The following is a 57,671-nucleotide window of genomic DNA, read 5'->3' on the forward strand; positions in this document are numbered from 1 at the left end:
TGTTACACTTCCAATGGTTTCATTATTTAATAATCCTGTACTCGTAAACGCTGTTGACCCTGCAGCACCTGTTAAGGTTGAACCGTAAGGCTTGTTTACATTCGTTGCAGTAATTGTAAGGTTTGCTTTGCCTACTATAATATTACCAGCAGTATAAGTGATGGTATAATTATTCGCATCAAAAGTTCCGCCTGTTGCAGCACTTGGGGTTACACTACCTGTGTATGTTCCAATAGCAGCAGTAGGTGCAGCACCTGTACCATAAGCGATTGTTACACTTCCAATGGTTTCATTATTTAATAATCCTGTACTCGTAAACGCTGTTGACCCTGCAGCACCTGTTAAGGTTGAACCGTAAGCTTTATTTACGTTTGTTGCTGTAATCGTAAGTGGGGTTACTGTTACAGTACTTGAAGCAGTTGCTACATTTACTGTTGCCGCATTGGTACTTGTACAAACCACATTGCCATTATATGGTGAGGCAGCTACAGTATTGCTTAATTTTAATCTTACATAAATAGTAGTTGATGGAACTATACCTGCTGTTTGAGTTAAATTAACTGTATTAGCAAATCCTGTAGTTGATGAAAGACTTACCTCAAAACCAGTTGGAGCTGTTACAATGATATCATTAGTTAATGAAGCACCACTAATATTAAAGCTAGTACTGTTTGATGCAGTTCCGTAAGTTGTTGTCAATGCAGCTAAAGTGCCTGTGGTAGTAATCGTTGCAACATTACTTACAGTAATGATATTACCAGTTAAATCTGCTATTACTACAGCAGCATCTGCTCCTGCATTCCAGTCTTCAGCAGCAGCTAAATTATACGTTGTTGCACCAACTGAGCTTGTTCCATTTTTATTAAGTAAACTAATTAATGATGCACGGTCTGTTGCACCTAGACTAACCGTAAAACTTGTTGCGTCAGTTATTTCAACATTGGTAGTATTGTTTGTTAAGGTAAACGTAGCTCCCCCCTGTCCGGTAATTGTAAACTTGGTAACATCTATATCATTGGTTGCTCCAGATAGTTTTAATAAATTGGCACCCGTAACTACCAAAGATCCTGTTGATATATTAAAGGTAGCAGAAGAAATGGTAGGAACCGCTACATTACTTACAGTAATTGGATTTCCTGTTAAGTCTGCATTTCCCAAAGAACCAGCCATCCAATCAGCTGCGGCTGCCAAATTAAATGTTGTAGCTCCAGTAGAAGTTGTTCCGTTCTTATTGAGTATTTGATTTACTGCAGCAATATCTGTAGAATTAAGTGTAATACTAAAACTGGTTGCATCAGTTATTTCAACATTTGGAGAAGTTGTTAGAGTATATGAACTACCGCCTTCTCCAGTTAATGATAACTTGCTAAGATCAATATCATTAGTTGCTCCTGCATTTGATACAAAATTTGTTCCAGTAACAGATAACACACCTGTATTTGCATTATAAGTAGCAGAAGTGATGGTTGGAGTTGGTACATAGCTATACACCCATGCAGCTCCGGCATTACTGTTATCAGCATTTCCACCAACCATCGCCGTATTGCCATCCGCACTTAAGCTAACTCTATTACCTTGGTAGGCTGCACCCACTGCTCCTGTGCCTACTAATTTTGAGCCTTGCTGTGTCCACACTCCGCCACTACGGCTATACACCCAGGCAGCTCCTGCATTACTGTTATCTAGGAATCCAGCCACCATCGCCGTATTGCCATCCGCACTTAAGCTAACGCTAAAACCTTGTTGAGCAGAACCAACTGCTCCTGTCCCTACTAGCTTTGCGCCTTGCTGTGTCCATACTCCTCCACTGCGAGTATACACCCATGCAGCTCCAGCATCACTGTTATCGGCAAATCCACCAACTATCGCTGTATTGCCATCCGCACTTAAGCTAACACTTGAGCCTTGGCGGGCAGCACCCACTGCTCCTGTCCCTACTAGCTTAGCGCCTTGCTGAGTCCACACTCCTCCACTACGCGTAAACACCCATGCAGCTCCCGCATTACTGTTATCATTACGTCCACCAACCATTGCCGTATTGCCATCCGCACTTAAGCTAACTGACCAGCCTTGTTGGGCAGCACCCACTCCTCCTGTGCCTACTAGCTTACTCCCTTGTTGTGACCAAACACCACCACTGCGGGTATAAACCCACGCAGCTCCGACACTACTATTATCACTCTGTCCACCTACCAGCGCTGTATTGCCATCCGCGCTTAAGCTAACGCTAATACCTTGGCGAGAAGCACCCACTGATCCTGTGCCTACTAGCTTACCCCCTTGCTGGGTCCACACACCGCCACTGCGGGTATACACCCAAACTGCTCCGGTGGCACTGTTATCACCCCACCCACCGACCATCGCCGTATTACCATCCGCACTTAAACTAACGCTATAGCCTTGGAAGGCACCGCCCACTGCTCCTGTCCCTACTAGCTTACCCCCTTGTTGTGTCCACACACCACCACTGCGGGTATACACCCATGCAGCTCCTGCATTACTATTATCAGTAAATCCACCCACTATCGCCGTTTTACCATCTGCACTTAAGCTAACGCTAAAACCTTGGCCGGCAGCACCCACTGCTCCTGTACCTACTAGCTTAGCGCCTTGTTGGCCATTGGGTATTCGGCTGGCTGTTACCGTAAAGTTTCCTGTTCCATTGGCTGTTCCACTTCCTGTCGTTACACTTACCGCTCCTGTTGTTGCTCCCGGCATTACCATCGCAACTAAACTAGTTCCTGTATTGCTAATTGGTATCGCTGCTACTCCGCCTATTGTTATTGCCGTTGGATTGTTTAAGTTCGTTCCTGTTATTGTTACCAAAGTTCCTACTGGGCCAGTTGTTGAGGTAAATGAAGTAATGGTGGGGGGTAACTGTATATCTGCATTTCGTAAAATTGATAGTGTATTTGAACTACCATTCGATACTGCCAAATCAGGCTTCCCATCTCCGTCCAAATCTCCTATTGCAACTGAATAAGGATTTGTCCCAGTTGTAAAATCTATCTTAGCAGCAAAACTACCAGACCCAATGCTTCCACTAGTAGCGGTATTTCGTAATACAGATACTGTACTTGTACCGCTATTTGAGAATAACAAATCAGACTTACCATCTGCGTCCAAATCTCCAATCGCAATGGAAAAAGGTCCATTAGTCGCTTGAAAAAATACACTAGCAGCAAAACTGCCAGACCCAATGCTTCCACTAGTAGCGGTATTTCGAAAAACTGATACTGCATTTGAACTCTGAATTGCTATAGCCAAATCAGACTTACCATCTCCATCTAAATCTCCAATTGCTATTGATCGAGGATTAGCACCTGTTGTTAAATCTACTTTAGCGGAAAAACTACCAGACACAATGCTTCCAATTGTAGCTGTATTGCGAAAAACTGATACCGAATTTGAACCACCATTTGCTACTGCCAAATCAGGCTTTCCATCACCGTCCAAATCGCCTATTGCAACCGATTGAGGATTTGTCCCAGTTGTAAAATCTACCTTAGCAGCAAAACTGCTGGTACTAATACTTCCACTTGTAGCCGTATTGCGAAAAATAGAAAAAGTATTTGAAGACCAATTTGCTACTGTCAAATCAGGCTTTCCATCACCGTCCAAATCGCCTATTGCAATCGATTGAGGATTTGTCCCAGTTGTAAAATCTACCTTAGCAGCAAAACTGCTGGTGTTAATACTTCCACTTGTAGCTGTATTGCGAAAAACCGATACATTATTTGAACTTCCATTCGATACTGCCAAATCGGGCTTCCCATCTCCATCTAAATCTCCTATCGCAACTGAAATAGGTCCTGTTCTCGTTGAAAAATCTACCTTATCAGCAAAACTAGCAGAACTTATGCTTCCACTAGTTGATGTATTGCGTAATACCGAAACAGTATTTGAATTATAATTAGCTACTGCCAAATCGGGCTTCCCATCTCCATCTAAATCTCCTATCGCAACTGAAATAGGAGTACTTTCTGTTGAAAAATCAAACTTAGCTTGAAAATCAGCAGCGGTAATATTTGTTTTAGCAGGACTATAAATGGGTGTGAAATTACGTAAACTATATGCTGCTAAACTAGTTCCAGTATTTAATACAGTGATAGGCGCATAAGTTGCACCTGAAGGCACTGCAACCGTTAAACTCGTTGATGTTGCTGCAGTTACTGTTGCTTTAGTAGCTCCAAAAAATACAATATTATTTGCAGGGGCAGTATTGAAATTGGTTCCAGTAATAGTAACTACATCACCGGGCTTTGCACTGATGGGGCTAAATGAAGTGATAGTGGGTTGTGCAAAAACAGGTGTTAATCCAGTTATTAAAAATAGAAATACTATAAGCTTCAGGAAATATTTTGTCATACTGCTCATTTATTTTTAAGAATTGATAGGGGTGCTAATCGTTTACTTTTTTATCTAAAACATTTCCTACATCATTAAATATTTTTGTGATAATACTTATTGAAGCGTATGCTTGTCCATTGGTTAAACCAGGCACTTGTTTTCCAAAAATAATAGGCGCATGAAACTGAAACCTGAAACCATTATACTTGATAGAAAGTCCTGCAATTAACCCTGCATAGAATGCTTTATTATTTCCTAAAAAAGCGGCTCTTTTCTCTGTGTTAATATCACCAGCTATATAGCGAGCGGTGAAACCAAAGTCGGATGAAATTAAAATGTCTTTACCAGGTTCATATATAGATACCCAATGAACAGGAAACATGAAATCCATTGAAATCGGTAAAGCTTTTGCTTGAATACTATCTTGATTACTACTATTTTTAATTAGCCAATTGTAAGGCGTAACATTTACATTCCAAATAAACCCAATTTTATTGGTGATATTATTATAGGCTAATGGCCATAAACTATTCAAACGAAATGTTGTAAATAATGAAAACCTTCTCACCCCAGGAATTAACACTGATTGGGCAAAATCATTGTTTGTTGTTCCATTGCTTGTAATTGTATCATTTGCTTGTGAAACTGTAAAGACTCCTATAAACTCAGCCCTGTTTGGCTTATATGCCATCAAACCAAACCCACCACCTAATTGACTTTGATTAGCTACTTTAAAAGAGGTTACTACGTTTGCATTTCCAATAAATGAAACCTCATATTTTCTTTTGCGTGATAACACATTTATTTCTTCTTTTAATACTTTTGCTTTTATTCGATCTTCCCATTTTGTAATACCTGATTTTTTAAGAATATGTTGTTTCTCCTGAAAATCTAAGAGAGCAGCTTTTTTATCTGCCAATAATTTTTTCTCCTCATCAGTTAAACCGTAATAATATGCTACCCCATATTTTATTTCAGAAAATTTGATACTTTGTTGGATTTTTTCAAATATTTTAATTTTTTCGTCTTTATTTAATGAATGCTCTTTTGCAGATACTTTCGGGATTATTGAATCTAAGAGTTTTTTAATCTGAGAATCGATAAGATAAATAAAGGGGTCTTGTTTTAAATCAACAAGTGTATCACTTACTACTATTTTACGCTTATCAAAAATAACTTGTGAAGAAATTGTAAAACCAAATGCTTCTTTCCGATAATTAATTTGGACTGTGTGATTTTCAATCAATAAATCACTAGAAATCGTTTGACTAAAAACCGTCAAACTCAACTGAATAAATAAAAAAATTAAAATAATCTTTTTCATAACAGCACTTTAAATAAAACTTTGATCAGATGTGCTGCACAGAATAATCGCCTCCGCTCGATTTCTCACACCTATTTTTTTAAAAATATTCTTATTATGCTTTTTAACAGTATCCTCTGAAATATTCAACTGGATAGATATTTCTTTATTAAGAAAGCCTTTGCACAAATAGAACAGTACTTCCTTTTCCCTCCCTGTTAATTTCTCGAGTGTACCCATTAGTTTAGCGTATGACCGTTTAGCTCAATTCATTCAAGCAAATGCTTAAAAGCAATTATGGATTTAAAACCTGGGGGGAGTAAAAGTGGGGGTGCTTTATTAAAATAAAAATACACCAAAGAGGGGTATTAAAAAATCCCTCTTTGGTGTACCTAAGATTTGAATAAATTAAACCAAGCTACTATTGCTTCTGATCTATTACAAACATTCAGTTTTTTATAAATATTTTTATTGTGTGACTTAATCGTTTCTACAGAAATATTTAATACTCCAGCAATTTCTGCATCCGTTGCACCCTTAGATAATTCACTTAAAATTTGTACTTCCCTTTTTGTCAGCTTATTCATTCCTCTATGATTTGGAAAAGTCAAAAACTAGCGGTATTTTACTTATCCGATTTGGTTTTATAAAGATTCATGTGCAGCTCCCCCCGAAGCTGCACATTTGAACCTTATACAAATAGGTATTTTCAATTTGTATGGAACAAATTTCACATTATATAGACCAGTACAAATACGGAAAATGACTTTATTGAATACGTAAAATCACGTACTAAGCACCCCCGGCTTTAGCAATACTTTTACTTATCATATCTAAACATTTATAAAATGAAAAATGTATCAATTGGTCTCTTTATTATGGCGGCACTAGTCGCGGGTTATTTTATTGGCAAATCCAATGGCAAAATTCAACAGCCAGTAGAGAAAGAAAATGAGAAATACTTTATGGGCGATAATTTTATAATGGACTCTTCAGAAGTAGTTCGACTAAGAGATGTCTATGTAAAACATGGAAAAAGGGTGAACGGAGGAAAACCAGACAGTACGGTTACCAATTTTATCACATTTGATCGATCAAGCTTTGAAGCAATGGGAAGCTTTTTTAGTGACTCAACTAATAATGATGTGGCAGGTGTAAGATGTTATCTGATTCGCTACGACAAAAAATATAAAAAAGCAAATGGCCAGCCTCAAACAGCATGTGAAATCAAGGGTAAAAAATATGAAGAACAAAATAGCGTTGTGTTTCTTCCAGTTGATAAAGCAGGGCGTACACTTTATAATAGATGGACAAAATATACAAACAAATCAATTGCAGGATTTAATCATGGGGAGCTATGTCCTGAAAACTGTTACAATGAAATTCCATAGAGATTATGAACTTTATATTTCTATACTTTGAGATAGCTGCATTTATCTATGGCTTAATCTATTATAAGCATATCAAAAAAACCAAATTTGCTAAATTGGTTTGGCTCATTGGGATTGTTGTATTAGCGGAATTAATAGGCACTTATCAACGAAGGGTATTACATGTACCGAATGTTCAAGTGTATAATATTGCAACCCTAATTGAATTTATTTTATACGGACTAATTTTTACTGAAGTTTTCGGTTCAAATAAATGGTCTTGGTTTAGTAAATACTTTGTTTTAGCATATCCCATTTTATGGCTAATTAATATTACCCTCATTCAAGGATTTCAGGTCTTTCACACTTATACCATGAGTTTAGGAAGCTTTAGTATGATTATAATGGCTTGCTTTTACTTTATTAGTATCATCGAAAACGAGGAAAAAATAGACCTCCTTAAATCTGGTTCTTTTTGGTTTGCTACCGGAATTCTAATATTTTATTCAAGTGATATATTCAATAGTTTTTTTTTAAGAAATACCCATAAGATCAATTTATTCAATGGTTTTACCCTGTTCAAACTCATTAATACCGTGTTGAATATTATTTTATACTCCTGTTTTATTAAAGTTTTTCATATAACTAAAGAAAGAATTCAAAAAGAGACCAATGAATTAGTTCAATATTCTATACACAATTAAAATTGACACTATTTATATCCATATTGACTTTGCTTCTACTCTGTATTTATTCAATGAATTATCGTTATTTGAAGCATGGTGTACTTAAAAGTTTTATTCTTTTAATAGTGCCCTATGCAATCGTTAATTGGATGAGTTATTGGGTAAGTAATAATCAGGATGATTTAAACTACTTGGCTAATAATTTAATCAGGTTAAATGAATTTATTTTTATTGGATGGTTTTATAGCCAACTTATTAAATCAACAAAGACGCTTAAAAGATTTAAAATTTTATATTGGATACTGATAGTTGTTTCAGTTTCGAATATTCTTTTTATACAGGGTTTCTACGAATTAAATTCTTACACAATTATTCTAGGTAGCTGCATTTCTGTCTATTATATTTTTGAATATTTCAAAGAAATGATTCAACATACACAAAGCATCAACCTATTACAGAATCCATTTTTTTGGATTAGCATTGGGTATTTATTTCTTTTCATAGGTCTGTTTATATTGGTCTGTTTTGGAGCATATTTTAAATATTTAAACGACTTTGATTCTTTTCTGCCAATATGGTATTTATTTAATAATTTAATATTTACAATTCTATATTCTTGTTTATTAATAGCATTTTCCTTCAGGCTCAAACCAACGACTACCTAATTATAGGTATAATAATTGGTGCAGTTGTATTCCTGTTTTTAACTGTATCAATTGTATATTTTGTATTTGCCTATCAAAAGCGTCAAGAACAAAATAAATTAGAAAAAACCATGATGCAGAACACTTTTGAGCAAGAACTTATAAAAACAGAGCATGAGGTTAAGGAACAAACACTACAAACAATTGCAGCTGATTTACATGATAATATTGGGCAATTATTGAGTTTAACAAATGCCACTCTGTCTTCAATAAATGTGAGTGATCACACTAATACTGAGCAAAAAGTGGCAACTGCATTAAGTTTTGTGAATAGCTCTATCAAAGATTTAAGACAATTAGCAAAATTATTACAAGCAGAAAACTTGTTACAGCAGGGTCTTGTTCAAGCAATTGAACAAGAAGTAAGCTGGTTACAAAAAAACGGACAGTTTGATGTTCAATTCATCAATTATTGCAATAATGATCTTGTAGACCTAAATAAAAAATCACTTTTTATTTTCAGACTATTACAAGAGACTATTAGCAATATAATTAAACACTCAGAAGCAGATAAAATCATCATTGAAATTGGGGAGGATGAGAAAAAGCAATTTTATTTTAAAGTGACCGACAATGGAAAAGGAATTGATTTATTATCAGTTCCAATCAGTAAGAAGCAAGGATTAGGAATCGGAAATATGAAAAAGAGAATATCGATTATTGGGGGTCACTTAGATATTATTTCATCCCCTAACAAAGGCACTACCATCTATATCCAAGTTCCCTATGAAAACTAAATTACCCATTTTTAATATTGCCATGGTGGATGACCATAAAATGTTCCGAACAGGTATTGCGGCATTATTAAACGAGTATACAGATATCAATATTCTTTTTGAAGCAAATAATGGTATTGAGTTACAAAACAAAATTGCACTATTCCCAGATACACAAGTGATATTAATGGATATCAATATGCCACATATGAATGGCTATATGGCTACTTCTTGGTTAAAAACCAATTATCCGCATATCCATATTTTAGCATTGAGTATGTATGATGACGAACAGGCAATCATAAAAATGTTAAAAGCAGGAGCAAATGGCTATATTTTAAAAGAAGCTGAAATTAGCGAACTACACAAAGCAATTATTCAATTGGTTGAGAAGGGATTTTACACCAATGATTTGGTTTCTGGAAACATGATTCGGTCCATTCAAAAAGATACACTTACTACTGGTGGCGTAAAACTAACAGAAAAAGAAATATTGTTTCTTCAATTGTGCGCTAGTGAGCTTACCTACAAAGAAATGGCCGATCAGCTCAATATTGCAGTTCGCAGCGTTGACAATTACAGCAGAAGTTTATTTGAAAAAACCGGAGCAAAGTCAAGAGTAGGGGTGGTTTTATGGGCCCTGAAAAACAACTTATTAAATCATTAAAGACTTAATTCTGTTATGCTTTAGCGAAAGGAAAATGTTTGCAAATTGTATGCAAATAAAAAAGACCCGATTTAAAAAGACCCAGATTGTTTCGATTTTGAAACAACAGAAAGGTGGCATCTTTAATTACCACCGCCCGTTCCTGTAGTGTCTTTTTTAACAGTAGTGTCCTCCACAATTTGAACTGGAGTTGCTGTTATCGTGAATATCTCTGTAATTTTTTGCATATCACCACAATTGGTATCTGCACGCTTTAATGCCAATGAATAACGCCCTGCGGGTATATTGTCAAATAAGCCAGTAGTATTGCTATAAACTTGGTTATTTACTAGGTTTGTTAAGATATATTGCAATGAAATTTTAGGATCGGAAACTGCAAAATGCAATACTCCATTTTTTGCATCTTCAGTAGTGGCTGGAACAATTTTAGTCATTTTCACATCCACCTCTAATACAGATTCTTCAATACGGAATTTTCTTTCTACAGGCTTACAAAAATCGCTATTGTTAGAGTAAACCAACACACTGTATTCACCTGCTTGTAAATTATTGAACATCCATGTTGGCAAATTCGTAAACTCTGAACGGAATATCTCTTTGTTGTTATCACGCTTTACCAATACATAGCGAAATGGTCCAACCCCTTGTGTTATATTCACGGTAAATGAACCATTGGGGGTTTCCGTACAGCTACTTTTAACCAAATTGGTTACATTAATTTTTGCTGCTACCGGCTCCGTTAAGGTTGCTGCAAATTCTATTTTATTGTTACAAGAATCCAAAATTTGAATAACATATTTTCCTGCCATTAATCCACTGAAAACAACTTCTCTGTTTTTAATTTCCATCGTTCCAGCTTGTGGTAATATAGTAGCTCTTAGCGCTGCTGGATTACCACCTCTAAGTGAAACAACCACCGATCCATCAGATAAACCATTACAGGTAACGGCATTTATCTTTTTACTCAGTTCTTCTAATTTAGGATGTTCATTTACCACAACTGGATAATTAACACTACAAGCACCCTGATTTTGATCGTCGTTGCTTAAGAATAATTGGTATTGTCCTTTTGGAACACCGGTAAATAGGGCATTTCCATCAGTACTGCGTTCTGTTCTATCAGTTGGCTTTAATTGAAGTAAATACTTCTCTGTGTATCCTACAATATTTTTAATTGAGATAACCCCTTCACTTAAATCTTTGCAAGTATTGCTTACTACAATATTATTCAACTTCAAGGAAGGTGCTGCTGGCATAAATACAAATGCATTCGTTACTGGCATTCCCAATTCTGTTCCAACCATTAATGATGCACGTACATTTACTTTTTGATTAGCCATGGGTTCTGCTTTAAGCACATCAGCTAATGACACCTGTAATTCTGGCGCTTGCGTGGTACTCAATAAACTCCATTCTGATGAACCTTCTAATTGGTATTCCCATTTAAACAATACGTCTTCTTTATTAGGTAATAAGGAAGCGCCTGTTGTTAACTTTACTTTGCTATTACTGCAATATTTTCCAGATGCAATATCCAATACAATAGGATCTGCTGCTGGCAGCGTGTACTTTACTTTATATTCAATTGCAAAATTACCTCCTGAAGTACTCACATTCATCTTTCCGGAAGTGACACCTGGCTTAATGGTTTTAAGATCTATCACCCATTCTCCAAATTCATGCATTTTATCTTTATTAAATAAACCGCTTCCATCAAACTCACAATCTCCTTTCTTCTTATTTTTTTCAAATGCCTCCATCTTTAGGCCAATGGCAGTGCCATTGCTTAAATCCCATTCAATGGGGATTAATGGATAATCGACCATTGCATCAGTTTGCTTAAAGTCTATTAGGTGAAAACAATTAAACCCTTCGGAATCCTTAGGGTTTAATAGGGTATTATCTAGCTTGTTGAAAAATTTAATTCTTGGATCTGTCCCACTTTTATTGGAATACTTTAAGTGTACATCAGTTAGTTGAATACTAACCTTAATTTTCTTTTGCGCACTTGATTGGTTTATTAACGCCACCATGCATAGTACAAACAGTAAAAGCTTCATCACTTTCATAATAATTTATTAACCTATTCCAGCCTGGGGGGAGGGGCAATTATTTTCTAAGTCTAAGACCTACATAAAGCATATACATACCTGGTCTGCTGGTTCCTTGAGCAATTTCGGATATATTAGAAATTCCAAAATTATATCTAACACCTGCCATTAAACGTAAAGGCAAATTCATTTCCGCACCAATCACACCTGATAATTCAGTTGTTTTGAATGAGTTTTTTACATCTTGTTCTAAGTTACCTGTTTTAGATTTTGCAGTAATTAAGAATCCCATTTGTGGACCTGCATAAGCTTTTAAAAAGCCAATCTTGGTTTGTAATAATAGTGCAGGAGCTGCAACATAAGATAGGTTTGTTTCATCTACTGCACCACCTCTGTAAGTTCCACCTTTAGAATAGAAACCCAATTCGGTTCTTAGCGTAATAAAATGGCCAATTAGTCTTGAATTTAAAAAGAAGGATCCACCAACATTGGTTTTAGCTTCTTCTGATACATTCATTGTAGATATTTGATTATAGTCCAAATTAGACCTTTGTAATCCTACAATAAATCCAATTTCTTTTCTTTTCTTGTCATTGTCTTGAGCAAATACGCCCAATGTGGTGCCTGCTAAAAGCGCTGCGGTTAATAGGAGATGTAATTTCATAATTGTTATAGTAAGTACTAAAAGTATAAAATTTAGTTAACTTCGCAATAAAATTTGACGATTTGCATTCCTAATACCTATAAATAGGTACAGGAACCCCCCAACAAAAAAACCGACACCCCCCGGCTAATTTTGTTTACCAACTACACTATGAATAAAAAGTACTTACTTCTTTTCTGTTTTGTTACCACTGTAGCAATTCCAATTTGGGGGCAACCAATTGCAGATTTACTAAGGACTGCTAATAACAAAATTTTATTTAAAAATTATAAAGAAGCATTGGCTGGTTTAAATAAACTTGTTACTGTTGAAAAGTCTAACGAGCAAGCCTCTAAAGTATATCATTTAAGGGGTAGAGCACATGCAGGTTTAAAAATGCAGAAGGAAGCTTTAGCCGATTTTAATAGTGCCATTCAATTGGATCCAAACAATGCTGAAGCGCATAATTTTAAAGGAATCATTTTTTTGGAACAAGATAAACCAGAAGATGCGTTACTTTCATTTAACACTTCAATTGAAAAAAACATCACTTATGCCGATGCTTTCTTAAACAGGAGTAAAGCATTATTTAAATTAAATAGACACCAGGATGCGTTGGAAGACATTAATAAAGTAATTAAAGCCGCTCCTAGTAGTGTAGAAGCTTTATTATTGAGGGCTTCTATTAAGCGAGGGCTTAATGAAATTAATGGCGCATTGCAAGATTGTAATAAAGCTATTGATATTGATGAAAATGCTACGGAAGCATATATGATGAGAGCTGATATTCGATTAGCATTGGGAAATCCTGGGGCTGCTGTTTTAGATTTGAACTTGGCATTAGAAATTGAAGACAGCAATGAGTACTTATACTTTCAGCTAGCAAATACTTATTATAGTGCTGGGGATCTTAAAAATGCACTGAAATTCTTTAATACCGCCATTAGCTTTAATAACAAAGAAGCTAGTTTCTTTTTACAAAGAGGAATGGTAAAACAAAAACAAAATGACAAGTCGGGTAGTTGTGCAGATTTTACTCAAGCTGCTAAATTAGGTAGTTTACAAGGAGACTATTTAAAGAAACAGTATTGTAAATAATTTATTCTTCAATGTAAACTCTTTTCACGCGCAAACTGATTCCTGTCATTATCTCATAGGATATGGTTTCAGCTGCTTTTGCTACTTCTTGAATAGAAATATTTTTCCCGAAAATTTCTACCGTATCTCCTGGTTTTACATCAGGTATATGGGTAATATCTATCATACACATATCCATACAAATTTTCCCAACTGTAGGAGCTAGCGCACCTTTAATAAACATTTTTCCAACGCCATTCCCCATTCGTCTTGAATAGCCGTCGGCATAGCCAATTCTTACAGTAGCAATAATACTATCTCTTGTGATTATTCCTGAACGATTATAACTGACTGTATCTCCTTTTTTTAAGTGTCGAATTTGCGCAATAGTTGTTTTAAGTGTTGCCACTGTTTGCAAAGGCAAATTGGCTTGATGTACATTATCTGCCCCATACAATCCAATACCCAATCTGACCATATCAAATTGCCATGTAGGATTTCTTCTGATTGCTGCGGTATTGGCAATATGTTTTATAAATTCATATCCCAATGCAGTTTCAATTTGTTTGCAAGCATTGCAAAATTGATCCACTTGCATTTGTGTAAATGAATCTTCATTTGGGTCTTCACTGGCTGCTAAATGACTCAATACCGACTTTACTCTTAGTAAACTTTGTTTAGAGAGCCAATTGCATAATGCTGTTATTTCATGTATATCAAATCCTAACCGATTCATTCCAGTATTTAGCTTAATATGAATGGGGTATTGCTGTATACCTTGTTTGGAAATGTATTGATGAAAAGCCTTTAATATTTCAAAAGAAAATAATTCGGGCTCTAATGAATAATTTACCATTGCATCAAAAGAATATTCATCAGCACTCATCACCATGATAGGTAAATGAATTCCTGACTTTCTTAGCGTAACGCCTTCATCGGCATAAGCAACCGTTAAATAATCCACTTGTTGTTGCTGTAATCTTCTGGCCACTTCTCCTGCTCCACTTCCATATCCAAAAGCTTTAACCATTGCCATCATTTTGGTACTAGGCAATAAGAGGGATTGATATGCTTTTAAATTATGCACCATGGCTGTTAAATTAATTTCCATGATGGTTTGGTGTACTTGTTGCTCTAACCAATGTGCAATTTGCTCAAATGCATATTTTCTGGCCCCTTTTAATAAAATATAACTTTGCTGAAACATGGTTTCATGCAAATGATGCAATAGGTCTTCAGTACTTGCATATACTTGTACACTAAAAGGAAATTTTTCTACATGATGCTTGGAAAAATAGTTGCTTATTTGAGGACCTACAGCATGTAATGTTTTTACCCCACTAATTGCCAACATATTGGCTACATCTTGATATAAGTGTTCACCATCTTCTCCTGATTCAATGATATCTGAAATAATAGCAATAATGGGTTGTTGATTAGCCTGCTCTTTTAAAAACTGTAAAGCTAAAGAAAGTGAGATTTTATCGTTGCTATAGCTATCGTTCAAAAGATAGCTTTGATTGATTGCTTTCCGTAGTTGCATTCGCATTTCAACTGCAGTAAGCTGCATCACCCTTTCTTGTATAACCGAAATACGATAATTCATTTGCAGCAATACCAAAACACAAGTCAATACATTTTGGATAGATACTTCGTCGGTAAATGGAACTTGCAACTGAAATCGTTGTTGCTGATAACGCAATACCAGCTTAGTTTCCGTTGACGATTTTTGCTGTTCTATTAACTGCAATTCAGGTAGTTGATTATTTGTACCAGGCAGCGGATTTGATCCCCACCGAACAATTGTTGCATTGGTTCTGAATGAAGTTGGAATATAATCACTTGCAGTGATAACTGTTTTTGCGTAAGAAAAGAGTTGAACTTTTTCATCCATCTTTTCTATCACATTACTGAACCCTTCATTATGCGCATCCCCAATATTAGTAAGCACGCCCATGGTTGGTTGCACTAATTGAGACAAAGCATGCATTTCTCCTTTTGCCGAAATACCGACTTCAAATATTCCTAACTCATGTTGTGCATTGATTTGCCAAATACTTAATGGAACGCCTATTTGAGAATTATAACTCCTAGGACTTCTTACAATATTATAATCTGGTCGCAATAATTGATACAACCATTCTTTTACTATCGTTTTCCCATTACTACCAGTTATACCGATGATTGGTATATTGAATTTTTTCCGATGGTATGCGGCAATTTTCTGTAAGGCTTGAACACTATTGGCTACTATAAAAAAAACGGCGTCTGGATATTTGCTTGTATCCACTTTTTCATCTACCACAAATACCCTAACCCCTTGTTGATATACTTCTGAAATAAATGATGATCCTGATCTTCTTGGCCCCTTAATAGCAAAGAAAATACTTTGCGCAGGCACTACAATATTTCGGCTATCAATGATTAAATATTGAATAACACGGTCTGCATGCCCCTGTAAGGGTTGAGCCAAAATACTAGCTATCTCATTTAACTGAATCATCTACTATATCTTTTGGCGTGCCTTTTTTATCTAATACAATCGAATACAAAATAGAACCTGAAATACAAAGCACAATAACCCCTAAAGATAATGCCACCTGACTTGTTTTACTCATCCACATACTTAAGTAATGCTCTCCTAACATTTTAACTCCAATAAATACAAGCACTATGGCAATACCTTGCTGTAAATAATCAAATTTAGTAACAGCACCCCTCAATAAAAAGAATAAAGAACGTAAGCCCAAGACAGCAAAAATATTTGAAGTATAAATAATCAAAGGATCCTTTGAAATGCCCATTACTGCTGGTATAGAATCTAATGCAAATACTAAATCAATGGCTGCTAATAAAATAACTACTACAAATAATGTTGTGTATGCTGGTTTTCCGTTTTCTCTAATCCTGTACTTTCCGCCACCATCGTGATTCACTAATGGCAAGAAGGATTTTAAAAATTTATAAATCTTAGACTTATGGGGATCAAACTGTTCTTCTTCGTTTGCTTTAAACATATGATAGCCTGTGTAAATTAAAAAGGCGCCAAAAAAGTATAACAACCATGCAAACTTAGCAACCAATGCTACTCCCAATGTTATAAATATAACCCTAAAAATAATGGCCATTAAAATACCTAAAAGCAATACTCTTGAATAATATGCTTCCTTCACTCCAAATGAATTAAAGATTAAAATGAATACAAAAATATTGTCAATACTTAAGCTCCACTCCATCAAATAAGCACTCAAAAACTCGAATGGCAATTGATGTCTGCTGATATCTGCTCCACCGCTATCTGCTGCTAATGCAGGGCCTTCTATCCAGAGAAATACAAAAAATGCTATCGCTAATCCTACCCAAAACATAGTTTGGTTAAGTGCCTGTCGAATAGTTATGCTTTTATTTTTTTTACTTAGCAGCCCTAGGTCAAATACCAGGGCAACAGATAAAACAATTCCAAATACTAAGTAAACAATTTGATGTGCGTTCATAATGATAAAAATATATTAAATACTGTAGCGCTTTTTACGCCACAATTGAAAAAAATACCCGGTTAACAATATTATTACTACTGGTAGAGATACATTCACGATCTGCCAAATCGCTTTTTGCTCACTCAATTTTTGCTTATTCAATAAACGTAAAACCACTGTTTTATTTCTACTCTCAAACAGCGCATTACTCGATGAAAGATAATCTATACTATTTAAAAAGAAAGCCCTATTTGCAAAGCGATAATTCTCCATTTGTATAAGCCCCATTGGTAATGGCCCAGTAGTATTGCTTACTTCATTAGTAACAATATCCCCGTCTGCTACCACTATTTGTTTTCCGGCTTTTACTGCTGAAGACAAATAAGGTTTTCCAGTGCTCTTTCGAACTGAATCAATAACCGACTTGGCTAAGCGATTGCTGAACAAGGAAGTGAATTTCCCTTCCAGCAAGACTGCAACAGGAACATAGCTTTTATTAAAACTGTATAAATCTTCTTGACTTCTAACGCTGTTTAAAGAGACCAAAGCGGGTGATGGCAGTATTCTACTATTAGTATCGGAAGCTAATAAAATAGTTTTTTGAATCCCTTTTGCCATTACTGTATCAATACTAGATGGGAAGATAGGCAATACTCGATCTAGGTTTTCTGAAATAGGATTGGGTGTTCTTGCAGATAATAGTGGATAATAGGGCCAAGGTATTCTTTGCATGCGAATACTCCCATCCGGATTTTTACCTACCACTAATGGAATCTTTGAACAATTAAGATCTTGTAATAAGTCACCATTGATTCTTACCCCATACTTAAATAATAATTCATCTAAACCTAATCCTCTATCAAATGCGGTATACTGCCCTTCTGTTCTTTTTAAGCTATCTAATTCCGCATGTAATTTATCGATGAACCAAATGATATTACCTCCGTTCATTACATACTGATCTATCTTCAATAAATCTTCTTCGGTAAAAGTATTCTTGGGTTTTACCATTACTAATGTTTTGATGACACTAGCATCTGGATAAGCTTGTTTTAAATCAAAGATTCCTAATCGGTAATCATTTCGTAAACTTTCACCTAAATCGTTTACGGTTAAATCGGTAGGTTGCCCATTACCAACTACATAGGCAATAGTAGGAACCTCCTTTCTAATGAGCTTATAAATAGCTGTTGCAAATTTATTTTCAAGCAAAGCTTCTGCTGCATTTCGAGTTGCTTCTACATCCTCTTGTGGCTCTTCAGATAAAACATTAAACTGCTTATATACCTTTCTACTACTTCTTAAATCTACCGCAATTGGCGGTTGATTTTTTTGATAATAAACCATTGCACTTGGTACAATTAGTTGATTCAATATAGCTTCACCCGATTCTTGCGCTGTATTGGATTGCTCAAACACCACTCCCATTTTTTGTAAACTATCATACAAAATGGCTTTGGCAGTATCACTTGATATTCCATCACCAGGATGCTTAAAGACAACTCTAATGTGATTATCGGCATAATTATTAAAGGAGGCCAAAACATCAGCAGTGGCCATACTCAATTTTTTATAATCTGCAGGCAAACTACCAGTTAAGAACACTTCAACGGTTATAGTAGAATCTATATTTGACAACAATTCAACAGTGGAATTACTAAGCGTGAATCGCTTATCTTCTGTTAGGTCTAATCGCTTACTGACTAAAGACCCTAGAAATGAAATGCAGATCAACAGAGCGATTGCCACCACCAACTTGGATGATTTTTTAGAAGTGGTCGTTAACTGTAATTGAGTAATGTATAAAAAGAATCCAATTACTGCAACAAAGTAGATAATATCAGCCGCTGCCAATACCCCTCTACTGATATTAGCCGAATGCATTTGAATACCCAGTAATTCAATATAATAATCTGCTCCCCCACTAAATAAAGGCAGTTTAGCTATTGCACTAAACCCAGCAAACAAAGCAAAAGAAACTAATGCGCCAATACCAAATGCCGCAATGGTGTTATTCGTTACACTACTTGCATAAATACCTATGGCAGCATATACCCCAGCTAATAAAAACAAGCTAATATAACTTCCAATGGTTGCACCCACATCTATGCCTCCGGTAATACTTAGTGCCTGCATAGAAAATGCATAAATTACTGTAGGACCCAACGCAATCAATACTACAAATAAAACACCCAAATATTTACCTACAATAATTTGCCTTACTGTTAGTGGGAGGGTTTGCAGTAATTCATAAGTACCTGTTCTAATTTCATCTGAAATACTGCGCATGGTAATTGCAGGAATGAGAAACAATAATAACCATGGCATTAATTGAAAAAAGGGTGCTAAACTAGCATAGCCAAAATTGAGTAGGCTGGTATCGGGAAATACAAAAAACAATAACCCCGTTACACCTAAAAAAATCCCCAGCACAAGGTATCCTGTTACCGAGGCAAAAAATTGTTGCCACTCTTTTTTACAAATCTTCCACATGGGTCAAAACTAAAGTTTTTATATGCAAAAACCCCGACGAATCGGGGTTTTACTATACAGATTTCAATTTTTAACACTGATTTTATTCAGTATGGGTATGCTATACTGCAAAGCTTTCTCCACATCCACAACTTCTGCTGGCATTGGGGTTGCTGAAATAAAAACCCTTCCCGTTTAATCCATCAGAAAAATCTAATTCGGTATTTACTAAGTATAAAAAGCTTTTAAGATCTGTGACTACCTTTACTCCATTGTCTTCAAAAACTTGGTCCATTGGTTTAATTTCATTGTCAAAGTCTAACTTATAACTTAAACCAGAACAACCACCTCCTACTACGCCTACTCTTAAAAAATAGCTTTCATCTCCAGCCACGCCTGCCTCTTCCATCAGCTGTTTCACTTTGGCTTTTGCTTTCTCACTTACGTAAATACTATTTTCAGTTGCTGTTTCGCTCATACAATTGTGTTATGGTATTAGTGAATTCTTTCTTCGAACACTAATTCTTCTAAGCCATTCTTTTTTCTGTAATCGTTGATAGCGCTTTTAATAGCGTCTTCTGCCAATACAGAGCAATGGATTTTTACAGGAGGAAGATTTAACTCTTCTACTAACTCCATGTTATCAATTGCTACTGCCTGATCTAAAGTTTTTCCTTTTAACCACTCTGTTGCCAAAGAAGAAGATGCAATAGCAGATCCACATCCAAATGTTTTGAATTTTGCATCCGTGATTACACCAGTTGCATCGTCAACTTCAATTTGTAAACGCATTACGTCTCCACACTCAGGTGCACCTACTAAACCTGTACCCACATTGGTTTTAGACTTGTCAAGCGTTCCTACATTCTTAGGATTACTGTAGTGATCAATTACTTTTTCTGAATATGCCATGGTATTTTTATTTATGTTTTATTAAAAATGGTTTGTTTTTGCTGAGGGATTTAAGCCACCATTAATGGTGTGCCCACTCAATTTTATCCATATCTACTCCTTCCTTAAACATTTCCCATAATGGGCTCATGTCTCTTAATTTCAATACAGTTTCACTAACCGATTTAATGGTATAATCAATTTGTTCTTCAGTTGTAAATCTACCCAATCCAAAGCGCAATGAACTATGTGCTAAATCATCCCCTAAACCTAAAGCTTTTAATACATAGCTAGGCTCTAATGAAGCAGAAGTACAAGCTGATCCAGAAGACAACGCAATATTCTTATTGAAGCCCATTAACAAGCCTTCACCCTCTACATATTTGAAAGAAATATTAGCAACATGTGGCAAACGGTGTTCTCTGTTTCCGTTTACATACGCTTCTTCTAATTGAACCAATGCAGACTCCAATTTATCACGCAATTTGCTTAAACGAGCTGCATCATCGGCCATTTCTAAGCGAGCTAATTCACAAGCTTTACCAAAGCCTACAATACCCGGAACGTTCAAGGTACCACTGCGCATGCCGCGCTCGTGTCCACCGCCATCCATCTGCGCGGTAACCTTAACCCTTGGGTTTTTGCGACGCACGTATAATGCTCCAATCCCTTTAGGACCATACATTTTATGTGCAGTGAATGCCATAATATCAATCCCATCTTTGTTTACATCTACAGGAATTTTACCTACAGCCTGTACGCCATCGGTGAAAAACAATACACCATGCTTCTTAGCAATCGCACTAATTTCTTTTACTGGTTGTATTACCCCAATTTCATTGTTAGCATACATTACCGCAATTAAAATAGTCGTTGGCTTAATAGCCGCTTCTAACTCTTTTAAGTCAATTAACCCATCAGGCTGAACTTCCAAATAAGTTACTTCAGCACCTGCACGCTCTAAATGCTTGCAAGTATCTAAAACTGCTTTATGTTCAGTTGTAACAGTGATAATATGGTTACCTTTTGTGGCATACATTTCGAACACCCCTTTAATAGCTAAGTTGTCTCCTTCTGTAGCTCCTGAAGTGAAAATAATTTCTTTAGGATCTGCACCAATTAATTTGGCAACTTGTTCACGAGCATAATCTACCGCTTCTTCCGCTTCCCATCCAAAAGGGTGGTTACGACTTGCCGCATTTCCAAAGTGCTCTGTAAAATAAGGTATCATGGCTTCCAATACCCTTGGATCCATTGGAGTGGTTGCGTTATTATCTAAATAAACTGGTAATTTCAACATATTGCTTGCTAGTTTTTTCTAATAACACAAAAGTATAACAATAGGTTCTATAATTTTGGGCTGTCCTGTTACACAATACTTGTTTTTCCTCAAATCGTAAGAACACATATAAAATATTTTAAATGAATAAGATTGAACATATTGGAATTGCAGTTAAAGATTTGGCTTCAAGCATACCTTTATTCGAAAAATTGTTGAATAGTACCTGTTATAAAACCGAAGAAGTAGCTTCGGAAAAAGTGATGACGGCTTTTTTTAAAAAAGGGGAATCAAAAATCGAACTGGTCGCATCTACCGATCCTGAAGGCGTAATTGCAAAATATATAGATAAAAAAGGGGAAGGCATGCATCATATTGCTTTTGATGTAACAGATATTCAGGCTGAAATGAAGCGCTTGGTAGCTGAAGGCTTTACCCTTTTAAATGAAGTGCCTAAAAAAGGGGCAGACAATAAATTGGTATGTTTTTTACATCCAAAGGGTACCAATGGGGTTTTGATTGAACTTTGCCAAGAGATCAATTAAAGCCCCAACTTTTCAATCGCGACTTGTGCGGCAATTTGACTGGCGTCTTTTTTATTCCCCCCTTTTCCTTGTGCAAACACTTCTCCATCTAGTACGGCATTCATAGTGAAAATCCTTCTATTTCCCTCTAGCTTTTCGTCTGCCATTTCAAATGTAATGGTCTTCCCATTTTTATTGGCCCAGCCAATTAATTTATTCTTGAGATTAATATCAATCAACTCTAAATCTTCCATAAACAAGTGAGGAATCACTATTTGTTTCAAGATCCAACTTTGAGTTTTACTGTAGCCCTTATCCAAATAAACCGCTCCTATCAAAGCTTCTAGCGTATTTCCAAAAATATGACTGGCTTTTAATGCATTATCAAACTTGTTATAAAAAGTGAGTTTTCTCAACCCCATTTTTAAAGCAATATCATTTAACTGTTGCCGATTTACCATTTTAGATCGCATTTCAGTTAAGAAACCTTCCCCTTTATATGGATATAATTTAAATAAATAATCGGCCACCACCGCACTCAATATAGCATCCCCTAAAAACTCTAGTCTTTCATTATTTTCATCAGGGGTTTCTTTAACAGATCGATGACTTAGTGCACTACGATAAAGTTGCGGATTGCCGGGTTGAATACCCAACATATCATGAATTTGCTGCTCAAAAGAGGTGGCAGCTTTTGGCTTAAATAACTTTATTAAAAATTGCACTTTTTATGCTACGTATTTTTTTACGATAACGCATGCGTTATGACCTCCAAAACCAAATGTATTGCTCAATGCAGCACGAACCGTTCTTTGTTGTGCTTTATTAAACGTAAAATTTAATTTTGGATCCAGTTCAGGATCGTCTGTAAAGTGATTGATAGTAGGGGGAACAATATCATAAATCACACTCTGGATACATGCTATGGCTTCTATTACACCCGCTGCACCTAAGCAATGGCCTGTCATAGATTTTGTTGCACTGATATTTAGATTATATGCATGGCTTCCAAAAACTTCAGTGATGGCTTTCGCTTCCGCGCCATCGCCTAATGGAGTTGAAGTTCCATGTGTGTTAATATAATCAATTTCATCAGGTTGCATGCCAGCATCTTTTAGGGCTGCTATCATTACATTTCTTGCGCCTAATCCATCAGGATGTGGTGCAGTCAAGTGATATGCATCGGCAGTTGCCCCGCCTCCAGCTATTTCACAGTAAATTTTAGCCCCTCTTTTAATTGCATGCTCATATTCTTCCAATACCAAACATCCTGCGGCTTCTCCCATTACAAATCCATCTCTGTCTTTGTCATAAGGACGACTTGCAGTTGCAGGGTCATCGTTTCTTTCGCTCATGGCTTTCATGGCATTGAAACCACCTACACCTGCTTCACTAATAACGGCTTCTGATCCACCACTAATAATGATATCTGCTTTACCCAGTCGAATGGTATCTACAGCAGCAATAATGCCGTTCGTACTAGATGCACAGGCACTTACCACTGCAAAATTTGGACCGCGGAATCCATGACGCATCGAAATTTGTCCGGCCGCAATATCCAAAATCATTTTAGGAATAAAGAAAGGATTGAATCTTGGTGTGCCGTCGCCGGTTGCAAAATTCTGTACTTCTTCTTGGAATGTTCTTAGTCCGCCAATTCCGCTTGCAAAAATGACACCCACTCTATCTGCATCAATATTTTCTTTATTGATTTGAGCGTCTTCTACAGCCATATCACTAGCATATAATGCTAGTTGTGCAAAGCGATCCAGCTTTCTTGCTTCTTTTTTCTCCATGAAACTGGTTGGATCAAAACCCTTTACCTCACAGGCAAAACGAGTCTTAAACTTACTTGCATCAAATAAAGTGATAGGAGCAGCACCGGGCACACCATTAATTAATCCTTGCCAATAATCATTGAGATTATTACCAATGGGAGTGATCGTACCTATGCCAGTAACAACTACGCGCTTTAATTGCATACAACAAACCAGTTTATGTTATAATCCGCCTTCTATGGTAAAACCTTAAAAGGCGGATTAAAATTATTCCTTACTAAATAGATATTCTTACTTAGCGTGCTCTTCTAAATAAGCAACAGCCTGACCTACAGTGGTGATGGTTTCAGCCTGCTCATCAGGAATAGAGATGTTGAATTCTTTCTCGAATTCCATAATTAATTCAACGGTATCCAAAGAATCAGCACCTAGATCATTGGTAAAAGAAGCTTCGTTGGTTACTTCTGCTTCGTCTACGCCCAATTTGTCTACGATGATTTTCTTTACTCTTGTTGCGATGTCTGACATTGTTAAAGTTTTTGTTTACTGCGGCAAAAATATACATTTTATGGTTATATTAGTATTATGGCATTAAAAATGATTCAACATGGGTCTAAAGAATACGAACAAATGGTAGCATTAAGGCACCAATTGTTACGCAAACCATTGGGGTTGCAGTTTACCCAAGAAGAATTAGCCAAGGAAAAAGATAATATCCTATTAGCCTACACCGACGATGACATTATGGAAGCTTGCTGTATGCTAGTAAAAGTATCCCCTAATACAGTGAGACTTAGGCAATTGGCCGTACTTTCTGGATTACAAGGAAAAGGAATTGGCAGAGCCATGGTGCAGTTTGCCGAAAATTTAGCTAGAGACAATCGGTACCATAAAATTATTATGCACGCCCGCAAAGACTCCATTCATTTTTTTGAGAAATTGGGTTATCAGGTAGAAAGTGAGCCTTTTATAGAATTAACCATCCCACACCAGGTCATGGGCAAAGAGCTATAAATTTTTTGGCGATGGGTTTGAGTAGATCATAGCCACGACTTATTGTGGTCTCTGCCTATTTTGCTGCGATCCCTTTCTTTAATGCAGCTCTTAACTCATGGCGAAATTCATCGCCCATTTCATCTTTAGGAACCATGAAAAAAGACTTGGAATTGAAATACAAATGAAAGAAATGAGGGCTTTCGAAATAATGGCTAAACTGGTTCCAATCCCAATGAATAAACCCTTTCTCATTTTCTAATGTAACGCCGTTTTGCTTAAAAGCAATGGTAAACTGGTCTTTAAAAGTATCAATTGCCTTTTTATAAATTGAATTAGGCAGAATGTACCAAAAACTCGCCATCATCATTACCCAAATAAATGACCCTAATAAAAAAGGTTCGGGTCTAATTTTTTTAGTATAAAATAAGATAGCTGCTACAATGGCAAATACATTGACCAGTACTACCAATACTTTTACTTCGGGTCTTTGCACAAAATGGTATCTTAACCCTTGGATTACTTTCTTTTTGTCGTAGCTAAAAGCGTGTTGCATGACACAAAATTAGCTATTTTTAAAGACTAACTATTCTACTATGCAATTGAGCAAGCCAAAACTCAGCTTCATGCAAATCATTAACATGAATGTGGGTTTCTTTGGAATTCAGTACAGCTTTGGATTACAGCAAAGTGCGGTGAATCCCATTTATGATTTTTTAGGTGCCAAGCCCGATGAAATTCCCTTACTTAATTTAGCGGGGCCAATGACAGGCTTATTGATACAACCGATCATTGGCGTATTGAGCGATCGTACCTGGCATCCTCGCTTTGGCAGAAGAAAACCCTACTTTTTTATTGGTGCTTTATTTTGTAGTCTTTGTTTATTCTTATATCCATTTAGTACCACATTATGGATGGCTGCGGGATTATTATGGGTATTAGATGCTGCCAACAATACTGCGATGGAACCTTATCGTGCTTTCATCGCCGATAAACTACCAGCGCCACAATTAGCAACTGGTTTTTTAACGCAAAGTTTTTTTACAGGCTTGGGGATCACCCTTGCCAATATTTCTTTGTTCATTTTTCAAAAATATATTCCTGGTCAGCATGGCGCTATTCCTTACTGGGTTTTTGGCTCATTCTTTTTAGGCTCCATTTGTTCTATTAGTTCGGTGATGTGGAGCATTAGCAAAACACCTGAAATTCCACCGACCCCTGAAGAATTAGCCGCTTTACGTGCGCAAAAAAAAGGAATATTGCAGCCCTTTATAGAAATAGGAGAAGCCATTGTGCATATGCCAGCTGTTATGTGGAAGTTAGCATTGGTCTACTTATTTCAATGGTATGCGCTGTTTTGTTATTGGCAAAATGCATCCAAGAGTATTGCAGCATCTGTTTGGAAAACAAGCCCGTCTGATAATAAAACCCTGTATGAAGAAGCGGTGGGTTGGGCAGGTTTGGTAAATGGTTGGTATAATGTGGTTACTTTTTTATCTGCTTTTGGATTGGTTTGGATGGCAAAGAAATTCTCCCCTAAGAAAGTGCATATTGTATGCTTATTGATGGCTGGTATTGCTTTATTATGGTTCCCTCTTATTGAAAATAAGTTTTTACTTTTTGTTCCAATGGCAGGATTTGGTATTGCATGGGCCAGCATGATGGGCATTCCTTACTTGATGGTGGTGAATGATATACCCAAAGAAAAATATGGCGTATACATGGGTATCATCAATATGATGATTGTTATTCCAATGATATTGCAGACCACTACTTTTGGTTGGATTCTGCATACTTTCTTAGGAAACAATTCAAGCAATGCGATTTCATTTGCAGGTGTTTTATTGCTGTTGGCCTGCGCGGCAACTTTTTTAATTAAAGACGTTAAACCTGAAGAAGAAATTCAAGCGGTATCCGTTGGAGGACATTAATGAATAATCAACTGAATTTGTTTTTCTTATTTATATAAATGAAATTTTTTTCAATGAAAATTCTCTGTATTGGCGAAGCCTTAATTGATATGATTTGTACCGACAAAGGCATGACTTTATCGGAGGGATCTAATTTCTTAAAAAAGACGGGCGGTGCTCCCACCAATGTGGCAGCTGCTATTGCGGCTTTAGGGGGCACTGTAGACTTGGCTGCTAAAGTAGGTAAAGACCCATTTGGCAAACAACTCATTCAAACCATGGAATCTTTTGGGGTTGGTACCAAAGCAATGTTAGAAGATCCGCATCACTTTACCACTTTTGCTTTTGTTTCTTTAATGCATGATGGGGAAAGAGATTTCGTGTTTAATAGGGGGGCAGATGGCCAACTTTCCATTGATGATGTAGACGCTATCAATTTAAATAATGTAGGAATTATTCATTTTGGATCGGCCACAGGTTTTTTGCCTGGGCCTCTGCAAGCTGCCTATTTACACCTCTTAGAAAAAGCGCTGCACCATAAAATTCTTATTAGCTTCGATCCTAACTATCGGCATTTATTATTCCCCAATAACACCGAGACTTTTGTTAATCAGAGCTGGCATTTCTTGCGCAATTGTAATTTTTTTAAAGTGAGTGACGAAGAAGCCATGTTGCTCACCAATACCCATTCATTACAAGAAGCTACTGCGATATTATTGAAAGAAACCTCGGGGGTATTTACCATTACATTAGGGAAAGATGGTACTTTATTGGGATTAAATGGACAACAATATATCATTGAATCAATTCCGATAAAACCAGTGGATACTACAGGTGCGGGAGATGCATTTGTTGGCGCTGTTTTGTATCAATTAAGTCATTTAGAACCATCAGCTATTCAAACACTTTCATTAGCTGATTGGAATAAAATAATTTTGAACGCCAATAAAGCGGGCGCAAGAACCTGTGAGTACATGGGTGCAATGGAAGCTTTCAAATATTTAAACAATCAAATTTTCAAGTAAACTATTTTATACGTGTATCAATATTTGCTTCATCAAAAAATCAAACAAATTTGTAACGAACAGTTATTGGATATAGCTGGAGTAGACCATGCTTTCTATGTTCGATTTGTTGCCAATGCCAATACTTTACAAGATTTATATAATAGCATTTATGGTAATCAAAAAAATGCAGTACAAGACTTTGATGCATTATTGGTTTTACTAATTGAATCATACAAACTTCGTAAGCCTGCATTTAAAAAAAGAGACCTAATAAAAGAACAAGAAGCAGCTTGGTTTACCAGTAATCAAATTACTGGGATGAGTTTATATGTAGATCGGTTTGCGGGCAACTTAAATAAAATGTCCGAACAACTACCCTACTTACAAGAATTGGGTATCAATTTTTTACACTTAATGCCATTATTTCAAAGCCCCGAAGGAGAGAGCGATGGCGGTTATGCAGTTTCTGATTTTAGAAAAATTGACCCACGCTTTGGCACACTTAACGAGTTTAAATTATTACAAGAGAAAATGCAAGCTTTGGGTATGTACCTGATGATTGATATTGTATTAAATCATACTTCACATCATCATGAATGGGCCCTAAAAGCTAAAGCAGGAGAAAAAGAATTTCAAGACTATTATTATATGTATGATAGTAGAGAAATTCCCGATCAATTTGACGCTACCATGCCCGAAATTTTCCCAGAATCTTCTCCCGGTAGTTTTTCTTATGTACCCGAATGTAATAAATGGGCAATGACGGTTTTTCATCATTATCAGTGGGACTTGAATTATTCAAACCCCGCTGTTTTTAAGGCAATGCTCTCCAATATTTTCTTTTATGCAAATTTGGGAGTAGATATTCTACGGATTGACGCCCCCGCTTTTATTTGGAAACAGTTGGGAACTACTTGTCAAAATTTACCACAGGCACATACCCTGTTGCGTTTGATAAAACAGTGCGTACATATTGCAACACCGGGCATGGCATTATTGGGTGAAGCTATTGTTGCCCCTAAAGAAATCATGAAATATTTTGGCACCGATTCATTCACTGCTAAAGAATGCGATGTTGCTTACAATGCCACTCAAATGGCATTACAATGGGATGCATTGGCAACTGGAGATACACGTGTTATGCTGGCTGCGCAACATGAGCTCTTACAAAAGCCCTTTGGTACTACCTGGATTACCTATACCCGTTGTCATGATGATATTGGTTTAGGTTATGATGACAGCATGATTGCAGCGGCAGGATTTAATGCATACGAACATCGTAAATTTTTAAAAGAATACTACTCAGGCAATTTTCATAACTCACCAGCAACAGGTGCTTTATTTTCGGTGAACCCCAAAACACAAGATGCTCGTATTAGCGGGAGTTTGGCTTCCCTTTGTGGACTAGAAAAAGCCATTGAAGCAGTTTCTGCAACTGAGAGTGATTCAGTAAACAGTACTGCTATTGACACTGCTATTGCAAAAATTATTTTAATGCAAGCGCAGTCGATGTTTTTAGGCGGAATCCCTATGTTATTTTATGGAGATGAAGTAGGTTATACGAATGATTATAGTTATTTGGGAGATCCAGGTAAAAGTTATGATAATCGTTGGATGCATCGTCCCATCATTGATTGGAATAAAAATGCATTAGCAAAAGTAGAAGGAACAATTGAAAACCGAATTTTTAGTGCAACCCAACAATTGATTCAATTGAGAAAATCATTCGATGTTTTTTCAGACAAAAAAAATATCACTTGGCTAAGTCCGCATAATATACATGTTGCAGGATTTATTAGGGGTAATCAAAATCAAGCAATTTATTGCCTATTCAATTTTAGCAACAAAGCCGCTTATATCACCTGGTATCTATTTAAAGAACATGGATTTAAACCAACCTATTTAAAAGATCATTGGTCGGGTAAAAAACACCTGGTAGGATCCGATCACGAGTATCTCGTGATGGAACCCTACCAGTTTGCTGTTTTTGAAATAGTTTAATTTGTTTAGTTGGCTCCATCGCTTTGCGCTCTTGTAATAGCGAAATTGCCCACTTTAACGCCTTGTGAGAATCCTATCTCACAGTCTGATCGATAATGTATACCACCAAATAACCTAGATTCAGATGCTTCTTTAGCCATTGCAAAATAAGCTGAGGCTCTCGTTGGATTGATATGGCCTAAAATAGTTGCTGCCGCCGCGCTAAAAGTTGAATGGCCTGAAGTATAGGCAGGAAAATTAGGAAGCCCTGTTTGTGTTTTAATAGAGGGGTCTATTTGTAATGGCCTTGGATTAAAATAGGCAAACTTAGTATCCCAGCAGGTGATTGCAGCATCCATTCCCGCCATATTTAAAAGCGCTAAATTCCTTGCCCATCTCACTTCACTGAAACGTTGTTTTACAAAATCATCCGCAGCAATAGCATTCCAATGACCAGGCGGTGTATAAGTTCCAACACCATCCGCCCAAAAATGAACAATCGCAATTTGCTGTCTGGTTGCATTTTTAGCATAATATCTTACTTCTTCTAATTCTTTTCTAAATTTTTCAGACTTAGTAGAAGGGGGTGCAGCAGGTCTAAGTGAAATGGTTGTTAATGAATCAAATAAAAATGGCTTCACTCTACCAAAAAATGGCAACATAGGAGGACGTTTTGGAAGCTCTTGACTGATCCATGGTATTTCTCCCGTTGCAGCAGTTTGTGTTTCTAATTCCGCCCATTGCGTAGGTGTGCCAATTGCTCTAGACATATTATCCGATGCTGCTCTTGCAATTACTTTAGCAGCTACTTGCCTAGCTAATTGAACACCTGCTTCAATGTCGGATCTCGTATTCATACCTGCCATAATTCTTGAAAGCATATGCTGATCTGCTTTTTGTTGTATGTAAGCAATATCTGCTGGGAATAATAGCTTGAGCATTTCTACACTAACTGCTGCAACTACAGCATCTTCACTTGGATAAGAGGGCAGGTTGGTGGCAGGTACTAAAGGCTTGATATTCGCATCAATTGCATGTGGTGCAGCTCGATTATACAATCGTTTATAATAGAACGCTGCAACTAATGCATCATACTGTGCAACACTTACATAAGCATAAGCTCTTGCCGCGTAAGGTGGATTGGCAAATGGAAATTCTGGATACCCAAATGGATTGGCAGCTGAAGGCGTTGGATAGGACCCATCAGGATTATTGACTGGCGGTAAATTTCTTTTAGCTACTAATTCACGCAAGATTTCGTTCCACCTCAACACTCCACCTGCGCTCCAATATTGAATGCTGGCTCTTTGTTCTGCAGTAAGTGTAGCTTGAAAACCTTTGATTTCAGTAAGTTCTCTGTTGTAAACAGCTATATTGGTTGGTGTAGGCGCAGCCAAAGGAAATTCGTTAGCAGCATTTAACACCACTGGCTTCCAGTCTCCTGCATTGGCATCTGTATTGGTTGGATTTATGGGTTCATACATTGTATGCCTTTCTTCAATCGTCCGTTTACATCCAACCACTACCGATGCAAAAAAGAGGATAAATAAAATGATATTATTTTTTTTCATCTGAATCAGTTTTGTTGTTTGAAGATTTAGTGAAGTCTAAAATATAAAAGACACCAGCGCTGATGGAAGTGGCTTGACCCATATTTCTTCCTGCTACTGTATACATAGCATTACCAACTGCCGACAAGCCTTCTACCTTTCCAAAATTGTACTTGAAACCCAACCCAATTCTAGTGGCATTCATTTGATTGCTTAAAAAAGGCATATTATTTCTGGAGATATCAAAGCCCCCATTTGTTTGCATAATGTCTACAATGGCTTCGGCATAACCTTTTCCGCTTCTGTATCCTGTTCGAAAGTTTAAATTGGCCATATTGGGCATTTCTACCTGATCGGTGTAGTGCATCCTTGTTGTGTAATAGGCAGTTCGATCAATGGTAACATTACTACGAGAAAAAACTGCTGCAGATGCGGTAGTGAAAAAATTACCCAATTGATAATCAGCCATCAATCTTGCCATTACATTTTTGGACCCAAGTCCAATTGAAAGTGGCAAATAATCCTTCACATAATTAGTCAGTGGCATTGAATACGACCCTAATGCATACACAGCAAAATCTGCTTTTCCAATGGTTGTTTCAATAGGCATCCATTTTACTGTGAGGGTTAAATCCTGTATACCATGTCTTCCAATTAAAGTGCCCGCTGATGCTTTATTATTGAAATAGGGTACTGAAAAAAGAATATTCAGATTATCCTTTATCCCGTAGTTTCCCATAATGCCAATCATTTGAGAACTTACTGATCCTAAATTTGGATTGTCGCGTTTTAATGTTCCTTCCCAATAATTTTTCCAAGAACTGTTCCCGTACATAAAACCTGTACAGAAATTATTTTTAGCCATCATCAACGCATCCATATCTGTTTGTGCGTGCGAATAGATTGTCATAACTGCAAATGCAGTAGACATGGCAATCCCCTTTAGGGTTTGCCTTAATATTTTTTTCATGAATGATTTCTGTTAAGAAATAAATAAATGATAGTTACTTTTTCATCTTCAGTTTGGTCGCAATATGCTTACCCACTTTTTGTCCTATATCAGTACTGATGATACAAGAATTGTGAAAATGTAATCCACCGTAAAATCTGGCCCAATTGTTTTCTTCAGCCGCGTGTCGGAATGATTTGAAACTTCTATTGGCAATACCAAATTCTAATTCAGTTGAATCTGTATAAGCGAAATTATCTCCATATACACTGGTCAATGCTTCTGCTGCTGCAGAAGAAATGGTTGAATGTCCACAAGTATATTCTGGAAATGCAGGTGTTTGCAAATAGGGTCTCCAGTTGATATCAATGTATTGATTAATCACTGTTTCCGGACGTACTGTATTGTACTTGTACTTAACATACCAGCATTGTATAAATGCATCAAATAATGCGATAGCTGTTTTAGTGGTTGCGTAAATGGTTTCAGCGTAATCACTTTTTGCTTGCTTTGCAGCAATTCCGACTACACTCATCCAATGTCCCGGAGGTGAGAACTTTTTACTACCAAACATTACATGCCCCGTTACATTCATTTTGAATGGATTGTCGTCCCAAAATTCAGCTATATGTTTTTGTTCAGGTGTTAAACTATCAATCGCATTTTTGATGGCAATTACTTCTTGATAATATTTACTGTTCTTATCTTTTATATTAAAAGCTGGTGGTGGCGCGGGTTCATATATACTAGCGCTATCAATTACCATAGTTCTTATTTCCATCCAATGTGGTTCTGCTGCAGAAGCGTACATTGGTGGGGTGGGAACCCATCTTCCTGGTTCTTTAGTGACAGTGTATTTTTCGGCCCCTCTGGTTTCTAAATAATTGTCTTTTTTGCTCCACCTGATGATGGCTGCACTTACACTATCCGCAAGCAATTTAGAAGCTTTTTCCACCTTTGACGGAAGACCTTGTTTTCTAGCCAACTCCATAATACTGTCTGTATAAACTTGCATGCTTCCCTCTGGAAAGGTTACTGACTCCCCTACTTTAGCATAAGCCAATAATGCAGCTAATTTCCAATCGGTATCAGGTGAAGAAGCAGGTAGTTTTAGTTCGGGCAGCCCGTTCAATTGACCGCCTAAAGAATGGTATTGGCTAACATTACTTGCTGCCATTACTTCATAAGCAGCTATCGCCGCATACGCATAATTTCGAGATGCAACCATGGGTGGAAAATTATTTCCCATAACCACTGTATTCAACTCATGAACGGTTTTGCTAAATAAGATTGGATTGTGCAAAAAGTTTTTATACTCAGTATTATTATTGCATGAAATCAAGGCTATAACAAGAAAGCCAAGCACCGCCAAGCGCTTTAACATAGAAAATTAATTAAAAAGTAAATAAATGGATGCTTAATATGCCAGCATTAGGCTTGAGGCGGACGCTCTAAAAATGAGGTATAATCAGCTAAAGCAAACATTGGGTTGCTCAATTGAAAGGCTTTAGGAATGTCTCCATCACGAAACTGCCAGGTAAAGCAATGGTCACCTGTAAAGTCGGACAATGAGAACTTATGTATAGGTTGCTGATTGGATGACTGATCATTATTACTACTGCTATTAAAATTAGCAGCTAGACTTAAAAATTGATCTCTTGCATTACGAATGCTAATCTTATCAATATTGGGTACGCAGAGTAATTCTAATGAATCTTTAAAAAATCGACGCTTCACAAAATGATAAGTAACCCCATTGATGTCAATATCGCCTGTTGCACTCTCAAATGTGGCAGAGTTTGGACCATATGGAGTACTTGCAGCTATCTTTAAATGAATTAAACTAGCTTCGTCGTATTCGTCTTGAAATAGACTGGTCTGGAAATCCTGATCTGATTTGGTTTCTAAATAACTAAGCAGCAGGTTGTATCCGCCCCAGCTAAAGAGTAGCAAACACAAGGATAATATGGTGAAACCCTTCTTCAACACAATAAAAATAGTTTTAATTTTTTACATTTAAAATATTTTATTTTTGTTTTTAGTCGTACCAAATACAACAAAAAGAATATGAAAAAAGGATTATACATAATAGTGCCGATTTTGCTTTTTTTGACCATTTCCTATTTACTTCCTACTGAAAAACCTACAACCGAAACCATTTCTGTTCAAATGCCGGTTGACGCCATCACTAGAGTGGTAACTAGTCAAAAAGATTGGGCTAAATGGTTTCCAGGCACTAAAGTGAACGACAGTGTTTATACTTATTATGAATCAACTATCACGATTCACAAGGTTTTAATGAATGGATTTAAAGCAACCATGAATAATAAAGGAATTGAAGTAGACCTTGATTTTTCTTTTATAGCCGACTACAATGCCAAGAGTAGTTTCACTTTAAAAACGGTAATGAAGATTTCTTACAATCCATTGCTACGCTTTAAACAGTTCCTATCATTAAATGGCGTTGAAAATGATTGCAAAAGATTACTTTACCAAATGCAAGACTATTTTTCAGATGTTGAGAAAGTTTACGGTTTCCCTATCCAAATGCAAAAAGTTCCTAATTCCTCTTATGTTTCTGCAAAACAAACTTATGATCACGAACCAACTACTGATGAAATTTATGCGCTCATAGACGAAGTGAATGAATTTATTGATGGAGTTGAAGTGAAAATTGTAAACTATCCCATTCTAAATGTTTTTAAGGAAGACTCTATTAATTATACCGCAATGGTTGCGGTTGCTACTGAAAGAGATATTCCCTCCAATGGTAAGTTCATGCTAAAAAATATGATGCTTGGCAATATAGTAGTTTGCGAAGTAACTGGAGATAAAAATGTAATTCGTCAATGCAATGATGCAGTAAAAAATTATGTTCAAGACCATCGCAAAACCAGTCCTGCCATTTCATTTGAGCGATTAATTACCAATAGGAGAACCGTTCGGGACAGCACAAAATGGAGAACTACCATTAATTATCCTGTATTTCAATAATTGAATACCATCAATGTTAAAGACAAGTTAGGTTTACTTAGTTTTGAGTACTTGAAGGGGGCCATTGTTTTTAGCTAAAATCCAACAAGATTGGTTTCCAATTCTTATTGGAGTGGCATTTCTAACTTCACCTTCAACCAATAATGATCCTAATAAATTAGCTTTTGCTGAACCGTTGGTTGGCCATTGGAGCACTGTGCCAAAATCAGCATCTTGTTTTCCTATTTCAATATTATTGTATCCAAAATTGCCTAACAATAAATGCATGGGTCTGCTTTGTGTAGGATCTTTAAAAGGAATTGCTACCCGATAATTGCTAAGTTGTGCATTTGCAGGCATTGCAATTGGTTCAAAATTACCCTTACCCTTACTGATTAAAACGCTGTTCGCAAATTGTGTTGCTTTTAATTGAATTGCTTTATTCAATTTCTCTTTTTCAAATAGTTGATCCAATGTGGCATTTGCAAAATCTGCTGCATAAAGAAATTTCTTTTTTAATACAGGCAAAGATTTTTCTAATTGAATTTTACTGGCAAAAGGTATTTCTTTTCCATTTAAATAATAAGTGATCACTTGCTCAGTCCTTCCATTATTATCAAAATCATTTAGATACATAGTAACTGGCTCGGCTTCACTTGCTTTTAATCGGCTATTTAAGCCAAAATTTCCGGCAATAATATCTTGAGTTCCATCACCATTAACATCAGTTATTGTTAGTGATTGCCACCAACCGTTTTGATTTAAAAGTGTCTGTTTAGAATAAGTTTGACCTTTCTTATAATACGCATCAATTGTTCCCCAAGCACTGCTTAATAAGAGGTCTTTTTTTCCATCTTGATTTAAATCTACAAAATGGGCATCAGTTACCATACCAGGATTCATCAGCTCTTTTGAAAAGCTAATAGTGACATCATTGAATTTTCCTTTTCCATCGTTCTGCAATAAATAACTTCTTGGAGCTATCCCGTTTTTCCATGGCTCTACCCTACCTGCAATAAATAAATCGATATGTCCATCCCCATTAATATCATCTGCTATAATCTTACTTTGAGTTGTGTAGATAGCGGTGAATGCATCTAATTTTCTAGCCAAATTACCTTTCCCATCATTTAGATACAATAGAGGCAATAGATGTGGGTCTTCACCGTAATATTCATTTCCCCCACTGGCAATTACCAAATCTTTTGCTCCATCTTTATTGACGTCTACCCAAATCGCATCTGTATTTTCCCACATAGAATCTTGCAATAATGCAGGCTGTGGCATTGGTTTGAATATTCCATTCTTTGTTTGAACATATACCGCATTATGAAAGGTTTTTGAAGCCCCTACAAAAACGTCTTCCAGTCCATCTCCGTTAATATCTGCAACAGCCAAGGCAGGGCCTTCTGCAGAAACCATATATGGTATCAGCGGTTCGCGATCAAATTCATTAAAAGGATTTTCTTTATGCAAATAATTCAGCTGTGTTGAAAGGGTAATATCTTCAAAATAAGTAGGTGCAAGGTTTTGTTGTTGAGATGTGTTTTTTTCAAAACGATATTTTGGTAGCCCGCTTTGGTAAACAATTTTTTGTGTGTGCCCCGCATTCAACTGAATTCTTTCAAAACTTTGATCAGGCCAAATAAGTATTGCCGAATCTGGTTTGATTTGATCCAACCCAACGATTAAAGGAATTTGCATACTCGATAAAAAACCATGAACTGGAAATTGTTCCTGTGTGTAAACTTGGTCTTTAGCGTAAACCAACAGCTTTGCTCCAACCGCAAAACGATTTTGTGGTGATCCTTCTAAAATGATACTTGCATAATTTTTTGCTGCACTATCCGTATTGGTATTATTCTGGTAAACCAGTACGGGGTCGTTGATATTATTGACAACAATATCTAAATCACCATCGTTATCTAAGTCGGCGTATACCGCACCATTAGAAAAACTATTTGGATTATTTTGAATATTACTACTGATATTATTAAAACTGAATGCCCCTTTATTTAAGAAAAATTGATTCGGTATTTTAATTTCTGGAAACTGATTTATCAAAGTCAAGTCTTTGCTTTCTAAACTATTGTTTTTTAGTTTTTCCTGTAAGGCTTCTCCAGAAACAAAATTGATATAATCAATATCGTTCATTCTTTTGGGTATTCCGTTCGAAACAAATAAGTCTTTATTACCATCGTTATTAAAATCCATCCACAACGATGCCCAACTCCAATCGGTCGCATGAATACCTGCGTATTGCCCTACTTCACTAAAGCGATTATTGCCTCGATTATATTGCAAATTATTTCTTGCATATTGATACGTATATCCAAATGCCAATTTGTTCTGGAAAATATTGTAATCGTCTTCAGACAAGGACCTTCTGAGCATATAAGATTCATAGGGCAGCATGTCCATCGAAACAATTTCTGGGAGTCCATCATTATTTGCATCTGCTATATCTACCCCCATGGTAAATTGACTGGTATGCATGAGTTGTGTTCTTCCCTTCTCTTCAAACTGTCCTTTCTGGTTATTGATATACAAATAATCATTCTCATGAAAATCGTTCCCTACATAGATATCTGGCCATCCATCTAAGTTGATATCAGCCACTGCAACACCCAATCCATACCCGATTTTAGACCCATTGATTCCAACCGTTCGGGTGATATCTGTAAAACGTCCTGTAACAGTTCCAGCAGTACTCAACTTGGTATCGTTGCGATAAAATTTTTGTCCTGCCAGTGAGTCAAATGTATTTTCGAAATTTTTTCTTGGAGCATAATTTCCATCATGATTCACAGAGTGATTTAATAAAAACAGATCAAGATCTCCATCGCCATCATAATCTAAAAATGCAGCTTGTGTGCTAAAGCCAGAAAAATCTAATCCGTATTGAGTAGCCTGATCTTCGTAATGGGGTATCCCATTTTCGTCAATTTTGGTGCATACCAATAATTGATTTTTTCCCTTTAACACTTTGTAATTGCCTACACGACAAATATAGATATCTAGTAAGCCATCATTGTTGATGTCAACAATTGAGACCCCCGTACTCCATGCGCTATCTGCTGGAATTCCCGAAAGTTTGGTTATATCTTCAAATTGCATTTCGCCTTTATTCAAAAAAAGGCGATTAGATTGTTGATTAGCTGCGAAAAATAAATCCACTTTTCCATCCTTGTTGAAGTCTCCCGCTCCTACCCCTGCACCATTATAATAGTACATGTAAGAGAATAAATTAAAGTCTGTTGTGGGGATTAATGTATTAGTGAAGTTTAAGCCTGTTTTAGCCGATTCAATCGGAGTAAACAAACTGTTTTCCTGTTTACTTTTACATGAAACGAGTACAACCAGTAATAAAATGTAACGATTCAAATACTTCATAGTCCCTATTTTTTTACTGCACCGGTTTTTCGAAAATATACTGGATACTCGTTATTCTGCATGAATAAATAACCCAACTGATTATTGAAACGCAATGGCAAAATCTGTTTGATTTGTCCATTAATACTTACACCAGATTGTTGCGGACTTGCAACAGAAAAACCACCCTTCCCATTCCCTAACAAGAGGTTTCCATAAGAAGCATCAATGCTACAAAACTGTGGTAATAAATCAAAAAAGTTACCCGCTGCTAAAATATCTACATGACCATCCCCATTCATGTCTTCTACCACCATCGACTGAATACTGGATAACTGTAATTGATAAGGAAGTGCCTGTATGGTGAACCCTTTGTTTGAATTATTGACTGCTATGATTGAAGCACCTGTGTTAACTGAAAGAACCCTTGCATCCGATAGTGTATTTGGAAATAATTCTTGCATTGTTTTGGGTGCAAAATCTTGGTGCTTTAAATTTTCTTTTTTAAGGGCAGGTAATTGTTCGGTTATATCCTTCTTTAAAAACACAGGCATATCTTTTCCATTCAGCGTATGACTAAATATTTTTTCGATGGTACCGTTTTTGTCAAAATCTTTTAAAAAGACTTTTACTGGAGCATCTTTACTTGCGCGCAAATAAAAATTCTCTCCTAAATTTCCAAAGACTAAATCCTGGTCTCCATCTTTATCTATATCAGCAGCAACAAGCGTTTGCCACCATCCTAGTTGGTTTTCTAATCCAGTTTTTTCTTCAATAAATTTTTTCCCATTAAAATGGTAAACATGAGGATACATCCACTCTCCTGTCACTACCAACTCTGGCTGATCATTTCCAAAAACATTTGCATAAACCGCTCCAGTAATCATACCCAAATTACTTAAGAAGGGTGCAACAGTCGCGCTTACTTCTTTAAAAATACCATTCCCCTCGTTGTGGTATAAAAAACTCTTCGGTGCAATTCCATATTGTTGTGGCTCACTTCTACTTCCAATAAAAATATCCATCTTTCCATCCGAATCATAATCCAATGGAATTGCTATACCACAATTGGTATGACTGATTAGAAACGCACCAGGTTTTAAGGAAAATCCACCCTTGCTATTATTGATATAAAGTTGATTCTGATATAAGTCTGAATTAGCAGGCGCAGTGTTTCCGCCGCCTCCTACAAATAAATCTTGATCTCCATCTTCATCTGCATCAAAGAAAAAAGCAGCAGTTACATCATTGAATTTATATTTATTAAAATCATCTACTATTTGAAGCTTGAACCCTGTTTTTGTTTGAAAGTATAATTGGCTGGCTTGTCCATTGGCACCTCCAATAAATAAGTCTTCTAATCCATCCCCGTTTAAATCAGCAGCCGCAGCTTTAGGACCCAACTTACTCAACATGAATGGAATATTCCTTTCGATATAAAAATCTACTTGATCGTCTTCGGTATGTTTTACTAATTCTACTGTAGTTTGCTGTAATAAAGGAACTGCGGGCTTTGCATCACTAAGTCGGAAAGGCTTAGCTGTTTTTGCATCATAAACGATTTTATGCAATTGATTAACACCTGGCTTTAAAAGGGTAGTGGTAGACCTATTCGGCCAAATAATTTGCATAGAATCTGGGAGATTTTTACCTAAGCCAATCGTTTGTTTATATTCTACAGAACTTTGAAAACCCTTACTCGGTATTAATTCTCTGGTTATGATTTGGTTGCCTTGGAATACTTTAATGGTACTACCAATTGCAAAAGGATTAGGATTGCTATAGGTTAAAGAAACCGCAATAAATTGTTCTTTATTTTGTTCGCGACTTTTATTCTTATAAATCGTAGCAGGCTGATTAACATTATTAATAACTAAATCTAAATCGCCATCATTGTCTAAATCTGCATAAGCAGCTCCATTGGAAAAACTAGGTTTATCTAACCCCCAGTTAGTACTTTCATTTGAGAATTTAAGATCCCCTCTATTCTTAAACATACTATTTGGAATAGGTACAGAAGGCATTTTATCTATTACAGTATTCACTTGTTCTTTCTTGCCATTTAACACCATTTGATTCACTACATCGTTGGCAAAAAAATCAATGAAATCTTGATCGGTAACGTCTCTGTAAATTCCATTACAAACTAAAATATCAGCTAACCCATCATTATCTGCATCAAACATTAAAGCCCCCCAACTCCAATCACTAGCTGCTACCCCACTGTAAAAAGCTGTTTCTAAGAACTTTCCTTCCCCATTATTTACTTGCAAGGCATTTTGAGTAAACTGATTAAAAAAGTCTTGGTTTTTCTTAAGCATAAAAACATCATAGCTTTCAAATGAGGTATTAGTCTTTAGTCTATAATCGTCACCTGGCAACATATCCGTGGTAAAAATATCTGGCTTACCATCGTTGTTGATGTCTTGCAAATCTGCTCCCATTGAGGAGAAACTAATATGTTGCGTTCTACTAGAAAGTTCATCTTTAAATGTTCCATTCTTTTGATTGATGTACAAATAATCTTTTTCGAAAAAATCATTAGAAACATATACATCTGGATATCCATCTAAATTAACATCTCCCACAGTTACCCCTAAACCGAAGCTGATAATACTACCATAGATTCCTGCTTCCTTTGTAACTTCTATGTATTTGCCATTTTCATTTTTATACAAATGGTCTCCCCCACCTTTTAAGAACTCAGCAAAAGGTGCTTGTGCGTCTGGAATACTACGCATATTGGCGTAATTAAGGGTATTCACAGGAATAGGGCTATTATTAACCAAAAAACAATCTAGGTCTCCATCTAAATCATAATCAAAAAAGCTAGCCTGCGTTGAATAACCATCATTGTCTAGACCATAACTCGCCGCAGATTCTGTGAATGTGTTGTTTTTATTATTGAGGTAGAGTTTATTTTTTCGCTTCGCTTTTTGCAACATATTACCAGCATTGCAAACATAAATATCTAACCAGCCATCTGCATTGATGTCTACAAAAACTACTCCTGTACTCCACTCTCCATCATAGGTAATTCCCGCTTTTTGCGTAATGTCTTCAAATTCGAAATTGCCTTTATTTAAATATAATTTGTTGGCACTTTGATTGGCAGTAAAAAAAACTTCAGGCAATCCATCATTATTTAAATCACCGGTTGCAACACCTCCTCCATTATAAAAATTACGGTACTTAAATACATTAAATGCATCTGACTCAGTTAACGTATTCGTAAACTGAATATTGGTTTTCACTTCTTCAAATAAGGTTTCTTTTTGCTTGTATTTACAAGCACCCAACAATACCAACGCCACAAACAATACAGCTATTTTTTTCATACGCATACGCTAAAATACAGAATCAAACTCTTACCCTACCCTTTAAGAACATTTAAATTTGGCCAAAAAAAATCCCTCCGAATCTTTTCAGACTTGGAGGGATTAGTATCAAAAAACCGAAGATTTTAGTATCCGAAGTTTTGCTTCAAGTTAGGGTTAGAAGACAATGAAATGGTTGGAATTGGATAAACCACTTTGTATGCATCAGATGCATTTGGTCTTTCTTCAACAGGAGCGTTGAATACACCAAAACGAATCATGTCAGTTCTTCTGTGACCTTCCAAATACAATTCACGACCTCTTTCAGCTAACAATGCAGGAAGAGTTACAGCTGCTAGAGCAGTTGTTCTACGCTTAGAACGCAAATCGTTCACAATTGATAAAGCTGTTTCGCCGTTAGCACCTGTTGTACCACCTCTTAATAAAGCTTCCGCTTTCATTAAGCGAACATCAGAGAAACGGAAGAAAGGAAACTCGTTAGCACTTCCCCATCCACCACCATTGATTTCGTTTGGATTGAGAGGAAATTTATTTACACGAATACCACTTGCTTCACCATTAAAGAAGATAGATGCGTTACGAGTAAAAACCAATGGGTTACCACTTCTATCAAACAAGTTGCCAATTGGATCACCAACTTCTCCTGGCTCTTTAGGGTTACCTGGTTTTACCGGACCACGAGCTTGACCTACCAATAGACCAGCAGTTGGCCCCACTCTATTAGTGTATCCAGCCAAGGTATCGCTCCTACGAACGTCGTTACCTTCGAAGCTATCGTAGAATTGAGCCAATGTAACGAAACCATTCCAGCTTGATGGACGTTGGTTATAGTGCCAGCTTTGGCAAGTTTGCCATACTAGGTTTGCACCATTTCCAGCTCTTGCATCACCACCTGGTTTACGAACAAAAATGTTCTCTGAAGATGCTGTACCATTGTCCCACTTAAAGTTATCCCAGTAGTAAGAATCAATAGACAAGTTGGTATTAGCCGCAATTAAGTTGCAATACTCAATTACCTTATTCATATCTGCAGCAGCAAAAGTATAAGGACCAGCTGGCTTAGTAGGATCTTGCTTATAAACAGCTTTGTTTAAGTAAGCTTTCGCTAATAAAGCCCATGCAGCTTCTTTAGTTGCCTGTCCGCGATTACCTCCATTGTAAGCAGGTAATGCAGGAACTGCAGCTTCTAATTCTGCAATGATTGCATCAATAGCAGCAGATCTGGTTAAAACATCAGGAATTGCATTTGCAGCTGCAGTAGCAGGTCTTGATTGTACTTGACCATAAATATCGCATACCAAGAAACGGAAATAAGCTCTTAAGAACTGTCCTTCTGCTTTTTCTAAACCAGTTTTGGTTTCAGCAATCAAAGTGGTTTGAAACAATGCACCATTTAAACCATTCCAAGTATCGTTGATTTGGTTATGGTCAGGACCCCAAGTATGAAGGTGTAAACGACGCCATGTACCAAAATCGTCCCAGTCGGTACCACGTGTTGGTCCCATGATTTCATCGGTGGAATGCTCTTGCAATCCAAACCAGTTACCCTGGCCACCGGTTAATTGGTTTAACTGCTCATAAACCGCAGCAATTGAAGGGGCTGAAGGAGCACCACTCGCTTGGTTTGGAGCGATGGAGTTTGGTGCCTCCAACTTTGGATCAAGCTTGGAACAAGACGTGATCGCAAGTACACTTACTGCCGCAGCAGGTAAAATGTAGCTTTTTATTAAATTTTTCATATTGATCAATGTTTTTGTTTTTCTATATTAAAACCCTACGTTAACACCTACAGTAATAACCATTGGTCTTGGATACTGAGTGTAATCAAATCCACGAGAAGGAATTCCACCAATATTCTTGTCTACGTTTACTTCTGGATCAATACCAGAGTATTTGCTGAACAATGCTAAGTTTTGGCCAGATGCAAAAGCAGTTAAAGTTTTAATTGCTTTTCCGCTCTTAATGTCAAATGCATAACTTAAGTTCAAATTCGCTAAACGAATAAAGTCTCCCTTTTCTAAGAACCTTGTTGAAACAGAACCTGGGTTAAATGGATTCTCAGGACCGTTACCTACAGCATTGGTTACATTATGTGCGTTACGTAAGCTTCCTTTTAAGAACAACGCATTCGCAGTATTGTTGTAAACATAATGTCCGGTTACCGCATTTAAGAATACACTTAAATTCCATCTGCCATAAGAAAAGTTGTTGGTTAAACCAGCAAACATTTTAGGCAATGCAGTACCAACCAATTGGTTAGCAGCACCTGCTGCATAACGTGCGTTACCGTTACCATCAAATCCTTGGAAAACAGGCATTGACCAAGTAAAGATTGGAGAACCATTGGTTAAGGTTTGTGCAAAAGCACCTGTTAAACCTTGTCCATCTACTTGACCAGTATTAATAGCTGATGGTAATCCAGTTACATTATTGCTAACAGTAGTTAAGTTCGCATTAATATCCCAATTGAATTTGTTTCCTTTCACTACTTTGTAGTTAACACTAAATTCCCAGCCTTTGTTGGTTACATTACCAGGTAAGTTAATCCACCAGTTAGATTGAGGTGCAAATCCACCAGGAGTTGGAGCAAAGAACAACATATTGGTACGTTCGTTCTTATAGTAATCTACCGTTGCAGATAAACGACCATTCTTAGTAGTGAAGTCTACTCCTACACCAGTTGTAGCCACTTCTTCCCATCTTAGATTAGGATTACCTTGCTGAATGAAACGAGTAACTGGACCATTACCTACGTCAAATGTTTGTTGTAGATTTAATGCAGCATAAGAACCTAGGTTATCTTGGCTACCCAAAATACCATAGTTGGCTCTGATATTGAAGTCACTAAATAACTTACCTAATGTATTCTTAGCCCAAGACTCTTCTAATACTCTCCATTTGAAAGCAAATGCAGGGAAAGTTCCGTAACGATTGTTAGAACCAAACTTAGAAGATCCGTCAGATCTTACAGTAGCGGTGAAGAAATACTTATCGTTGTAAGTATAGTTTACACGAGCAAATACAGACTGTAATTCGTTTCTGTCAAAACCAGGAAGAAAGTTTGCAAAATTTCTAAACTTACTAAAGTCTTTTACGAAAACATCGGTTGGAGCAACAACTGGTGTGTTTAATCCCCATCCAAATCTCGCACTATAGTTATTTTGGAAACTCTGATAAGAATAACCTGCCACTGCATTGATTGCATGTACATTGTTAAATGTCTTATCATAAGTAAAATAATGTTCAATCAAAGTAGACTTGGTTTCTAGATTTTGTCTAGTTCCACGACCATTTCCTTGAATTGGATTTTGGTAATCTCTACCAAATACGTTGATAGTTCCACCGTAGGCATTTGTACCCAAACGAGGATCAAAAAAAGCAGTACGCTCAGAGGTAGAATTATCTAAACCAAGCACAGCTCTATAAGATAAGCTTGGAGTGATTTGATAAGTGGCAGATAAGTTAGTTAAGAATCTGTTCACAAAATCACGATCATCCATATAAGCTAGCATTTGAACTGGGTTACGCTGATCACCTGGTTGGAAGAATGATCCATCCCTATTATAAATAGGATTAGTTGGATTGAATTGTAAAGCAGCACCCAATAAAGAACCTTGGTAACCCGCATTGTTAGACAATGGAGCATATTGGTTCTTTGTGTTAGAATAGGTAATATTTGCTTCTAACTTCAGTTTATCATTGAATAATTTTTGTCCTAAGTTAGCACGAGCAGTTATACGCTTTAATCCGCTGTTTCTTACAATACCTTGTTGATCATCGTAAGAAGCACTTAAACGAGCAGTAGTACCTTTATTACTATAAGCCCAGCTTAAATTGTAATTCTGAGAAATAGCTTGACGGAAAATTTGGTCTTGCCAATCGGTGTTTGCACCATTGTCAATTCCTCTAACCGCTTCACCTGCAGCAACTGGATCTGAACCACCATCAATGTTTGCTTTTTTAGCAGCCAACAAAAAGTCTTGTGCATTCATTAAGTCATAACGACGCTGTGTATTTGCTAAGCTAGTAGTTGCTCCAAAATTAAATACGCCAGCTTTTCCACCTCTACCTTGTTTGGTAGTGATTAAGATAACACCGTTTGCACCTCTAGATCCGTAGATCGCAGCAGCAGATGCATCTTTTAATACAGTGATACTTTCAATATCATTCGGGTTTAAGAAAATCAATGGATTTTTTGGAGTAGATCCACCTACAACACCACCAGAAGAATTCAATGTACCACCTTGAATCAACGGAACTCCGTCAATTACATATAATGGCTCTTGTGCACCACTGATAGATCCTGTACCTCTGATATTGATTGTTGCAGCAGCACCTGGTTCACCGGTAGATGGAGTAACCAACACACCTGGTGTACGGCCTTGCAACAACTGATCTGGAGAAGCAATTTGACCTTTGTTAAAGTCTTTCTCCGTAACACGCGCAACAGATCCTGTTACGTCTTTTGATTTTCTAGCACCATAACCAATTACCACAACATCACTTAACGCATCAGCGGTTGATGTTAATTTAGCATCGGCAGTGTTTGATGCAGAAACATTCACTTCTACATTACCAAAACCAGCGAATGAAATCACTAAAGTTTTTGTTGAAGAAGGAACGGTTAATTTGTAGGAACCATCTGCACCCGTTTGGGTACCTGTTGAAGTTCCTTTAGCTACTACAGATGCACCCGCAAGTGGTGATCCGTCTTTTGAGTCAGTTACCTTTCCGGTAACTGTTTTCGTTTGCGCATGCGAGAAGATGGCAAACAGACAAGCGAAGGCTCCCATCAAAATGGGCCTGGCAAGCAGTCTTAGATTCATAAATGGCAGTTTACTGGTTATTAAGCGTGTACAAAATACACATTTTTGGCATTAAATAAAATTTTTGTTAATTTTTATTAAGAAATTAAGAAAAAAATATTCGACACCGATAAATGAGTGATTTGTACCTTTTTTATGACCATCGCTCAATATAAAACGTTGCATCAATTAACAAAGTTTTTAATGAGTAGACGGTTATTTAAAACGCAAATATGTTTGTTATAGTGTCAAAATGCAGCTTAAAAAAAGATAAAAAATTAAAAGAAATAACAAAAGCGCACATTCTCGCATATTATGCACAAAAAAGCCGCAAATAACACTGAATTATTTGCGGCTTTACGAGTTATTAAGACTTAAAGTAATTGCTTCAATCTGGTTTTAAAACCCTTCATTTCTGTCTCTAAAACATTAATTCCTTTCTCTTGACCCTCAGACAATGGCTCTAGAGCTGTTACCAAATCAAGGTAAAAATCACTGATTCTTTTCCTGAATTTGGTTTCATCAAAAAAGATGGATTTTCGATTCAATTCTATTAGCTCTCTTTTAAATGAGTCCAATGCTTTTATCTTTTGACCAATTTCATCTGAACTAGGCATTTTATTCCAAGCTGCTAGTTTAACATCAATGGTGTCTACCATATCAGCTAATTGTTCTTGTAACAAGAAAACGCGCATACTTTGTTGATGTAATTTTTGCAAAGCCATTTCACTCAATCCAGCAGCTGGATTAGGCAATACGGCTAACATTTGCTCACTACTATCCTTTCCTGCTTTTACAACAATGCGATATTTTCCTGCAGGAACTTTAGGGCCATAAAATCCCGCATATTGTATTGATGATTGTGCCACAAATCCTCCTTTTGCAACTCTTGGAGGATTAGAAGTAAGGGTCCAATAAACTTTGTTCAATCCTTTTAATCCAGTACCATTCAAGTCTTTAATTTTTTGGTTTGCAGCATTATAAATGGCAATTTTAACCACATCATTGCTGCGTTCTTTTAAGTAATAATAGAATGTTGGTGCCAATGATTTACTAGCTCCTACATAGCCCACTAAATTGGATGCTGCTTGAGGATATTGTGCACCATATTCATACTTAAATGATTGGATGGGATAAAACAACAAAGATTTATTCAAATCAGATTTAACCATTTCTCTTAAAGGCTGAATATCATCAATAATATAAACACCTCTACCATGGGTTGCAATGATTAAATCATTCGTAATAGGATGAATTTTAATATCCCTAACTAAGCTGTACCAAGGTAAGTTTTGGTACTTACTTCTCATCCAAGTTTTACCTGCATTTAATGAGATAAAAAATCCAGATTCTGTCCCAAGAAAAAGTAATTCTGGTGCTTTCGGATCTTCTCTAATGATGTGGGCAAACCCAGTAAACTCCTCTGATTCAAATTTTGTAAAACTATTACCGCCATCATTACTCACTAACGCATAAGTATTGTTATCTCCATACATATGATGATCTAGTGTTACAAAAATTCTATTGGCATCATGTACAGACAGTTCTATACTACTAATCCAAGCATTTGCAGGCACGCCCGCTTTTACAAATGCGTTCGCTTTATTCGTCCAAGTTTTCCCCCCATTATTGGTAAACATTAAATTACCATCATCTGTTCCTACCCAAATAATATTTTCATTTTTTGGGTGCTGCACAATGGTAAAAATGGTACAATGATTTTCTGCACTGGTATTATCACCAGTTACACTTTCGCTGGTTTCAGCTTTATTTTGAATGGCTTTATTATTGGTAGTTAAATCCGGAGAAATTCTTTCCCAATTTCTTCCATTGTCTCTCGACCTAAATAAATACTGCGCACCTACATACAAATTGCTTTGCGAATTACCAGTAGCAGACTTCGTGCTAGATTTAGCAGTAACAATAGGTGTATTCCAATTCCAACGATGATCCTCTTCACCTGCTTGTTTCTTTGGCTTTATGCCAGCAGATAAACCAGTTCTTAAATTGATTCGATACATTTCCCCACCCTGCGATTCTGCGTAAACTATTTTCTCATCAATTGCATCTGGCTGCACCCAAAAACCATCTCCACCCCCAAGCGCTTTCCAGTCGGTAGCTGCAACCCCGCCTGGTGCAGTATTAGGGGCCATCCAATTGTTGTTGTCTTGTAATCCCCCATAAATATTATAAGGCGATTGATTATCGATACTTACATGGTAAAATTGGGGAACAGGCAAGTTGTTTAAGAACTGCCAAGTAACGCCCTTGTTATAACTTAAGTAAACACCCCCATCGGTACCCAAAAACAACATATCGGTATTAGATGGATTGATCCATAAAGCATGATGATCTGCGTGTGGAGCAACACCACCAATTACCGTATTTGCAAATGTTGCGCCGCCATCATTGGAATAATTAAAATCATAAGCAGGTCTGTAAACACGCTTAGGATCTTTCGGATCAATAACCAAAGTGCTAAAATAAAAAGGTCTAGCAGTTAAGCCTGTTGCGGAAGTGAGTTTTGTCCAAGTTTCGCCCTCGTCATTGGATTGATATAAAGCAGATTCTTTGGCTTCAACCAATGCCAAAACTTGTGAAGGTTTAGATGGATTAATAGTCACCACAATTCTACCCAAATTACCTTCTGGTAAACCTTTTGTTAGTTTATTCCAAGTCTTTCCACCATCTACAGATTTATAAAATGCAGAGCCTGATCCACCAGAAACAAAAGAAAAAGGTTTACGCCTAAATTCCCAAGTTGATGCGAAAACAATATTGGGATTGGTTGGATGAACGGCAACATCAGCACATCCAGTATTTGCATTGATAAATAAAATCTTTTCCCAGGTTTTTCCTGCATCAGTAGACTTATATAAACCACGATGCGTAGAGGACTTAAACAATGGACCAGGAGCTGCTACATACACTACTTTTTTATCAGCAGGATCGATTGCGATTTTACTGATATGCTCGGTACTATCTAAGCCAATCTTTTGCCAATTAGATCCACCGTCGGTTGTTTTATACAAACCCGCACCAATAGAAACTGAATTTCGCATATTGCTTTCACCAGTTCCAGCATATACCACTCTTGCACTACCCGGCTCTAAAGCCAATGCACCAATAGATTGATTGTATTTATCAAAAATTGGCGTGAAAGATTGACCTCCATTTTGACTTTTCCAAATACCACCTCCTGCCGTACCCACGTATAGATTAAGTTGTGCATCTGCATAAGCACCTTCAATTGCAGTAATTCTTCCACTCATGGTAGAAGGGCCCAAAGCCCTTGCTCCCATTACTTGAAACTGCGCAGTATTAAAAGAGGGAATATTTTGTGCATGCAATAAAATGCCCATGCCTGAAATCAGGGCAACAAGAAGTACTCTCATTTAGTTTGGTTTAGTTACCTGAAAAAATTGCTGCGTCGATAGTAGGATTGATTGTCACTTTTTTAGTAACCATCATCATCATGCCCATATCAGATTTGAAAGCCATTTTAATACCATTCTCTAATGTTTGATAGTCTAGGTATTTAACTGCTTGTTTCATTTCTTGTCCTTGTTGCTTCACAGTTGATTCTTCCTTATAAATTAAACCTGTAGTAAGGTCAAAGAAATAAACTTTTTCGTTTCCGTTCTTGGTCACTAATTTCAATTTATGATAAGCTGTTCCTTCTTCTTCTTCCTTACCTAAATACTCCACAGTAGAACCTTTTTCCTTATAGTTCACAAACTCATCTTGAACGTCTAACTCATCCAATTTAGTCTTCAATTCATCTTCTGTAATGGCTTCTAAACTAGTTTTACCCATTAAAGGATTTTGAGACCAACCTTTGGTAGGAGTAGTAATGTCAATGATTTTGCTGCCCTGAAATTCTGCATCCACACGCATACCCTTCATATGAACGGCTTGCATGGTAAATGGAATGGCAATACCCTGCACTTCAATTTGACCTTCTACTTTTAAAGACTGAATTTTACTCCACTTGTCTGCACCGCCAATAGCAGTTACATACTTGTTAATTACTTCCTCTGCAGTTTGAGCCGAAAGGCTGATTACAGAAGCTACTAAAACAAAAACCGACAGCAAAACCTTTTTCATAAAATGGTATTTAATTAATTTACTTATGAGTATAAAATATTATGCCAATATTACATACTTGGAATAGATTATTGGTATTTTATATGTTAACGGTAAATTAATTCGGTCTAACGGTTACAACTTACAAGACTTTTCGATTTCGATGGTAGCAGCAAAAACCCCCATTGCTGCTGCTTTTTGTAAGTCTGCACAACCGCCTGTAGGCTGTTTTAATATAACTTTTAAAATCCCTCTGTTTAAATAAATATCGCCGTTCTTAGCATCAAGTTGTATGGCTTTGTCATAGTCTGCTATTGCAGCTAGAAACTGCTTTAACTGGCCTTTTACAATCCCTCTGTTAAAATAAATATTAGGCATTGCTGGATCTAACTGGATTACTTTATTGTAATCTGCCAATGCTCCTAAGTAATCTTTTGCTGCATATTTAGCCAAGCCCCTATTATACCAAGCCCCTGCATTACTTGGTTTCAATCGAATGCATGAGTTGTAATCCGCTAATGCGCCTTTTTTATCTCCTATAGCAGCCCTAACGACTCCTCTATTAAAATAAATATCCCCACTATTTGGATCTAATTTAATTGCGCTATTGTAATCTGCCAAAGCTGCGTCAAAGTCGCCTGACTTTTCATATTGAATTCCTCGGTTAAAATAAGCTGACACATTTTTTTTATTGTATTCAATTGCACTTGAAAAATCTTCAATAGCAGCTGCAGTATCGGCTAATTCAAGGTAAATAAGCCCCCTATTCACATACAAGTCTGCATTCTTTGGGGTAAGCACCAACGCTTTATCAAATTCTTCTTTTGCTTCTTTCAACTTAGATAAACTTCGTAAAGCAACTCCTTTATTAAAGTAGATATCCGCATTAGATTGATTGTATTCTAATGCTAAATCTAAATCTGGAATCGCGCCTTTAAAATCATTCAATTTTATTTTACTCAGTGCGCGATTAAAGAAAACATTTTCTACAGTTGAGTCCAATGCAATGACACTATTATAATCTTCTATTGCAGCAGTATGATTATTCAATGCTGCTTTAGAAATGGCCCGATTGAAATAAATATCTGCCGCAGGATCTAAGTTTATGGCTTGATCAAAATCCAAAATGGCTCCCTTATGGTTATTCATTTTCGCTTTTACAAACCCTCTGTTAAACCAAGCTTCAACAAAATCAGGTACTAATTTGAGTGCATTATTATAGTCATTGATTGCCCCGTTATAATCTTGAATATTGGTTTTTTCAATTGCTCTATTGAACCATGCACTTTCATTTTTAGGGTTGTATACAATTGATTTACTATAGTCTTTTAATGCACCATCTGCATCTTTTAATGCACTTTTTACAACCCCTCTATTAAAATAAACGTCCCCATAATTAGGTTTTAGAGCTAAAGCCCTATTATAATCCTCTAAAGCACCCTGTAAATCTTTTAGCTTCTCTTTTTCGATCCCTCTGTTAAAAAGCATATTGGCTGTTGCAGGGCCAATTTCTATTGCTCTACTATAATCTTGAACCGCCCCTTCGGTATCACCAGATAAGCTTTTAACAAATCCTCTATTAAAATACAAGTTTGGATCTGCTTCATTAATTTCTAAGGCAAACCCGAGGTCTTCAATAGATCCTGCATAATTCTTTAATTCGCGTTTAGCAATAGACCTATTAAGGAACAGGTTTACGTCATCTGGTGTCAATTCTAAGGCCTGGGTAAAGTCTTCAATGGCTCCTTTATAATTTTTAGCTGTCATTCTTTGGAGACCACGCTTTACCAGCTGATCCAAATTTTGTGCCTGTACAGCAACTGAAAAGACAATCAAGAATACAATAAGAAAACCTCTGATAACAGTACTAATTTTAAACATATAATCTTGCTAATTGGCTGCAAGTTAATTACTCTGCTTCATTCTTTAGCATCATTAATAAGGTATAAGCCCCTTTGGTAACGTAATTTGCTTTTTCTTGAATAGCTTTTTCTGGCAACAAAATTTCGGTCATTCCATTCTCGGTATCTCCCACTGTTACTTCTGTCATGATAAATTGTTGTTTATCAATTACTTTAAAAATATACTGCTTCCCCTCAAAACGCACTACCCCATCTGATGGTAGCACATTGGCCTTTCTGTTTCGAACTTTAATTTCTGCATTCATATATGTGCCAGGAATCAACAACTTATCATAGACCTCAAAATGACAATGAACATCGGTAAAGCCCTCTTGGTTGATATCTTTCCCTATCAGAAGAACTTCACAATCGTATTTTTTTTGGGGATTGTTATTGGTATAGGCAACCAATTCCTGCCCTATAAAAAGCTTCTCTATGTCTTTTTCAAAAATCTTCAATGCCAAATGAATATCAGTTGGATTAACCAACTCGAACATGATTTCTGTAGGGGAAATATATTTCCCAACATTTACATTCACTTTGGTAACATAACCATCTATCGGAGAATGAATGTTTACGCTTTTACTGATATTATTTTCATTTAGTGCTGCTGGATTAATTCCAACTAATTGTAATTTTTGCGCGAGCGCCGAAACCAATATTTTATTGGTTTTATACTCAGATTCTGCTTGCTGCAACATTTTATCACTACTTGCCTGACTTGCATTTAACTCGCGTTGACGCAGAAATTCTTTTTCAAACATGGATAGTTTTACTTTAGAAGTTAAGTAGTCTTGTTGCAACTGAATGTACTGCTGATCTTCCATTACTGCCAACACTTCGCCTTTATTCACATGCATTCCAGGCAATAATTTACTTGTTTTTAAATACCCGCCTAAGGGAACACTAATAGAGACCATATTCTGAGGTGGCACATCTATCTTTCCATTCACTTTCATTAACGAAGCAATTTCTAGTTCTTGCATTTGACCAATGACTAATGAAGCATTTTTTAATTGTTCATTGGATAATATCAATGTATCCGAAGAAGCAGTTGCCGCAGCTGTCTCTTCTTTTTGATCCTTATTGGAACAAGCCATGAAAAAGAATCCACTTATTAAAATATATAAAAAAGTTTTCATGATTTTTATTGTTGTATGTAGTAGGTTAATTGTATGATTGTCTCGTTTAAGTTTCTTACTGCTTCGGTGTAATCATTTCTGACAGTGGTTGCCTGATTAATTAATTGTACCCATTCTAAATAGTTAATGGAACCAGCTGACAATTGCTTGTTAGCAGTTTCTGTAATTAATTGAGCATTTTTTAACCCAGTTTTTTCTAAATACTGAACGGTCGTCAAATATTTTGAAAACTGTGCTATGGTAGTTTGATATTCAGTGGTTAGCTGTTGCTTTGCTTGTTGGTATTTTGCCTCTGCTAATTTTTCATTTAATGATGCACTGTTAATTCTTGCCTTTTGTGCTTTAGTAAATAATGGTATCCCCATTCCAAACTGAACCGTACTGAATCTTTTACCACTGTAAAAAACATTGTCTGCTCCTATTCCCCTAATACTTCCATTTAAATAGCCTAAAGACAAGTCGGGTAAAAGTTTACTTTTTTCTAACTCAGTATTAGCCAAAGCCAACGATTGCTGCTGTAGGATACTTTGTAAAATGGGATGATTACGCAGTGCGGCAGTATCTAACAAAGAGGTGGGGGATAATGGACCTTTCCCTTTTTCGGGTTGATAGGCCAGTTGGGTATTTAATAAAAGTTGAAATTGCAACTGCATCATTAAAGCGTCTTGCTCTAATTGCTGTAATTGCATTTGAATTTGCCCAAGTAAGGTTTCTGCACTGGTTTTTTCTAAAATATTTGACTCCCCGGTTTTCAAGCGCAAAGCTGCCTTTTGATAAAACGCAGCATACAAACTATCAGAAAAAAGCAACAGTTCTTTTTTCTTTTGCAAATAAACCATTGCATAATAAACCTGTTGTACTTGCTTTTTTAATATAGCTTCTTGAATAGCAATATTTAATACACTGTTTTTATATTCAGCTTGCAGTAAATCGCGCTCCCTTTTATACACCGTTGGAAAAGCAATGGATTGTATAAGTCCTATTCTAGTATCAGTATAAATACTGTTGATTTGTCCTACTTCGCCTATAAAAGCAGTCTTAGGCAAATTAGCAGCCGTACCAATTAGTATTTGTTGATACTGGGCTTTTAATTGTTCATTCTTTACCAACAAATTATTTTTTAAAGCAGAGTCTACAGCAGCTTTAACAGAAATAGGATGGGCATTATTGATTTGTGCAATAGCAACAGAACCCATGAATAAAAAACCAAACAAAATGGCGCCCCCTTTATTGATAGGTAAACTAGCATTAAATCCTTTTTCGAACATCATGTATAATACGGGCAAAACAAATAATGTGAGCAATGTTGCAATCATTAAGCCCCCAATCACCACTGTTGCTAAAGGTCTTTGCACTTCTGCACCTGCCCCATTACTTAGTGCCATAGGAAGAAATCCTAGTGAAGCCACAAATGCGGTCATTAAAACAGGACGTAATCTCAGACTTGTTCCCGTAAGTACGATAGTTCTCAAATTGTCCATCCCATCATTTTTAAGTCGATTAAATTCGGCAATCAAAACAATGCCATTTAATACTGCAACGCCAAATAAGGCAATGAAACCTACTCCTGCACTAATACTAAATGGCATATCTCTTAATGCCAAGAAAAAGATTCCTCCAATAGCAGATAAAGGAATGGCTGAATAAATAAGCAGCCCATGCTTAATTGAATTAAATGCGAAATAAAGCAATAAAAATATCAGCAATAACGACACTGGAACAGCAATCATTAGTCGAGCTTTTGCTGCATTTAAATTTTCAAATGCGCCTCCATAAGTAATATAATAACCAACTGGAAATTTCACCTGCTTCTCTATCTTTTGCTGTAATTCTTTTACAATGGTTTCTACATCTCTACCTCTAACATTAAAGCCAATCACTATTCTTCGTTTTGCATCTTCTCGTTGAATTTGATTAGGGCCATCCTTAATTTCAACAGAAGCCAACTGTGAGAGTGGAACTTGAACACCTGAAGGAGTTGGTATTAATAATTGCTGAATATCTTTCAACTCCTTTTTCATATCGCCTTTAATACGAACAACCAAATCAAATCGCTTCTCTCCTTCAAAAAGCAATCCACTGCTTTGACCTGCCAATGCCGCATTGACCACTTTGTTAATGTCTTGTACATTTAAATTGTATTGTGCAATAGTATTGCGATTGTACTCAATTAAAATTTGTGGCATACCGGTTACTGCTTCAACATAAATACTTTTAGCACCTTCCACAGTGCCCGCAATTTTGCCGATAGTTTCTGCATATGCAGCCAATGTATCTAAATTTTCTCCAAATATTTTACAAACCACATCTTGCCTAGCACCCGTCATTAACTCATTAAATCTCATTTGAACAGGAAATTGAAATCCAGTAGTTATACCAGGAACAGCAGCCATCGTTGCGCCCATTTTTTCAGCTAACTCATTAAATGTTTTTGCCGATGTCCATTGGTCTTTAGGTTTTAAAATTACCATTAAATCACTTGCCTCCATAGGCATTGGATCGGTGGGAACTTCTCCACTTCCTATCTTGGTTACAATCTTTTCAATCTCTGGATACTGCTTTAATAAAAGCGAAGCAGCTTTTTGAGTACTCTCAACGGTGGTCGTTAAATTACTTCCTGTTAAAACCCTTGTATCAATTGCAAAATCACCTTCTTCCAATGCAGGTATAAATTCGCCTCCTAGTCTGCTCAAAATAAATACAGCAACAATAAATAAACTAATCACAAAACCCAGTACTATTTTAGGGAAATGCAAAATATAGTCCAATGACTTTTTATAAGCCCCTTCTATTTTAGCCATTATACGATCTGACCAAGTTAGCTGATGCGTAATTTTTTTACTTAAAAATACCGCACTCATCATAGGAATATAAGTGAGTGAGAGGATAAAGGCTCCCAACAAGGCAAAAGCAACTGTTTGTGCCATTGGCTTAAACATCTTGCCCTCAATTCCTTGCAAAGTAAAAATGGGTAAGTAAACAACTAATATGATGATTTGTCCAAATACCGCACTATTCATCATTTTGCTAGCCGAATGGTTTACCTCTTTATCCATTTGGCCCTGTGTTAATTTATTTACTACACTAAACTTTTTACTATGACTTAATTGATGCATTACTGCTTCCACTATGATTACTGCTCCATCTACAATTAATCCAAAATCAAGCGCGCCCAAACTCATTAAATTTCCACTCACACCAAAAACATTCATCATAATAATGGCAAATAACATGGCTAATGGAATAACAGAAGCTACAATTAAGCCCGCTCTTAAATTGCCTAGAAAAACTACCAATACAAAAACAACAATTAATGCCCCTTCTAATAAATTCTTCTCCACCGTACCAATGGCATTATTCACCATTTTAGTTCTATCTAAAAATGGTTCAATCACCACTCCCTTTGGCAATGACTTTTGTATTTGAACAATTCGATCTTTTACTAGCTTAATTACATCATTGCTGTTTGCGCCTTTTAACATCATCACCACTGCACCTGCAACTTCACCTTGATCATTATAGGTCATCGCACCATATCTTGTGGCATGACCAATTTTCACATCCGCTACGTCCCTTATAAACAAGGGAGTTCCGCCAGAAGTCTTTTTTATAGCGATATTTTTAATGTCGTCTATATTACCTAAGAGCCCTTCTGTTCGAATAAATAAAACAGTGGGG

General features: G+C 36.6%; 40 protein-coding genes (1 of these 40 cut by a window edge). 11 read left to right on the top strand and 29 right to left on the bottom strand.

Annotated features, from left to right (window positions below):
- The 4 genes from ACTIEI_RS00515 to ACTIEI_RS00530 all read right to left on the bottom strand — a co-directional run.
- A partial coding sequence (locus ACTIEI_RS00515; RefSeq protein WP_439504316.1) for a beta strand repeat-containing protein occupies positions 1–4,368 on the bottom strand: 4,368 nt, incomplete at its 3' end.
- A gap of 34 nt (positions 4,369–4,402) precedes the next feature.
- Positions 4,403–5,674 carry a hypothetical protein gene (locus ACTIEI_RS00520; protein WP_439504317.1) on the bottom strand — a complete coding sequence of 424 codons (1,272 nt, stop codon included), beginning with the start codon at positions 5,672–5,674 and terminating at the stop codon, positions 4,403–4,405.
- Between the two features lie 9 nt (positions 5,675–5,683).
- Positions 5,684–5,893, bottom strand: coding sequence for a response regulator transcription factor (locus ACTIEI_RS00525; protein WP_439504318.1), 210 nt, complete (start codon positions 5,891–5,893; stop codon positions 5,684–5,686).
- Between the two features lie 152 nt (positions 5,894–6,045).
- Positions 6,046–6,240: a response regulator transcription factor gene (locus ACTIEI_RS00530; RefSeq protein WP_439504319.1), complete on the bottom strand. Its 195-nt coding sequence runs from the start codon at positions 6,238–6,240 to the stop codon at positions 6,046–6,048.
- A gap of 261 nt (positions 6,241–6,501) precedes the next feature.
- Here ACTIEI_RS00530 and ACTIEI_RS00535 point away from each other — a divergent pair, with 261 nt between their 5' ends.
- The 4 genes from ACTIEI_RS00535 to ACTIEI_RS00550 all read left to right on the top strand — a co-directional run bounded on the left by ACTIEI_RS00535 (position 6,502) and on the right by ACTIEI_RS00550 (position 9,796).
- Positions 6,502–7,044, top strand: coding sequence for a hypothetical protein (locus ACTIEI_RS00535; RefSeq protein ID WP_439504320.1), 543 nt, complete (start codon positions 6,502–6,504; stop codon positions 7,042–7,044).
- Positions 7,045–7,049: 5 nt separating this feature from the next.
- Positions 7,050–7,727, top strand: coding sequence for a hypothetical protein (locus ACTIEI_RS00540; RefSeq protein WP_439504321.1), 678 nt, complete (start codon positions 7,050–7,052; stop codon positions 7,725–7,727).
- Between the two features lie 598 nt (positions 7,728–8,325).
- The gene (locus ACTIEI_RS00545; RefSeq protein ID WP_439504322.1) at positions 8,326–9,150 is read left to right on the top strand and encodes a sensor histidine kinase; all 825 of its coding nucleotides are present in this window, start codon (positions 8,326–8,328) and stop codon (positions 9,148–9,150) included.
- The gene (locus tag ACTIEI_RS00550) at positions 9,140–9,796 is read left to right on the top strand and encodes a response regulator (protein ID WP_439504323.1); all 657 of its coding nucleotides are present in this window, start codon (positions 9,140–9,142) and stop codon (positions 9,794–9,796) included. The genes ACTIEI_RS00545 and ACTIEI_RS00550 overlap by 11 nt, the downstream gene beginning before the upstream one ends.
- 122 nt (positions 9,797–9,918) lie before the next feature.
- Here ACTIEI_RS00550 and ACTIEI_RS00555 read toward each other — a convergent pair whose 3' ends face one another.
- Both ACTIEI_RS00555 and ACTIEI_RS00560 read right to left on the bottom strand, forming a co-directional pair.
- Positions 9,919–11,865 carry a hypothetical protein gene (locus tag ACTIEI_RS00555; RefSeq protein WP_439504324.1) on the bottom strand — a complete coding sequence of 649 codons (1,947 nt, stop codon included), beginning with the start codon at positions 11,863–11,865 and terminating at the stop codon, positions 9,919–9,921.
- Between the two features lie 40 nt (positions 11,866–11,905).
- Complete coding sequence (locus tag ACTIEI_RS00560) at positions 11,906–12,511, bottom strand: outer membrane beta-barrel protein (RefSeq protein WP_439504325.1); 606 nt, start codon at positions 12,509–12,511, stop codon at positions 11,906–11,908.
- A 150-nt stretch (positions 12,512–12,661) separates the two neighbouring features.
- Between ACTIEI_RS00560 and ACTIEI_RS00565 the strand changes: the two genes are divergently transcribed.
- Entirely contained in the window at positions 12,662–13,588 is a 927-nt protein-coding gene (locus ACTIEI_RS00565; RefSeq protein WP_439504326.1) for a tetratricopeptide repeat protein, read from the top strand.
- Position 13,589: 1 nt separating this feature from the next.
- Here ACTIEI_RS00565 and ACTIEI_RS00570 read toward each other — a convergent pair whose 3' ends face one another.
- From ACTIEI_RS00570 to ACTIEI_RS00595, 6 genes are all read right to left on the bottom strand, one after another.
- A complete protein-coding gene (locus tag ACTIEI_RS00570; protein ID WP_439504327.1) occupies positions 13,590–16,070 on the bottom strand; it encodes a bifunctional UDP-N-acetylmuramoyl-tripeptide:D-alanyl-D-alanine ligase/alanine racemase in 2,481 nt (826 codons plus the stop codon).
- The gene (locus tag ACTIEI_RS00575; protein WP_439504328.1) at positions 16,054–17,061 is read right to left on the bottom strand and encodes a TerC/Alx family metal homeostasis membrane protein; all 1,008 of its coding nucleotides are present in this window, start codon (positions 17,059–17,061) and stop codon (positions 16,054–16,056) included. Before ACTIEI_RS00575 ends, ACTIEI_RS00570 begins: the two co-directional genes overlap by 17 nt.
- Positions 17,062–17,076: 15 nt before the next feature.
- Positions 17,077–19,536 carry a gliding motility-associated ABC transporter substrate-binding protein GldG gene (gldG, locus tag ACTIEI_RS00580; protein ID WP_439504329.1) on the bottom strand — a complete coding sequence of 820 codons (2,460 nt, stop codon included), beginning with the start codon at positions 19,534–19,536 and terminating at the stop codon, positions 17,077–17,079.
- A 100-nt stretch (positions 19,537–19,636) separates the two neighbouring features.
- Positions 19,637–19,993 carry a HesB/IscA family protein gene (locus ACTIEI_RS00585; protein ID WP_439504330.1) on the bottom strand — a complete coding sequence of 119 codons (357 nt, stop codon included), beginning with the start codon at positions 19,991–19,993 and terminating at the stop codon, positions 19,637–19,639.
- Positions 19,994–20,010: 17 nt separating this feature from the next.
- Positions 20,011–20,427, bottom strand: a complete 417-nt coding sequence (gene iscU, locus ACTIEI_RS00590) for a Fe-S cluster assembly scaffold IscU (protein ID WP_324482575.1) — start codon at positions 20,425–20,427, stop codon at positions 20,011–20,013.
- 61 nt (positions 20,428–20,488) lie between these two features.
- Positions 20,489–21,706, bottom strand: coding sequence for an IscS subfamily cysteine desulfurase (locus ACTIEI_RS00595; protein ID WP_439504331.1), 1,218 nt, complete (start codon positions 21,704–21,706; stop codon positions 20,489–20,491).
- 122 nt (positions 21,707–21,828) lie between these two features.
- Here ACTIEI_RS00595 and mce point away from each other — a divergent pair, with 122 nt between their 5' ends.
- A complete protein-coding gene (gene mce / locus ACTIEI_RS00600) occupies positions 21,829–22,230 on the top strand; it encodes a methylmalonyl-CoA epimerase (protein ID WP_439504332.1) in 402 nt (133 codons plus the stop codon).
- Here the strand turns inward: mce and rnc are convergent.
- The 3 genes from rnc to ACTIEI_RS00615 form a co-directional block, all read right to left on the bottom strand.
- Positions 22,227–22,934 (bottom strand): ribonuclease III, encoded by a 708-nt coding sequence (gene rnc, locus ACTIEI_RS00605; RefSeq protein ID WP_439504333.1) that lies wholly within the window; start codon positions 22,932–22,934, stop codon positions 22,227–22,229. The two genes, mce and rnc, sit on opposite strands and share 4 nt — an antisense overlap.
- A 3-nt stretch (positions 22,935–22,937) precedes the next feature.
- The gene (gene fabF / locus ACTIEI_RS00610) at positions 22,938–24,191 is read right to left on the bottom strand and encodes a beta-ketoacyl-ACP synthase II (RefSeq protein ID WP_439504334.1); all 1,254 of its coding nucleotides are present in this window, start codon (positions 24,189–24,191) and stop codon (positions 22,938–22,940) included.
- Positions 24,192–24,278: 87 nt separating this feature from the next.
- A complete protein-coding gene (locus ACTIEI_RS00615) occupies positions 24,279–24,515 on the bottom strand; it encodes an acyl carrier protein (RefSeq protein WP_026751146.1) in 237 nt (78 codons plus the stop codon).
- A 57-nt stretch (positions 24,516–24,572) separates the two neighbouring features.
- Between ACTIEI_RS00615 and ACTIEI_RS00620 the strand changes: the two genes are divergently transcribed.
- The gene (locus ACTIEI_RS00620; protein WP_439504335.1) at positions 24,573–25,001 is read left to right on the top strand and encodes a GNAT family N-acetyltransferase; all 429 of its coding nucleotides are present in this window, start codon (positions 24,573–24,575) and stop codon (positions 24,999–25,001) included.
- Between the two features lie 55 nt (positions 25,002–25,056).
- On the opposite strand, the gene ACTIEI_RS00625 is transcribed toward ACTIEI_RS00620, so the two are convergent.
- Positions 25,057–25,536: a YcxB family protein gene (locus tag ACTIEI_RS00625; protein ID WP_439504336.1), complete on the bottom strand. Its 480-nt coding sequence runs from the start codon at positions 25,534–25,536 to the stop codon at positions 25,057–25,059.
- A 70-nt stretch (positions 25,537–25,606) separates the two neighbouring features.
- Here ACTIEI_RS00625 and ACTIEI_RS00630 point away from each other — a divergent pair, with 70 nt between their 5' ends.
- Genes ACTIEI_RS00630 through ACTIEI_RS00640 form a run of 3 tightly spaced genes read left to right on the top strand, consistent with a single transcriptional unit; the run spans position 25,607 to position 29,898 of the window.
- Positions 25,607–26,911 (top strand): MFS transporter, encoded by a 1,305-nt coding sequence (locus tag ACTIEI_RS00630; protein ID WP_439504337.1) that lies wholly within the window; start codon positions 25,607–25,609, stop codon positions 26,909–26,911.
- A 53-nt stretch (positions 26,912–26,964) separates the two neighbouring features.
- Positions 26,965–27,915 carry a carbohydrate kinase family protein gene (locus ACTIEI_RS00635; protein ID WP_439504338.1) on the top strand — a complete coding sequence of 317 codons (951 nt, stop codon included), beginning with the start codon at positions 26,965–26,967 and terminating at the stop codon, positions 27,913–27,915.
- A gap of 12 nt (positions 27,916–27,927) precedes the next feature.
- Positions 27,928–29,898: an amylosucrase gene (locus ACTIEI_RS00640; protein ID WP_439504339.1), complete on the top strand. Its 1,971-nt coding sequence runs from the start codon at positions 27,928–27,930 to the stop codon at positions 29,896–29,898.
- Positions 29,899–29,903: 5 nt separating this feature from the next.
- Here ACTIEI_RS00640 and ACTIEI_RS00645 read toward each other — a convergent pair whose 3' ends face one another.
- Genes ACTIEI_RS00645 through ACTIEI_RS00660 form a run of 4 tightly spaced genes read right to left on the bottom strand, consistent with a single transcriptional unit; the run spans position 29,904 to position 34,365 of the window.
- The gene (locus tag ACTIEI_RS00645; RefSeq protein ID WP_439504340.1) at positions 29,904–31,448 is read right to left on the bottom strand and encodes a phosphatase PAP2 family protein; all 1,545 of its coding nucleotides are present in this window, start codon (positions 31,446–31,448) and stop codon (positions 29,904–29,906) included.
- A complete protein-coding gene (locus tag ACTIEI_RS00650) occupies positions 31,435–32,397 on the bottom strand; it encodes a hypothetical protein (RefSeq protein ID WP_439504341.1) in 963 nt (320 codons plus the stop codon). The genes ACTIEI_RS00645 and ACTIEI_RS00650 overlap by 14 nt, the downstream gene beginning before the upstream one ends.
- A gap of 34 nt (positions 32,398–32,431) precedes the next feature.
- Entirely contained in the window at positions 32,432–33,760 is a 1,329-nt protein-coding gene (locus ACTIEI_RS00655) for a vanadium-dependent haloperoxidase (RefSeq protein WP_439504342.1), read from the bottom strand.
- A 47-nt stretch (positions 33,761–33,807) separates the two neighbouring features.
- The gene (locus ACTIEI_RS00660) at positions 33,808–34,365 is read right to left on the bottom strand and encodes a hypothetical protein (RefSeq protein WP_439504343.1); all 558 of its coding nucleotides are present in this window, start codon (positions 34,363–34,365) and stop codon (positions 33,808–33,810) included.
- A gap of 78 nt (positions 34,366–34,443) precedes the next feature.
- Here ACTIEI_RS00660 and ACTIEI_RS00665 point away from each other — a divergent pair, with 78 nt between their 5' ends.
- Entirely contained in the window at positions 34,444–35,370 is a 927-nt protein-coding gene (locus ACTIEI_RS00665) for a hypothetical protein (RefSeq protein ID WP_439504344.1), read from the top strand.
- Positions 35,371–35,403: 33 nt separating this feature from the next.
- On the opposite strand, the gene ACTIEI_RS00670 is transcribed toward ACTIEI_RS00665, so the two are convergent.
- The 9 genes from ACTIEI_RS00670 to ACTIEI_RS00710 all read right to left on the bottom strand — a co-directional run.
- Positions 35,404–38,742 (bottom strand): VCBS repeat-containing protein, encoded by a 3,339-nt coding sequence (locus tag ACTIEI_RS00670; protein WP_439504345.1) that lies wholly within the window; start codon positions 38,740–38,742, stop codon positions 35,404–35,406.
- Between the two features lie 5 nt (positions 38,743–38,747).
- Positions 38,748–42,059, bottom strand: a complete 3,312-nt coding sequence (locus ACTIEI_RS00675; RefSeq protein ID WP_439504346.1) for a VCBS repeat-containing protein — start codon at positions 42,057–42,059, stop codon at positions 38,748–38,750.
- Positions 42,060–42,184: 125 nt separating this feature from the next.
- Positions 42,185–43,798, bottom strand: a complete 1,614-nt coding sequence (locus ACTIEI_RS00680; RefSeq protein ID WP_439504347.1) for a RagB/SusD family nutrient uptake outer membrane protein — start codon at positions 43,796–43,798, stop codon at positions 42,185–42,187.
- A 27-nt stretch (positions 43,799–43,825) separates the two neighbouring features.
- Positions 43,826–46,885, bottom strand: a complete 3,060-nt coding sequence (locus ACTIEI_RS00685; protein ID WP_439504348.1) for a SusC/RagA family TonB-linked outer membrane protein — start codon at positions 46,883–46,885, stop codon at positions 43,826–43,828.
- Positions 46,886–47,238: 353 nt separating this feature from the next.
- On the bottom strand, positions 47,239–50,259 hold the full coding sequence (locus ACTIEI_RS00690) for a WD40/YVTN/BNR-like repeat-containing protein (protein ID WP_439504349.1): 3,021 nt from the start codon (positions 50,257–50,259) through the stop codon (positions 47,239–47,241).
- A gap of 10 nt (positions 50,260–50,269) precedes the next feature.
- Positions 50,270–50,971 (bottom strand): hypothetical protein, encoded by a 702-nt coding sequence (locus ACTIEI_RS00695; RefSeq protein ID WP_439504350.1) that lies wholly within the window; start codon positions 50,969–50,971, stop codon positions 50,270–50,272.
- A gap of 114 nt (positions 50,972–51,085) precedes the next feature.
- A complete protein-coding gene (locus ACTIEI_RS00700; RefSeq protein ID WP_439504351.1) occupies positions 51,086–52,831 on the bottom strand; it encodes a tetratricopeptide repeat protein in 1,746 nt (581 codons plus the stop codon).
- Positions 52,832–52,859: 28 nt separating this feature from the next.
- Positions 52,860–53,993 carry an efflux RND transporter periplasmic adaptor subunit gene (locus ACTIEI_RS00705; protein WP_439504352.1) on the bottom strand — a complete coding sequence of 378 codons (1,134 nt, stop codon included), beginning with the start codon at positions 53,991–53,993 and terminating at the stop codon, positions 52,860–52,862.
- Positions 53,994–53,998: 5 nt separating this feature from the next.
- Positions 53,999–57,671, bottom strand: the 3' portion of a protein-coding gene (locus ACTIEI_RS00710; protein ID WP_439504353.1) for a CusA/CzcA family heavy metal efflux RND transporter. It continues 686 nt past the right edge of the window; the window shows 3,673 of its 4,359 coding nt (coding positions 687–4,359); the start codon falls outside the window, past its right edge — the gene reads right to left on this strand; the stop codon is at positions 53,999–54,001.

Source organism: Sediminibacterium sp., assembly GCF_051860225.1.
GTDB lineage: Bacteria > Bacteroidota > Bacteroidia > Chitinophagales > Chitinophagaceae > Sediminibacterium.

Coding starts and splice junctions, on each gene's coding strand:
- ACTIEI_RS00620 (WP_439504335.1), top strand. CDS start 24,573: ATGGCATTAAAAATGATTCAACATGGGTCTAAAGAATACGAACAAATG.
- fabF (WP_439504334.1), bottom strand. CDS start 24,191: ATGCAATTAAAGCGCGTAGTTGTTACTGGCATAGGTACGATCACTCCC.
- ACTIEI_RS00695 (WP_439504350.1), bottom strand. CDS start 50,971: ATGAAAAAGGTTTTGCTGTCGGTTTTTGTTTTAGTAGCTTCTGTAATC.
- gldG (WP_439504329.1), bottom strand. CDS start 19,536: ATGTGGAAGATTTGTAAAAAAGAGTGGCAACAATTTTTTGCCTCGGTA.
- ACTIEI_RS00575 (WP_439504328.1), bottom strand. CDS start 17,061: ATGAACGCACATCAAATTGTTTACTTAGTATTTGGAATTGTTTTATCT.
- ACTIEI_RS00570 (WP_439504327.1), bottom strand. CDS start 16,070: ATGATTCAGTTAAATGAGATAGCTAGTATTTTGGCTCAACCCTTACAG.
- ACTIEI_RS00665 (WP_439504344.1), top strand. CDS start 34,444: ATGAAAAAAGGATTATACATAATAGTGCCGATTTTGCTTTTTTTGACC.
- ACTIEI_RS00700 (WP_439504351.1), bottom strand. CDS start 52,831: ATGTTTAAAATTAGTACTGTTATCAGAGGTTTTCTTATTGTATTCTTG.
- ACTIEI_RS00645 (WP_439504340.1), bottom strand. CDS start 31,448: ATGAAAAAAAATAATATCATTTTATTTATCCTCTTTTTTGCATCGGTA.
- ACTIEI_RS00585 (WP_439504330.1), bottom strand. CDS start 19,993: ATGAGCGAAACAGCAACTGAAAATAGTATTTACGTAAGTGAGAAAGCA.
- ACTIEI_RS00625 (WP_439504336.1), bottom strand. CDS start 25,536: ATGCAACACGCTTTTAGCTACGACAAAAAGAAAGTAATCCAAGGGTTA.
- ACTIEI_RS00530 (WP_439504319.1), bottom strand. CDS start 6,240: ATGAATAAGCTGACAAAAAGGGAAGTACAAATTTTAAGTGAATTATCT.
- ACTIEI_RS00670 (WP_439504345.1), bottom strand. CDS start 38,742: ATGAAGTATTTGAATCGTTACATTTTATTACTGGTTGTACTCGTTTCA.
- ACTIEI_RS00655 (WP_439504342.1), bottom strand. CDS start 33,760: ATGTTAAAGCGCTTGGCGGTGCTTGGCTTTCTTGTTATAGCCTTGATT.
- ACTIEI_RS00525 (WP_439504318.1), bottom strand. CDS start 5,893: ATGGGTACACTCGAGAAATTAACAGGGAGGGAAAAGGAAGTACTGTTC.
- ACTIEI_RS00565 (WP_439504326.1), top strand. CDS start 12,662: ATGAATAAAAAGTACTTACTTCTTTTCTGTTTTGTTACCACTGTAGCA.
- ACTIEI_RS00685 (WP_439504348.1), bottom strand. CDS start 46,885: ATGAATCTAAGACTGCTTGCCAGGCCCATTTTGATGGGAGCCTTCGCT.
- ACTIEI_RS00595 (WP_439504331.1), bottom strand. CDS start 21,706: ATGTTGAAATTACCAGTTTATTTAGATAATAACGCAACCACTCCAATG.
- ACTIEI_RS00615 (WP_026751146.1), bottom strand. CDS start 24,515: ATGTCAGACATCGCAACAAGAGTAAAGAAAATCATCGTAGACAAATTG.
- mce (WP_439504332.1), top strand. CDS start 21,829: ATGAATAAGATTGAACATATTGGAATTGCAGTTAAAGATTTGGCTTCA.
- ACTIEI_RS00635 (WP_439504338.1), top strand. CDS start 26,965: ATGAAAATTCTCTGTATTGGCGAAGCCTTAATTGATATGATTTGTACC.
- ACTIEI_RS00520 (WP_439504317.1), bottom strand. CDS start 5,674: ATGAAAAAGATTATTTTAATTTTTTTATTTATTCAGTTGAGTTTGACG.
- ACTIEI_RS00540 (WP_439504321.1), top strand. CDS start 7,050: ATGAACTTTATATTTCTATACTTTGAGATAGCTGCATTTATCTATGGC.
- ACTIEI_RS00630 (WP_439504337.1), top strand. CDS start 25,607: ATGCAAATCATTAACATGAATGTGGGTTTCTTTGGAATTCAGTACAGC.
- ACTIEI_RS00535 (WP_439504320.1), top strand. CDS start 6,502: ATGAAAAATGTATCAATTGGTCTCTTTATTATGGCGGCACTAGTCGCG.
- ACTIEI_RS00560 (WP_439504325.1), bottom strand. CDS start 12,511: ATGAAATTACATCTCCTATTAACCGCAGCGCTTTTAGCAGGCACCACA.
- ACTIEI_RS00675 (WP_439504346.1), bottom strand. CDS start 42,059: ATGAAAAAAATAGCTGTATTGTTTGTGGCGTTGGTATTGTTGGGTGCT.
- ACTIEI_RS00555 (WP_439504324.1), bottom strand. CDS start 11,865: ATGAAAGTGATGAAGCTTTTACTGTTTGTACTATGCATGGTGGCGTTA.
- ACTIEI_RS00705 (WP_439504352.1), bottom strand. CDS start 53,993: ATGAAAACTTTTTTATATATTTTAATAAGTGGATTCTTTTTCATGGCT.
- ACTIEI_RS00550 (WP_439504323.1), top strand. CDS start 9,140: ATGAAAACTAAATTACCCATTTTTAATATTGCCATGGTGGATGACCAT.
- iscU (WP_324482575.1), bottom strand. CDS start 20,427: ATGGCATATTCAGAAAAAGTAATTGATCACTACAGTAATCCTAAGAAT.
- ACTIEI_RS00680 (WP_439504347.1), bottom strand. CDS start 43,798: ATGAAAAATTTAATAAAAAGCTACATTTTACCTGCTGCGGCAGTAAGT.
- ACTIEI_RS00690 (WP_439504349.1), bottom strand. CDS start 50,259: ATGAGAGTACTTCTTGTTGCCCTGATTTCAGGCATGGGCATTTTATTG.
- ACTIEI_RS00650 (WP_439504341.1), bottom strand. CDS start 32,397: ATGAAAAAAATATTAAGGCAAACCCTAAAGGGGATTGCCATGTCTACT.